Annotated in this window: 55 protein-coding genes (2 of these 55 only partly in view); 27 read left to right on the forward strand and 28 right to left on the reverse strand. The window is 65.9% G+C overall.

The genetic code is table 11. The features are described 5' to 3' along the window. A protein-coding gene (locus VIF40_RS08930; protein ID WP_331937171.1) for a HupE/UreJ family protein crosses the window boundary here: on the reverse strand, positions 1–901 show its 5' portion. Its footprint begins 245 nt before the window's first position; only the first 901 of its 1146 coding nucleotides appear in the window; the start codon lies at positions 899–901; its stop codon lies beyond the left edge, outside the window. Positions 902–1131: 230 nt separating this feature from the next. Here VIF40_RS08930 and VIF40_RS08935 point away from each other — a divergent pair, with 230 nt between their 5' ends. Together VIF40_RS08935 and der are read left to right on the forward strand one after the other, a co-directional pair. Further along, a complete protein-coding gene (locus tag VIF40_RS08935) occupies positions 1132–1833 on the forward strand; it encodes a tetratricopeptide repeat protein (protein ID WP_331937172.1) in 702 nt (233 codons plus the stop codon). Positions 1834–1883: 50 nt separating this feature from the next. Then, a complete protein-coding gene (gene der, locus VIF40_RS08940; protein ID WP_331937173.1) occupies positions 1884–3281 on the forward strand; it encodes a ribosome biogenesis GTPase Der in 1398 nt (465 codons plus the stop codon). A gap of 82 nt (positions 3282–3363) precedes the next feature. Here the strand turns inward: der and VIF40_RS08945 are convergent, their stop codons facing one another. Continuing rightward, positions 3364–3867: a J domain-containing protein gene (locus VIF40_RS08945; RefSeq protein ID WP_331937174.1), complete on the reverse strand. Its 504-nt coding sequence runs from the start codon at positions 3865–3867 to the stop codon at positions 3364–3366. A gap of 260 nt (positions 3868–4127) precedes the next feature. On the opposite strand from VIF40_RS08945, the gene VIF40_RS08950 reads away from it, so the two are divergent. The 8 genes from VIF40_RS08950 to VIF40_RS08985 all read left to right on the forward strand — a co-directional run bounded on the left by VIF40_RS08950 (position 4128) and on the right by VIF40_RS08985 (position 11616). Then, complete coding sequence (locus VIF40_RS08950; RefSeq protein WP_331937175.1) at positions 4128–4547, forward strand: rubrerythrin family protein; 420 nt, start codon at positions 4128–4130, stop codon at positions 4545–4547. 155 nt (positions 4548–4702) lie between these two features. Then, the gene (locus VIF40_RS08955) at positions 4703–6043 is read left to right on the forward strand and encodes a heterodisulfide reductase-related iron-sulfur binding cluster (RefSeq protein ID WP_331937176.1); all 1341 of its coding nucleotides are present in this window, start codon (positions 4703–4705) and stop codon (positions 6041–6043) included. Positions 6044–6065: 22 nt separating this feature from the next. After that, positions 6066–6563: a hypothetical protein gene (locus VIF40_RS08960; RefSeq protein ID WP_331937177.1), complete on the forward strand. Its 498-nt coding sequence runs from the start codon at positions 6066–6068 to the stop codon at positions 6561–6563. A 25-nt stretch (positions 6564–6588) separates the two neighbouring features. Continuing rightward, positions 6589–7176 (forward strand): DUF3501 family protein, encoded by a 588-nt coding sequence (locus VIF40_RS08965; RefSeq protein WP_331937178.1) that lies wholly within the window; start codon positions 6589–6591, stop codon positions 7174–7176. Between the two features lie 210 nt (positions 7177–7386). Continuing rightward, entirely contained in the window at positions 7387–7857 is a 471-nt protein-coding gene (locus tag VIF40_RS08970) for a hypothetical protein (protein ID WP_331937179.1), read from the forward strand. 137 nt (positions 7858–7994) lie between these two features. Next, on the forward strand, positions 7995–9590 hold the full coding sequence (locus tag VIF40_RS08975) for a peptide chain release factor 3 (RefSeq protein ID WP_331937180.1): 1596 nt from the start codon (positions 7995–7997) through the stop codon (positions 9588–9590). 137 nt (positions 9591–9727) lie between these two features. Next, positions 9728–11131, forward strand: a complete 1404-nt coding sequence (locus VIF40_RS08980) for a glycosyltransferase (protein ID WP_331937181.1) — start codon at positions 9728–9730, stop codon at positions 11129–11131. A 101-nt stretch (positions 11132–11232) separates the two neighbouring features. After that, a complete protein-coding gene (locus tag VIF40_RS08985; protein ID WP_331937182.1) occupies positions 11233–11616 on the forward strand; it encodes a hypothetical protein in 384 nt (127 codons plus the stop codon). A 102-nt stretch (positions 11617–11718) separates the two neighbouring features. Here VIF40_RS08985 and VIF40_RS08990 read toward each other — a convergent pair whose 3' ends face one another. Further along, a complete protein-coding gene (locus VIF40_RS08990; protein WP_331937183.1) occupies positions 11719–12069 on the reverse strand; it encodes a hypothetical protein in 351 nt (116 codons plus the stop codon). A 166-nt stretch (positions 12070–12235) separates the two neighbouring features. Next, positions 12236–14005 carry an alkaline phosphatase family protein gene (locus tag VIF40_RS08995; RefSeq protein ID WP_331937184.1) on the reverse strand — a complete coding sequence of 590 codons (1770 nt, stop codon included), beginning with the start codon at positions 14003–14005 and terminating at the stop codon, positions 12236–12238. Positions 14006–14409: 404 nt separating this feature from the next. Here VIF40_RS08995 and glyA point away from each other — a divergent pair, with 404 nt between their 5' ends. The 4 genes from glyA to VIF40_RS09015 all read left to right on the forward strand — a co-directional run bounded on the left by glyA (position 14410) and on the right by VIF40_RS09015 (position 18008). Further along, positions 14410–15684, forward strand: a complete 1275-nt coding sequence (gene glyA, locus VIF40_RS09000) for a serine hydroxymethyltransferase (protein WP_331937185.1) — start codon at positions 14410–14412, stop codon at positions 15682–15684. Between the two features lie 71 nt (positions 15685–15755). Next, positions 15756–16265, forward strand: coding sequence for a transcriptional regulator NrdR (gene nrdR / locus VIF40_RS09005; protein ID WP_331937186.1), 510 nt, complete (start codon positions 15756–15758; stop codon positions 16263–16265). Next, on the forward strand, positions 16262–17401 hold the full coding sequence (ribD, locus tag VIF40_RS09010) for a bifunctional diaminohydroxyphosphoribosylaminopyrimidine deaminase/5-amino-6-(5-phosphoribosylamino)uracil reductase RibD (RefSeq protein ID WP_414684774.1): 1140 nt from the start codon (positions 16262–16264) through the stop codon (positions 17399–17401). The genes nrdR and ribD overlap by 4 nt, the downstream gene beginning before the upstream one ends. Position 17402: 1 nt before the next feature. Continuing rightward, complete coding sequence (locus VIF40_RS09015) at positions 17403–18008, forward strand: riboflavin synthase (RefSeq protein ID WP_331937188.1); 606 nt, start codon at positions 17403–17405, stop codon at positions 18006–18008. A 136-nt stretch (positions 18009–18144) separates the two neighbouring features. Here the strand turns inward: VIF40_RS09015 and VIF40_RS09020 are convergent, their stop codons facing one another. Beyond that, positions 18145–18615 (reverse strand): hypothetical protein, encoded by a 471-nt coding sequence (locus VIF40_RS09020; RefSeq protein ID WP_331937189.1) that lies wholly within the window; start codon positions 18613–18615, stop codon positions 18145–18147. A 287-nt stretch (positions 18616–18902) separates the two neighbouring features. Between VIF40_RS09020 and ribH the strand changes: the two genes are divergently transcribed. The 4 genes from ribH (at position 18903) to VIF40_RS09040 (ending at position 23323) form a co-directional block, all read left to right on the forward strand. After that, a complete protein-coding gene (gene ribH, locus VIF40_RS09025; RefSeq protein WP_331937190.1) occupies positions 18903–19403 on the forward strand; it encodes a 6,7-dimethyl-8-ribityllumazine synthase in 501 nt (166 codons plus the stop codon). After that, positions 19400–19858, forward strand: a complete 459-nt coding sequence (nusB, locus tag VIF40_RS09030; RefSeq protein ID WP_331937191.1) for a transcription antitermination factor NusB — start codon at positions 19400–19402, stop codon at positions 19856–19858. Before ribH ends, nusB begins: the two co-directional genes overlap by 4 nt. A gap of 93 nt (positions 19859–19951) precedes the next feature. Then, entirely contained in the window at positions 19952–20935 is a 984-nt protein-coding gene (thiL, locus tag VIF40_RS09035; protein WP_331937192.1) for a thiamine-phosphate kinase, read from the forward strand. 204 nt (positions 20936–21139) lie between these two features. After that, on the forward strand, positions 21140–23323 hold the full coding sequence (locus tag VIF40_RS09040) for a sodium-translocating pyrophosphatase (protein WP_331937193.1): 2184 nt from the start codon (positions 21140–21142) through the stop codon (positions 23321–23323). A gap of 205 nt (positions 23324–23528) precedes the next feature. Here VIF40_RS09040 and VIF40_RS09045 read toward each other — a convergent pair whose 3' ends face one another. The 3 genes from VIF40_RS09045 to VIF40_RS09055 form a co-directional block, all read right to left on the reverse strand. Then, positions 23529–24128: a hypothetical protein gene (locus VIF40_RS09045; RefSeq protein ID WP_331937194.1), complete on the reverse strand. Its 600-nt coding sequence runs from the start codon at positions 24126–24128 to the stop codon at positions 23529–23531. A 40-nt stretch (positions 24129–24168) separates the two neighbouring features. After that, positions 24169–25674: a YcjX family protein gene (locus VIF40_RS09050; RefSeq protein ID WP_331937195.1), complete on the reverse strand. Its 1506-nt coding sequence runs from the start codon at positions 25672–25674 to the stop codon at positions 24169–24171. 282 nt (positions 25675–25956) lie between these two features. Next, complete coding sequence (locus tag VIF40_RS09055; RefSeq protein WP_331937196.1) at positions 25957–26496, reverse strand: histidine phosphatase family protein; 540 nt, start codon at positions 26494–26496, stop codon at positions 25957–25959. A gap of 375 nt (positions 26497–26871) precedes the next feature. On the opposite strand from VIF40_RS09055, the gene VIF40_RS09060 reads away from it, so the two are divergent. The 3 genes from VIF40_RS09060 to VIF40_RS09070 all read left to right on the forward strand — a co-directional run bounded on the left by VIF40_RS09060 (position 26872) and on the right by VIF40_RS09070 (position 27900). Further along, on the forward strand, positions 26872–27177 hold the full coding sequence (locus tag VIF40_RS09060) for a hypothetical protein (RefSeq protein ID WP_331937197.1): 306 nt from the start codon (positions 26872–26874) through the stop codon (positions 27175–27177). A 116-nt stretch (positions 27178–27293) separates the two neighbouring features. Next, the gene (locus tag VIF40_RS09065) at positions 27294–27659 is read left to right on the forward strand and encodes a tRNA-binding protein (protein WP_331937198.1); all 366 of its coding nucleotides are present in this window, start codon (positions 27294–27296) and stop codon (positions 27657–27659) included. Positions 27660–27690: 31 nt separating this feature from the next. After that, the gene (locus tag VIF40_RS09070; protein ID WP_331937199.1) at positions 27691–27900 is read left to right on the forward strand and encodes a hypothetical protein; all 210 of its coding nucleotides are present in this window, start codon (positions 27691–27693) and stop codon (positions 27898–27900) included. Between the two features lie 3 nt (positions 27901–27903). Here VIF40_RS09070 and VIF40_RS09075 read toward each other — a convergent pair whose 3' ends face one another. The 4 genes from VIF40_RS09075 to VIF40_RS09090 all read right to left on the reverse strand — a co-directional run bounded on the left by VIF40_RS09075 (position 27904) and on the right by VIF40_RS09090 (position 33329). Further along, the gene (locus VIF40_RS09075) at positions 27904–28989 is read right to left on the reverse strand and encodes a cell wall hydrolase (protein ID WP_331937200.1); all 1086 of its coding nucleotides are present in this window, start codon (positions 28987–28989) and stop codon (positions 27904–27906) included. Between the two features lie 153 nt (positions 28990–29142). Then, positions 29143–29562 carry a secondary thiamine-phosphate synthase enzyme YjbQ gene (locus tag VIF40_RS09080; protein WP_331937201.1) on the reverse strand — a complete coding sequence of 140 codons (420 nt, stop codon included), beginning with the start codon at positions 29560–29562 and terminating at the stop codon, positions 29143–29145. Between the two features lie 611 nt (positions 29563–30173). Next, positions 30174–32855, reverse strand: a complete 2682-nt coding sequence (gene ppdK / locus VIF40_RS09085) for a pyruvate, phosphate dikinase (protein WP_331937202.1) — start codon at positions 32853–32855, stop codon at positions 30174–30176. Between the two features lie 225 nt (positions 32856–33080). Then, positions 33081–33329: a hypothetical protein gene (locus tag VIF40_RS09090; RefSeq protein WP_331937203.1), complete on the reverse strand. Its 249-nt coding sequence runs from the start codon at positions 33327–33329 to the stop codon at positions 33081–33083. Positions 33330–33441: 112 nt separating this feature from the next. Here VIF40_RS09090 and VIF40_RS09095 point away from each other — a divergent pair, with 112 nt between their 5' ends. Next, the gene (locus tag VIF40_RS09095) at positions 33442–33645 is read left to right on the forward strand and encodes a DUF1192 domain-containing protein (RefSeq protein ID WP_331937204.1); all 204 of its coding nucleotides are present in this window, start codon (positions 33442–33444) and stop codon (positions 33643–33645) included. Between the two features lie 39 nt (positions 33646–33684). On the opposite strand, the gene VIF40_RS09100 is transcribed toward VIF40_RS09095, so the two are convergent. Then, positions 33685–35097, reverse strand: coding sequence for a hypothetical protein (locus VIF40_RS09100; protein ID WP_331937205.1), 1413 nt, complete (start codon positions 35095–35097; stop codon positions 33685–33687). 240 nt (positions 35098–35337) lie between these two features. Here VIF40_RS09100 and VIF40_RS09105 point away from each other — a divergent pair, with 240 nt between their 5' ends. Beyond that, the gene (locus VIF40_RS09105) at positions 35338–36765 is read left to right on the forward strand and encodes an MBOAT family protein (RefSeq protein ID WP_331937206.1); all 1428 of its coding nucleotides are present in this window, start codon (positions 35338–35340) and stop codon (positions 36763–36765) included. A 3-nt stretch (positions 36766–36768) separates the two neighbouring features. Beyond that, entirely contained in the window at positions 36769–37986 is a 1218-nt protein-coding gene (locus VIF40_RS09110) for an alginate O-acetyltransferase AlgX-related protein (RefSeq protein ID WP_331937207.1), read from the forward strand. A gap of 31 nt (positions 37987–38017) precedes the next feature. Here the strand turns inward: VIF40_RS09110 and VIF40_RS09115 are convergent, their stop codons facing one another. Further along, positions 38018–38809: an EcsC family protein gene (locus tag VIF40_RS09115; RefSeq protein WP_331937208.1), complete on the reverse strand. Its 792-nt coding sequence runs from the start codon at positions 38807–38809 to the stop codon at positions 38018–38020. 244 nt (positions 38810–39053) lie between these two features. On the opposite strand from VIF40_RS09115, the gene VIF40_RS09120 reads away from it, so the two are divergent. Beyond that, entirely contained in the window at positions 39054–39629 is a 576-nt protein-coding gene (locus VIF40_RS09120; protein WP_331937209.1) for a DUF992 domain-containing protein, read from the forward strand. A 36-nt stretch (positions 39630–39665) separates the two neighbouring features. Here the strand turns inward: VIF40_RS09120 and VIF40_RS09125 are convergent, their stop codons facing one another. From VIF40_RS09125 to VIF40_RS09135, 3 genes are read right to left on the reverse strand one after another with little or no spacing between them, the layout of a single operon-like run. Further along, a complete protein-coding gene (locus tag VIF40_RS09125) occupies positions 39666–40397 on the reverse strand; it encodes an SDR family NAD(P)-dependent oxidoreductase (RefSeq protein WP_331937210.1) in 732 nt (243 codons plus the stop codon). Next, a complete protein-coding gene (locus VIF40_RS09130) occupies positions 40394–40945 on the reverse strand; it encodes a Uma2 family endonuclease (RefSeq protein ID WP_331937211.1) in 552 nt (183 codons plus the stop codon). The genes VIF40_RS09125 and VIF40_RS09130 overlap by 4 nt, the downstream gene beginning before the upstream one ends. Positions 40946–40951: 6 nt before the next feature. Continuing rightward, on the reverse strand, positions 40952–41575 hold the full coding sequence (locus VIF40_RS09135) for a DUF938 domain-containing protein (protein WP_331937290.1): 624 nt from the start codon (positions 41573–41575) through the stop codon (positions 40952–40954). Positions 41576–41725: 150 nt separating this feature from the next. On the opposite strand from VIF40_RS09135, the gene VIF40_RS09140 reads away from it, so the two are divergent. Then, positions 41726–44866, forward strand: a complete 3141-nt coding sequence (locus VIF40_RS09140; protein ID WP_331937212.1) for an autotransporter domain-containing protein — start codon at positions 41726–41728, stop codon at positions 44864–44866. A 37-nt stretch (positions 44867–44903) separates the two neighbouring features. Here VIF40_RS09140 and VIF40_RS09145 read toward each other — a convergent pair whose 3' ends face one another. The 11 genes from VIF40_RS09145 to VIF40_RS09195 all read right to left on the reverse strand — a co-directional run bounded on the left by VIF40_RS09145 (position 44904) and on the right by VIF40_RS09195 (position 55243). After that, on the reverse strand, positions 44904–45323 hold the full coding sequence (locus VIF40_RS09145) for a PIN domain-containing protein (protein ID WP_331937213.1): 420 nt from the start codon (positions 45321–45323) through the stop codon (positions 44904–44906). Next, positions 45320–45571, reverse strand: a complete 252-nt coding sequence (locus tag VIF40_RS09150; protein WP_331937214.1) for a FitA-like ribbon-helix-helix domain-containing protein — start codon at positions 45569–45571, stop codon at positions 45320–45322. The genes VIF40_RS09145 and VIF40_RS09150 overlap by 4 nt, the downstream gene beginning before the upstream one ends. A gap of 66 nt (positions 45572–45637) precedes the next feature. After that, positions 45638–47116: an amidophosphoribosyltransferase gene (gene purF / locus VIF40_RS09155; protein WP_331937291.1), complete on the reverse strand. Its 1479-nt coding sequence runs from the start codon at positions 47114–47116 to the stop codon at positions 45638–45640. 81 nt (positions 47117–47197) lie between these two features. After that, positions 47198–47878: a CvpA family protein gene (locus VIF40_RS09160; RefSeq protein ID WP_331937215.1), complete on the reverse strand. Its 681-nt coding sequence runs from the start codon at positions 47876–47878 to the stop codon at positions 47198–47200. 367 nt (positions 47879–48245) lie between these two features. Further along, positions 48246–48521 (reverse strand): hypothetical protein, encoded by a 276-nt coding sequence (locus VIF40_RS09165; RefSeq protein WP_331937216.1) that lies wholly within the window; start codon positions 48519–48521, stop codon positions 48246–48248. Between the two features lie 387 nt (positions 48522–48908). Then, on the reverse strand, positions 48909–50327 hold the full coding sequence (gene radA, locus VIF40_RS09170) for a DNA repair protein RadA (RefSeq protein ID WP_331937217.1): 1419 nt from the start codon (positions 50325–50327) through the stop codon (positions 48909–48911). After that, a complete protein-coding gene (locus VIF40_RS09175; protein WP_331937218.1) occupies positions 50320–51537 on the reverse strand; it encodes an MFS transporter in 1218 nt (405 codons plus the stop codon). The genes radA and VIF40_RS09175 overlap by 8 nt, the downstream gene beginning before the upstream one ends. 104 nt (positions 51538–51641) lie before the next feature. Beyond that, entirely contained in the window at positions 51642–52037 is a 396-nt protein-coding gene (locus tag VIF40_RS09180) for an integration host factor subunit alpha (RefSeq protein WP_331937219.1), read from the reverse strand. A 223-nt stretch (positions 52038–52260) separates the two neighbouring features. Continuing rightward, on the reverse strand, positions 52261–53250 hold the full coding sequence (locus VIF40_RS09185) for a beta-ketoacyl-ACP synthase III (RefSeq protein ID WP_331937220.1): 990 nt from the start codon (positions 53248–53250) through the stop codon (positions 52261–52263). Further along, the gene (gene plsX / locus VIF40_RS09190) at positions 53247–54296 is read right to left on the reverse strand and encodes a phosphate acyltransferase PlsX (RefSeq protein ID WP_331937221.1); all 1050 of its coding nucleotides are present in this window, start codon (positions 54294–54296) and stop codon (positions 53247–53249) included. The genes VIF40_RS09185 and plsX overlap by 4 nt, the downstream gene beginning before the upstream one ends. A 251-nt stretch (positions 54297–54547) precedes the next feature. Continuing rightward, positions 54548–55243, reverse strand: coding sequence for a DUF177 domain-containing protein (locus tag VIF40_RS09195; RefSeq protein ID WP_331937222.1), 696 nt, complete (start codon positions 55241–55243; stop codon positions 54548–54550). 249 nt (positions 55244–55492) lie between these two features. Here VIF40_RS09195 and VIF40_RS09200 point away from each other — a divergent pair, with 249 nt between their 5' ends. After that, positions 55493–55726: the 5' portion of an outer membrane protein assembly factor BamE gene (locus VIF40_RS09200; RefSeq protein WP_331937223.1), read on the forward strand. Its footprint extends 228 nt past the window's final position; 234 of the gene's 462 nt are visible here — the first part of the coding sequence; its start codon is at positions 55493–55495; its stop codon lies off the right edge, out of view.

The following is a 55726-nucleotide window of genomic DNA, read 5'->3' on the forward strand; positions in this document are numbered from 1 at the left end:
AGCCGAAGCCGTGAATGAAGCCGAAGAGAAATGTGTCGCGCCAGCGCGTTTCGGTGACGCGGGTGAAGAAGTTCTCCACCGCGACATAGACGATCGACAGCGCGATGGCGATCTCGACCCAGGCGCTCGGCAGCGTGACGACATTCAGCGCGGCGAGCGACAGCGTCACCGAATGCGAGGCGGTGAAGGCGGTCACGATCTTCACCACCGGCCAGACGCGGCTCGCCCACAGCACCACGGCGAGCAGGAAGCACAGATGATCATAGCCGGTCATGATGTGCTCTATGCCGGCATGGAAGAATTTCGGCGCGAGCTCCCAGGGCGTGAGCAGCGGCTTCGACAGATCGACCGCGCCGTCGGCGGGGAAGATCAGCACTTGCCCGGGGCCGGGCGTCGCGCCGACGCGCTGCTCGGGGGTGAGCACGGGCGGATCGGGACGCTCGCCGATCGAGACGAGCTGCTTGGCGCGCTTGCCTTGCGTCGCCATCAGCCGGTCGGGATCGTAGAGGATCGGGCCGGCGACGCCCGAGCAGTCGAATTGCAGCGAGACCTTGGCGTCATACGGATTGGACGGGTCCTCGCCGGAGTAGATCACCTTGCTCGGGCAGAGCTTGCCGTCGGCGTTGCGCAGATCGACGCGCTTGACGATGAATTTGCCGATTTCCGCCTCGAGCACGCCCGGCGGCGACAGATCGACGCCGGCGCGCTCCTCCTGCGTCTCCTGGAACATGCGCTCTATATCCGTGCCGAGGAAGCCGATGTCGACGCGGTAGCGGTCGCCGGCTTCGGGGAGGACCTTGGCGCTGGAGATGTCCGCCGTATGGGCGAGAGCCGGGAGACAGGAAGCGGCGAAGGCGAAGACCGCGAAAAAGGCCGTCGCCGGCCGGACCCGAAAATTCATGGCGGAGCGCCTCCCGTGGCGTTGTATGATTTAAATAAAATTACATCACACGATAGCCGCGAACAAGCCGGCGGCGGCCGGGCGGCGCCCTTCGCCGGCGAGGTGGAATGCCGCAGGCCGCTCCCTGTCCCATCGGGTTGGGCGGGAGAACTGGCCTTGCGTCCTTGCCCATGCTAACAGCGGCCTCGGCGGCCGGATCGTCCCGGCGCCAATCTCGAGCAGGAGCGGCCATGTCCGATATTTTCCACGAGGTCGACGAAGACGTCCGCCGGGACAAGGCGGCGAACCTCTGGAAGCGCTATCAGACGCCGGTCATCGTCGGCGCTTTTCTGGTCGTCGTCGCGACAGGGGCCTACAGCTTCTACGAGAGCAACCGCATCAAGGCCGCCGAGGGCGCCAATGTCCGCTTCGGCGCGGCCGCCGCGCTCGCGACCCAGGGCAAGAGCGCCGAGGCGCTCGCCGGCTTCGAGTCCGTTATCAAGGATGCGCCGAAGGGCTACGCCACTCTGGCGCGGCTGCGCGCGGCCGAGGAAATGGCGCAGAGCGACAAGACCAAGGCGGTCGCCGCCTTCGACGCCATCGCCGCGGACAAGGGCGTCGACAAGCTGACGCAGCAAGTCGCGAAGCTGCGCGCCGGACTCGTCCTGCTCGAGCTCGGCGAGCGGCAGAAGATGGCCGATCATTTCGGCGAGCTCGTCACCGCCGATGGGCCGCTCCGCTACACGGCGCAGGAGCTATTGGGGCTCGACGCGCTTCAGGACAGCGATCTCGACGAGGCCGACCGCGCCTTCAAGGTCATCCTCAACGATCAGGAGGCGCCGCATGCGATGCGCCAGCGCGCCAGCGCCTATAAGGCGCTGCTCGACGCCGCGCGCGGCCCTGTTCCGCCGGCCGCCGCTCCCGCCGCTCCCGTTCCCGGCGGCGCCAAGTAAGCGCGATCGCTAGAGGCGGCGTCGCCGCGACGTTGGACCAAAGGGCCACAATGTCCTTCACGCTCGCTATCATCGGCCGACCGAATGTCGGTAAATCGACCTTATTCAACCGGCTCGTCGGCAAGAAGCTGGCGCTGGTCGACGACCGGCCGGGCGTCACCCGCGACCGCCGCGAGGGCGAGGCGCGCCTCGCCGATCTGCGCTTCACCATCATCGATACGGCGGGGCTCGAGGAAGGCGCCTCGGCGACGCTCGAAGGGCGGATGCGCGCCCAGACCGAGGCGGCGATCGAGACCGCCGACGCCATTCTCTTCATGATCGACGCGCGCGTCGGCGTGACGCCGGACGATAAATATTTCGCCGATCTGGTGCGCCGCGCCGGCAAGCCGGTGATCCTCGCGGCCAACAAGTCGGAAGGGCGCAAGGGCGAGGCGGGTCTGGTCGAGGCCTATGAGCTCGGCCTCGGCGACCCCGTGCCGCTCTCCGCCGAGCATGGCGAGGGTCTCGGCGAATTTTACGACGCGCTGCGGGAAGCGCTGCCGGGGGCGACAGCGGTCTGGGAGGAGGACGAGGAGGCCACGACCGACATCGCCATCTCGGTGGATGAGGACGGCAGCGAGGCCGATCCGACCAAGCCTATGCGCATCGCCGTCGTCGGGCGTCCCAACGCCGGCAAATCGACGCTGATCAACCGTCTGCTCGGCGAGGATCGCCTGCTCACCGGGCCGGAGGCGGGCATCACCCGCGATTCCATCTCCGTGCCCTTCCGCTGGCGCGACCGCGAGATGAAGCTGTTCGACACCGCCGGCCTGCGCAAGCGCGCGCGGGTCGTCGACAAGCTGGAGAAGCTCGCCGGCGCCGATGCGCTGCGCGCCGTGCGCTTCTCGGAAGTCGTCGTGCTGCTGCTCGATTCGGCCATTCCTTTCGAAAAGCAGGATTTGACCATCGCCGATCTCGCCGCGCGCGAGGGCAGGGCGGTGGTCATCGCGCTCGGCAAATGGGATACAGTCGCCGATCCGGGAACCCGGCTCGCCAAGCTGCGCGAGGAGGCCGATCACCTGCTGTCGCAGATCAAGGGCTCGCCGGTCGTTCCCGTCTCCGGCGTGACCGGCTATGGGCTCGACAATCTGATGCGCGCGATTCTCGGGGCGCATGACGTTTGGAACCGGCGCATTTCGACGGCGCGGCTCAATCGCTGGCTCGAGAGCGTCATCGACGAGACGCCGCCGCCGGCGGTCTCCGGCCGACGCATCAAGATTCGCTATATGACGCAGGCCAAGGCGCGGCCGCCGCATTTCATTCTGTTCGGCAATCAGCTCGACGAGCTGCCGGCGAGCTATCTGCGCTTTCTCGTCAACAGCCTGCGCCGCGGCTTCGATCTGCCCGGCACGCCGATCCGCATCTCGACGCGCGGGGGAGAGAATCCCTACGACAAGGGGAAGCGATAGGCCGCTTCGTGTCCTTCGTGTCTTCGTGGTTCAATTCACCACGAAGACACGAAGACACGAAGACGATCGACAACCCCGCTTTTCAGCTCGCCCCTTCGAACTGCGCCAGCAGCGCGTCGCGCGCCTCGGCGATGCGGCGATAATCCTCCGCCGTGCCGCCGGCGTCGGGATGCGCGGTCTTGGCCAGACGGCGGAAGGCGGATTTGATCTCGGCCGGGTCCAGCGCGCCCTCTGTGGGCAATTCCAGCGTCTCGCGGTGCTCCTGATTGTCGTCCTCGTCGAAATCGAACATCTTCTGGAAGGCGGCGCGCTGCTTGCGGCCTTCTAAGCGCAGCTCGACCTGATCCTCCTTCCAGCGTTGGAGCGACATCACGAAGCAGGCGCCGAAGGCGATGCGGCCCTGCGTCTCCAATTCGTCCAGGCTGAACGGCCCCACCACGTCATAGGGCGGCGCGAGACAGGCCATTCGGACGCCGTCGACGATCTCGACGCGGCCGATCGTGACCTTGTCGGAAACGCCGAGCGATCCGTTCCAGACGACCCAGTCCAATGTCTCCGCCGATTCCCCCGCCGATTCCTCCGCCATGCAGCGCGCTCTCATGCATCAGGCGCCGCGCCCGTCGCTTTTGTGCGAAAAGGGCCGGCCGCGTTTGTACAATCTCGCGTTACATGCAGTTTCGGAGCCAATATCGCGGCGCAGCATGTTTTTGGCGCTTCGTCCCCAGCCAATGACGAGATTGGCGCTTGGCAATCATTAATTTCGAATTATTCTAAAGAAGGGCGTTCCGACTGGCCATCGGGACAGCGGCGGCGCCCCCAATCAGGGTTCATCCAAGGAGCTGCGTTATGGCTACGCTCAAGGGCACCAAGACCGAACAGAATCTGAAGGATGCGTTCGCGGGCGAGTCCCAGGCGAACCGTCGCTATCTGTATTTCGCTCAAAAGGCCGATATCGAAGGCCACAATGATGTGGCGTCAGTGTTCCGTTCGACCGCCGAGGGCGAGACGGGCCATGCGCATGGCCATCTCGAATTCCTCGAGGCGGTGGGCGATCCGGCCACCGGCCTGCCGATCGGCAAGACCTCGGACAATCTGAAGGCCGCCGTCGCCGGCGAGACGCATGAATATACGGATATGTATCCGGGCTTCGCGCGCTCGGCCCGCGAGGAGGGCTTCGAGGAGATCGGCGACTGGTTCGAGACGCTGGCCAAGGCCGAGCGCTCGCACGCCGGCCGCTTCCAGAAGGCTCTCGACGAGCTGAACTGAGCCTCGCTACGCAACCGTCCGGCGGCCCGCCGAAGTCGAAGAGCGGCGCCGCCGGAACGGCCCTCGGGAGTTTTTCCGCGGTCCGGCTCCGGGGCGTTTTCGCACGCCTCGGTGGGCGGCGCGTCGCGGGGACACGAGAAGGAATTGGACGCGAGATGAGAGAAGGCGGGCTCGGGGCGCCGTTTCGGCGTCCGTTGGATTGGGAAAATCCAGACTTCTACGACGAGGCGAAGCTCGACGCCGAAATGCGCCGCGTGCTGGACATTTGCCATGGTTGCCGGCGCTGCTTCAATCTCTGCGATTCCTTTCCGCGCCTGTTCGATCTCGTCGACGAATCCGCCAAAGGCGAGATCGAGACCGTCGCCAGCGTCGATTTCAAAAAGGTCGTGGACGCCTGCACGCTCTGCGACATGTGCTTCCTGACCAAATGCCCCTATGTGCCGCCGCATGAGTTCGATCTCGACTTCCCGCATCTGATGCTGCGCTATCGCGCCGTCGAGGCGAAGAAGAACGGCGTCGGTTTCGCGGATCGCCAGCTCGCCGACACCGACCGCAATGGCGCCGTGGCGGTGAAGCTCGCGCCGCTCGCCAATTGGGCGACGGATTGCTCGCATCATGCGGCGCGCAATGCGCTGGAGACGGTCGCCGGCCTGCATCATGAGGCCGCGCTGCCGAAATATTCGAAGAAGACTTTGGAGGCGCTCGCGAAGGACACGCCGGTCGAGGTGAACCGGGAAGCGCCGGGCTTCGGTCGCAAGGCGGTGATCTACGCCACCTGCTTCGGCGAATATAATGATCCCGGCGTCGGCCTCGCGGCGCGCGCCGTGCTCGCCAAAAACGGCGTCGAGACGGAGATTTTGCACCCTGCTTGCTGCGGCATGCCGCTGCTCGAGCAGGGGCTCATCGGGGAGGTCGCGGCCTCGGCGAAGCAGGTCGCCGCCGCCTTCGAGCCCTGGATCGACAAGGGCTATGACATTATCGCGCTGGTTCCCTCCTGCGCGCTGATGCTGAAATTCGAATGGCCGCTGATCGCGACCGATGACGCGAAGGTCAAGCGCCTCGCCGCGGCGACCTATGATCTCAGCGAATATGTCGTCGGCATCTCGCGCAAGGAGGGGCTGGCGGAAGGGCTCTCGCCGATCGAGGGCGGCGTCGCCTTGCATGTCTCCTGCCACTCGCGCGCGCAGAATATCGGGCAGAAGGGCGCGGAGCTTTTGCGTCTCCTCCCGCGGGCGGATGTCGCGGTCATCGAGCGCTGCTCGGGCCACGGCGGCGCCTGGGGCTATAAGACGCAAAATTTCGAGACGGCGCTGAAGGTCGGCAAGCCGGTGGCGCGGCAGGCGCAATCCTCTGGCAAAAGCTATATTGTTTCCGAATGTCCGCTTTCCGGCCCGCATATCGTGCAGGGCATGGAAAGACTCGACGCGGAGGCGAAAAAGCCCGAGCTTCTCGCGCATCCGATCGAGCTGATCGCGCGGGCCTATGGGTTCTTTTGATCTGCAGACTCAGGGAAGCAAGATGGAAAATGCGATTGTTGAAGCGGTTAGACAAATATTGATCCAGCTACATGATCTCGCTGACCGTGGCCTACCACAGCAACAGATTGACAAAGTAAGGCGTGAAGCAATTTTCTTTCTTTACGAGGGCGGGGCAGCGGCAAAGTGGTCTTTCGATCGGCCACATTCGGCAGCCGCGAGGGATATGCACCGCAGAGCGCGTGAAACAGGTATTCTCTTTAATGAAAGGCGCTTCCGTATCACATACGAGCACGCAATACCGCTAAAATTGCTACGAGAGGGCTTACGGCAGGCAACCGAATCGACAGAGCAAATGCGAGGTTTTTTGAGCCGTCATGTTCAAGGCGTTGTGGTCTTGAAAGAAGAAGATACGGTAATTACCAAACAGGGGCTACGCGATCGACTTCCTGACGGCGCACAGTTCTTCGATCTGATGGCTCGCTACCGAGCGGCCGGAATTGCATTTGAGCCTGAAGACGAACACAAACTGCAGCGTTAAGTTTTAGGTACATAGGGATACCACGATGGCGAAGCACCACATCACCGTCGCCGATCTTCTTCCTCCGGACGAATATGCCGAGGTCCGCGTCGAGAGCCGCCGCCGCATCGCTGCGCGCAAGCGTGATCGCCGAGTCGAGGTCGGGCCTTTCGTCACCTTCTATTTCGAGAATTTCGAGACGATCTGGCTGCAGATCCAGGAGATGATCCACATAGAGAAGGGGACGCTCGCGCAGGCGCCGAGCGAGATCGCCGCCTATGCGCCGCTGATCCCCAAGGGCCGCGAATTGGTCGCCACTTTCATGATCGAGATCGACGATCCGCTGCGCCGCAAGCGCGTGCTGGACACGCTGGGCGCGATCGAGGAGAGCGCCTTCATCGAAGTGGGAGGCGAGCGCATCGCCGGCGTCGCCGAAGCCGATCAGGACCGCACCAGAGCCGACGGCAAGGCCTCCGCCGTGCAATTCGTGCATTTTCCCTTCACCGACGCGCAGGTCGCGGGCTTTCGAGAGCCCGGCGCGCGCGTGCTGATCGGCTTCACGCATCAGAATTACGGGCATATCGCGGTCATGCCGGAGGCGGTGCGGGCGGAGCTTTCCGGGGATTTCGCGTGAGGGGAGAAGGGCTGTCATCCTGCGCCTTTTCGTCCGCGCCGAGTCGGATCGACACGGTTGTCCGGCCTCGTTCTCGCAGGGCTCGGCTTTGTCGTGCTTTTCCGCGGTCTCGGATGACGGAAGATCGCGAATTGTGGTTTTCGCCACATCTTTAGGGCGGAGGCGCTCGTAAATATTCGTTCATCGCAACAGTGATGAACGGGGACGAAAATGACCGCTATCATGACTTACAATGTTTGGATGGCGCGCACCTCCCTCGCCGGACGGAAAAGAAGCATCGAGCTGCGTGCGCTGGACGCCGCTATGCTTGCCTATCAAGTCGCTCCGGACAATAGTGGCGCACTTTTGACTCTGAAGTCCAGGCTATATGAATTCATCGCAAAGAAGAGCGGCGGCGCGGTCCGAGCGGTCGGTGGGACGCTGATCGGCCTGATCACGAAGAGAAACGGCCGGATGATCGATGGCGTCGGCCCGGTGCAGGAGCTCTACGCGCAGGTGGAGGCCGCGTTCGGGGCGGCTGCGGGCCCTTCCGGCGCCTCTGCGCCGCCGCCGCCCGCCCCGATGGCGACGATGACGGCGACGCCATCGGCCGGAATCGGCTCGGCGCCCTTCATCCGAAGCGCGGCGCCGTCGCCTTTCGCCAGCGCTCGCCCGACGGCGGGCATCAGCGCTCTGGCATGAGCGCTCTGGCGCGGCGTCCGACCCGGCGCCTCGGTCTGATGCGCGAGCGCCCGCCCACGCGAGGCTGGCCTTGCGGCGCAAATGACCGTAAAGGGCGTGGCGACAGTCGCCCCGCCCTTTCCCAGTGAGCCCACGCCTTGAGCACACCATCCGCCGACCCCGTCTCGCGGCGGCGCACCTTCGCCATCATCTCCCACCCGGACGCGGGCAAGACCACGCTCACCGAGAAGCTTCTGCTGTTCGGCGGCGCGATCCAGCTCGCCGGCGCGGTGAAGGCCAAGCGCAACGCCCAGCAGACGCGCTCGGACTGGATGAGCATAGAGCGCGAGCGCGGCATTTCCGTCGTCACCTCGGTGATGACCTTCGAATATGGCGATTGCGTCTTCAACTTGCTCGACACGCCGGGCCATGAGGACTTTTCGGAGGACACCTATCGCACGCTCTCCGCCGTGGACGCGGCGGTGATGGTGATCGACGCCGCCAAGGGCATCGAAGCGCGCACGCGCAAGCTCTTCGAAGTGTGCCGGCTGCGCGACATTCCGATCGTCACCTTCATCAACAAGCTCGATCGCGACGGCCGCGATCCCTTCTCGCTGCTCGACGAGGTCGAGAAGACGCTGGCGCTCGACACGGCGCCCGTCACCTGGCCGATCGGCTCTGGCCGCAGCTTTGCCGGCACCTACTGCTTCGCGACCAAATCCGTGCGCAAGATCGACGCCGACACCGAGCCGATGACCGTCTCCGGCCTCGACGATCCGGCGCTGCTCGCATTGCTGCCGGCCCATGAGGCGGACGCCTGGCTGGAAGAGGCCATGCTCGCCGAGGAAGGCTGCAAGAAATTCGAGCTCGCGGCGTTTCGCGAGGGGCATTTGACGCCGGTCTTCTTCGGCAGCGCGCTGCGCAATTTCGGCGTGCGCGATCTCATCGACGCGATGGCCGACTATGCGCCCTCGCCGCGCGGGCAGGACGCCGACAAGCGCCATGTCGAGGCCAAGGAGCCGAAGATGGCCGGCTTCGTCTTCAAGATTCAGGCGAATATGGACCCGAACCATCGCGACCGCATCGCCTTCATGCGCGTCTGCTCGGGCAAGCTCTCGCGCGGCATGAAGGCGAAGATCGTGCGCACCGGCAAGACGATCTCGCTCAACGCCCCGCAATTCTTCTTCGCGCGCGACCGCTCCATCGCCGATGAAGCCTATGCCGGCGATGTGGTGGGCATTCCCAATCACGGCATATTGCGCATCGGCGACACGCTCACCGAGGGCGAGGAGATTTCCTTCCGCGGCGTGCCGAGCTTCGCGCCGGAAATTTTGCGCCGCATCGTCATCACCGACGCGATGAAGGCCAAGAAGCTGCGCGAGGCGCTGCGCCAGCTGGCGGAGGAGGGCGTCGTGCAGCTCTTCCTGCCCAATGACGGCTCGGGCGCGCTGGTCGGCGTGGTCGGCGCGCTGCAGCTAGACGTGCTGACGACGCGGCTCGAGGCCGAATATGGGCTGGAGACGAAATACGAGACCTCGCGCTTCGCGATCTGCCGCTGGATAACGTCGCAGGACCCGATCGCGCTGAAGAGCTTCGTCGACTCGCATGGCTCGTCGATGGCGGAGGACATAGACGGCGCGCCGGTGTTCATGTCGTCGAGCGAGTTCCAGCTGCGCTATGACGCGGAGCGGTATCCGGCGATCGTGTTCTCCGATGTGAAGGATTATCAGAAAAGCGGAGCGGCCAAGGGCTGACGAAAGAGCAGGGCGCCGGCGTTCGGCGATGTCGTGCGCGAGACGCATGACGGAAAAGCGGGCCTTCAAACGTCTCTGCTTTCAGCCGAGATCGTGTGGAGTTCTTCATGGCCCGGATCGTCTTTATGGTATGGCCGATGACGGACTCCGTCATTTCCGGGCTGAAAATCGCGCGCGGCCTGCGCTCGAGAGGACACGACGTCTCCTATCTCGGACCCGCGGACAGCAGACCCTTCGTCGAGCCGCATGGATTTTTCTTTACCCCTCTCTACGCAGAAGCGTTGCCGGAGACGCCGACCGCCGACTCTATGAAGAGCTGGAGCGCGCAGGAGCGCCGAGACTATCGGCGATCGAGAAGCGAAGCGATTCGCGCGCTGCTGGAAGCGGTGGCGTCGGACCAGAATCGGGAGTTTCAGCATCTCGTCGCCGGCCTGGCGCCCGATCTGTTGATCATTCATAGCTCCGACTTCGAGGTGGTCATCCCGTCGCTATTGGCGATCGAGGCGGGAGTCGCCTGCGTCTACCTCAACTCCATACTGGCGAGCGCGGAAGAGTGCGGCTTGCCGCCTCTGGCGACGTCCATCATTCCGAACGACCGCTGGCTGTCGTCCGTTCGAATCTGGCTGGCCTGGAAAAAATTGACCCTCTCGCGCCGCATTTCTGCAGCGCTCGCCTTTTGCTTCGCGCGCGGGCAAAAGAATCCGCTCTCGGAGGCGAGCAGGCGTATCGCCGAGCGTTGCCGTTATCCTCGCGAGCTCGTCGGATCGAGCGACACATTGCGCCTGAAGGCGCGTCTGCCGGAGTTGATCGCCTGGCCGCGTCGACTGGATTTTCCGGTCGCCGAGCGACCAGGCCGCTATTATCTGGGGTGCAATATCGATCTCGAGCGGGAGCAGGCGGATTTTCCGTGGGATCAGCTCGATTCGCGGCCGTTGATCTATTGCGCCCTCGGCACTCTGACGTGGTTCCGGCGAGACCAGTATCTGGCGTTTTTTCAGGCGGTGCTGGACGTCGCCGCGACGAGGCCGAACGATCGATGGGTCGTATGTCTCTACGACGCCGTCGCGCCGGAGGATTTCGCGAGCGTTCCCGCCAATGTCATCCTCGTGAAGCGAGCGCCTCAGCTGGCGCTTCTGCCGCTGACCAAAATCGCGATCATTCATGGCGGCGCCAACAGCATGAAGGAGTGCGCTTATTTCGGCGTGCCGATGATCGTCTTTCCGATCGGCTTCGATCAGCCGGGAAATGCGGCGAGGATCGTCTACCACGGTCTCGGCCTGCGCGGAGAAATTCGCAAAATCTCGGCGATCGGGCTGGCGGCTCTGCTGGAGCAGGTGGAAAAAGACCCATTCATTCGCCTTCAGGCGCGATTGATGGGAGAAGCGTTGCGCGCCGAGGGCAATGACAGAGGGATCGACTTCGTCGAATCATTGCTTCCCGGCTCTCGCCGCGAGCCGGGCGGGGACGAGCCTCGTCTCGTTCCGCATCGGGACATCGGCCGCGATCGCGCCGAAGCCGCGCTCTCCGACGCGTCGCGCTGAAGTCCGCCGCGCCCCGGAAACGCGCCCCGAGCCCGCGCGAGACATTTGCGACGGCCTCGAATATGCTGCCGCTCCCTGTTCGGTCCCAGGAGTGCAGACCCATGTCCGAGGCGGCGTCCGGCCTCAATCTCGATCCCGTTGGCGATGATTTCATTCTGAGCCGCACTGGCGACGATGGCGTGACGGCTAGAATCGTCCTCACCGCCGCCGATATTCTCGATCTGACGCGCTCGGCCCTCAAGCTGCGCGAGAGGGATCTCGCCGAGCGGCAGTCGGCGAGCGGCGAGGTCGAGGCTGTGCTGGCGACGCCGGTGGAGACGGTCTCGCTGCATCGCGAGATGCTCGGCGACAATCTGCTCCTCACCTTTGTCTCGCCGGACGGCAATCGGCTGGCCTTCGCTCTGCCCTCGGCGCTCGCCGCCGATCTCGTGGAGCGGCTCTCGAGCGTTCTCGCGACGCAGGTCGCCGCGCCGGCGCGGCAGTGAGCAAAAGCGTTTCCAGGCGGAGTGGACGCGGTTCGGCGTCGGAGACGCGTCGAAAATAAAGCCGAGGCTCTGTTTCGATGAAGCAGGGAAACAGTCCCGGCCTCATGGCGAGACGCGATATTCCTCGGTGAGGTCGCCGCGGATCAGCGTGACGATCTTCTCCGTTCCCGAGCGAATCCAGCGCGCGTGGCAGATCTTCGGGCCGCACAGCACTTCGGGGAAACGGTAGAGCGGCTTGCCGGAGGCGAGCTTGAGGCCGAATTCGGCGTCCGGCCGCCAGCCCTGGGCGGCGAGCTGGTCGCGATACTCGCGATAGATCGGCAGCTGTGAGAATTCGTCGTCCTGCGCGGCGGCCGCTCTCGAGACCAGGATCGAGCCCAGCGCCGCGACCAGGATGAGAAGCGAGCCCGAGCAAGCGAGCCTCGCGAGCCGACCGACGTCCGAGGAAATCATCTTGGCGCGCCCCCTCTGCGGCGCGGGCGGAACATGTCCGCGCCCGCCGGTTTCATCGCATGATTCCCGCCGCTCTGAAAAGTTCGCCGTGCGGCGAAACCTCCGCCCGAAAGCCATCGGCCCCGCTCGCGCGGGGCCGATCGTCTCGTGTCCGCTTCGTCGCGGATCATCTCTCGGCGGATTCGAGCGCTCGCGCCAGGCTGTGAACCTCCGCGTCGCGCGAGGCGAGCGGGGCGAGGTGGTAGCGCTCCTCGATCAGCTTCAGGATCGAGGTCGTGTCGTAATTCGCATGATCCACCCCGGAGCGATCGAAGCGCTTGGAGATCAGCAGCGTCGGAATGCGCGTGCCGGGACCCCAGCGATCATGCGCGCCGCCGCCGGCGTGATGATCGTGGTCGTGGTCGTGGTCGTGATCGTGGCCGTGGTGATGGTCCCACTCGGCCACACGCTCGTTCTGATAGGGCGGCGGCGGGACATGATCCCAGGAGCCGCCGAACTCGTCATAGGTGACGATGATCAGCGTGTCGCGTCCATCCGGGCCGTTCACGATCGATGCGATCAGATCGACGAGATGCGTGCTGCCGCCCGGCTCGCTGGCGTAGCCGGGATGCTCGTTCTCCGCGCCGATGAGCTTCACGAAGCTGACCGGCTTGAGCCGGCCGGTGTTGGCGGCCCGGACGAACTCCGCCTCGTCGCGCAGATGCGCGGCGCGAGCCGCCGTTCCCGGAGCATAGGCCTTGAAATAGTTGAACGGCTGATGGTGGAACTGGAACAGCTTGTCCGGGCAGTTCGGATAGGTCGCCGTGGCCATCGCATTCGCGTCGGCGCAATTCGGCCCGGCTCCATTGGTCCAGCCGGCCGCGCCGACGTCGCCATTGGCGTTGGACCAGCCGCCCGAATACCAGGCCCAGTCGACGCCGCGCGCGGAGAGACGATCGCCGATCGTCGGATTTTCCAGCGGGGGCAGGCGCTTCGCATTCGCCGTTCCGGGGGCGTAGGGCTGATACGAGGGCTGGATCGTGTTGATCGCGAAATCGCCGCAGACGACATTCGCCGGCGTCGCCGGCCGTCCCGACGGCGGGTTGCAGGAGGCGGTCAGCTGCGCGTCCTTGGCGGAAGAGCCGAGCGGGGACGTGTAGAGCGGCGTGCCGGTCGCCATGCCGTTCGCGTCGACGACCGAGTGAAGATCATTCCCGGAAGCGTCGTTGAGCGCATTGGCGAAAGCCGGCGTCGTCGCGGCGACGAGCCATTGGTGATTGAGGAAGGAGCCGCCGAAGGCCGACTGGAAGAAATGATCGGCGATGACGTAATGCGGCGCGCCATGCTTGTGGAGCGCGACATAGATCGGCAGCTTGGTGGTGTCGTAATAGCCCATCGAGAGGCCGGCGGCGTCGCTGCCCGTCACATAGCGGTTCTGCTTGCCGCCGTTGATCTGGAACTGCTCGCTGTAGAAGCGATGCACGAGATCGCGCGTGCAGCCGCCGGTGAGGGCGCCGGCGGAATTCTTCAGCAAGCCGTTCGAAGCGGAGACCCCCGGCGCCGGACAGGTCTTGTCCGTCGCGGCGATGACGTTGTCGATCTCGAAGGGCTTGTCGGGGAAGGCGCTCACGAAGGGCGTCGCGCCGGTCGTATCCGTGCAGCTCGTCGCCAGCGGCGAGGGCGAGGTGAGATTCACATCGTTCTGCAGCAGGCAGGAATAGGCGGTCGTTCCGTCGGCGCGGACTTGCTTGCTATGCGCCGGATCGGCGAAAGGTAGACCCTGCACCGGCTCGCCATTCACCGCGCCCCATAGACCGAACAAATTGTCGAAGCTGTGGTTTTCCTGGTAGATGACGACGATATGATCGAACTCGCGCAGAGACTCGGAACGCGCGGGGGTCAAGGCCGTCGCGCAGGCGACGGCCGTGAGGCCGCATATTGAATGCTTCAGAAACATTTTTGTAGCCCCCAGATATCAGGCGGCGCGGACGCTAGCGACGGAACATATCGAGGCGATGACAGCGGCGGCGGCCGGAAAAAGCCCGGCGGCGGCGCGTTTGGCGGCCCGAATGTCGTCGACGCCGCGACAAACTCCTATTCCTGCGGCCGCGCCGCCCCTTTTCGTCCCTGCGAGAGCGTGATAAGCGAACGCGATAAACCGATGCGCGAGCGCGCATTCTGCGGACGAATGTCGGTCGGCCGAGAGAATTTTGCGCTAGAAATGGAAGTTCGAGGCCATGAGGGACCGTCGCCGCCGGCGCTCCCGCGAAACCCCGCTTCCCGCGAACGGCTTCCCCGAAGGCGCGGGCGAGTCGGGAGCCGCCGTCCCTTGCCGCGCCTTGTCTCGATAGAGGATGCTAAATGAGCCAATCCGCTTTCTTCACTGCCTCGCTCGCCGATTCGGACCCTGATCTCGCCAAGGCCATCGGCCTCGAGCTCGGCCGTCAACGCGACGAGATCGAGCTCATCGCCTCCGAGAACATCGTGTCAAAGGCGGTTCTGGAAGCGCAAGGCTCTGTTCTGACGAACAAATATGCGGAGGGCTATCCGGGCAAGCGCTACTATGGCGGCTGCCAGTTCGTCGACATCGCCGAAAATCTCGCGATCGAGCGCGCCAAGCAGCTGTTCGGCTGCGGATTCGCCAATGTGCAGCCGAACTCCGGCAGCCAGGCCAATCAGTCGGTCTTCCTCGCTCTGGCGACGCCGGGCGACACCTTCATGGGCCTCGACCTCGCGGCCGGCGGCCATCTGACCCATGGCTCGCCGGTCAATCTCTCCGGCAAATGGTTCAAGCCGGTGCCCTATACGGTGCGCAAGGACGATCAGCGCATCGACATGGAGCAGGTCGCGGCGCTCGCCGCCGAGCACAAGCCGAAGATCATCATCGCGGGCGGCTCCGGCTATTCGCGCATTTGGGACTTCGAGGCTTTCCGCAAGATCGCGGATAGCGTCGGCGCCTATTTCATGGTCGATATGGCGCATTTTGCCGGTCTGGTGGCGGCGGGACTGCATCCCTCGCCCTTCCCGCATGCGCATATCGTCACCACCACGACGCATAAGACGCTGCGCGGCCCGCGCGGCGGCATGGTGCTGACCAATGACGAGGACATCGCCAAGAAGATCAATTCGGCGGTCTTCCCCGGCCTGCAGGGCGGCCCGCTGATGCACGTCATCGCCGGCAAGGCGGCGGCCTTCGGCGAGGCGCTGAAGCCCGAGTTCAAGGCCTATCAGCAGCAGGTGAAGGACAACGCCCAGACTCTGGCGCAGACGCTCGTCGACGCCGGTCTCGCCATCGTCTCCGGCGGCACCGACAATCATCTGATGCTGGTCGATCTGCGCCCGAAGAAGCTGACCGGCAAGGCGGCGGAAGCCGCGCTCGGCCGCTCGCACATCACCTGCAACAAGAACGGCATCCCCTTCGATCCGGAGAAGCCCTTCGTCACCTCCGGCGTTCGGCTCGGCTCCCCGGCCGCCACCTCGCGCGGCTTCGGCACGGCGGAGTTCAAGCTCGTCGGCGGCTACATCGTCGAGGTGCTGGACGGGCTCGCGGCCAAGGGCGAGGCGGAAAACGCCGCGACCGAGGCGGCGGTGAAGGAGAAGGTCCACGCGTTGACGGCGAAATTCCCGATCTATTGATCGGCGCCCTCTCCCTCTCCCCGCTCGCGGGGAGAGGGAAGCCGCGCTATCGTCGGCGGTAAGGTGAGGCCATGCGCTGTCCCTATTGCGGTTCGCCAGACACGCAGGTGAAGGACTCGCGTCCGGCCGAGGATTCGTCTTCGATCCGTCGCCGCCGGGTGTGTCCCGGCTGCGGCGGGCGTTTCACCACTTTCGAGCGCGTGCAGCTGCGCGAGCTGATCGTGGTCAAGAAATCGGGCCGCCGCGTCCCCTTCGATCGTGACAAGCTGATGCGCTCGCTGGAGGTCGCTCTGCGCAAGCGCCCCATCGATCCGGAGCGTGTCGAGCGCATGGTGAATGGCGTCGTGCGCCAGCTCGAGAGCTCCGGCGACACGGAGATCGAGAGCGCGCAGATCGGCGAATTGGTGATCCAGGGCCTCAAATCGCTCGATGACGTGGCTTATGTGCGTTTCGCCTCCGTCTATCGCGATTTTCGCGAGGTCGGCGACTTCCATGCGCTGATCGACGAATTGTCGCATAGCGACGCGGAGCAGAGCGCGGATAAGGCGCAGGACGCCGAAACCGCGCCGGGCGGGAGATGACCGCGACGAAGCCGGAAACCGAATCTCAAGCGCTATCGGACGATGCCTTCATGGCGGCGGCGCTGGCGCTCGGCCGGCGCAATCTCGGCCGCACGGGGCCGAACCCTTCGGTCGGCGCGCTGATCGTCAAGGACGGCGTCGTCATCGCGCGCGGCCACACAGCGCTGGGCGGCCGCCCGCACGCCGAGGCCATCGCCGTGGCGGCGGCCGGCGAGGCGGCGCGCGGCGCGACGCTCTACGCCACGCTGGAGCCTTGCTCGCATCACGGCGCGACGCCGCCCTGCGTGGACACGATCCTCGCCGCCGGCATCGCGCGGGTCGTCTCGGCGCTCGAGGACCCGGACGAGCGCGTCGCCGGCCGCGGCCATGCGCGGCTGCGCGAGGCCGGCGTCGAGGTGACGACCGGCGTGCGCGCCGCGCAGGCCCGCGCCGATCATCTCGGCCACATATTGCGGGTGACGCAGGGGCGGCCGATGGTCACTCTGAAGCTCGCCCAGACGGCGGACGGCTACGCCGCCGGGGCGGACCATGATCCGCGCCTCTTCATCACCGGCGCGCTGGCCGATTCGGTCACTCATATCGAGAGATCGCTGCACAGCGCGATCATGGTCGGCCATGGCACGGCCGCGGTCGACGATCCGCTGCTCACCGTGCGCCTGCCGGGACTCGAGAGCTTCAAGCCGCTGCGCGTGGTTCTGGACCCGCGTCTGCGCCTGTCGCGCAGCTCGCGCCTCGCCGCCACCGCGCGCGAGACGCCGACGCTGGTCATCGCCGGCGAGGGCGTCACGGAGGCCGAGGCGCAGGATTTCGCCGCCGCGACCGGGATCGAGGTGGCGCGCGTCGGGCTCGACGCCGCTGGCCGAATTGTGCTCGGCGAGGCGCTGGGCGAGCTGGGGCGGCGCGGAATCACGCGCGTCTTCAGCGAGGGCGGCCCGCGTGTCGCCGAGAGCCTGCTCGTCGCCGCGCTCGCCGACGACGTCGTCATTCATACGGGCTTGCGGCCGCTCGGCCGGCCGGGGCGGCCCGCTTTCTCCGCCACGGCGCGGGCCATTCTCGAGGATGAGAGCCGCTATCGCCTCGCCGACGCCGCCATGCTCGGCGTCGACCGCCTGACCCGCTACGAGAGGATCGGCTGAAATGTTCACGGGCCTCGTCACCGACGTCGGCGAAATTCTTTCGGTCGAGCCGCGCGGCGAATTGCGCCGCATCGCCATCGCCTGCCATTATCCGCTGGATGGGATCGCGCTCGGCGCCTCGATCGCCTGCTGCGGCCCTTGCCTGACGGCGGTGGGGCTGCGGCGCGAGGGCGAGCGCACAGTGTTCGAGGTGGACGCCGCCGCCGAGACTCTGGCGCGCACGACGGCCGGCGAATGGGTCGTCGGCCGCCGCATCAATCTCGAGCGCTCGCTGAAGATCGGCGACGAGCTCGGCGGCCATATCGTCACCGGCCATGTCGACGGCGTCGCGACGATTTTTTCCCGCGAAGATTTCGACGGCATGTCGCGCTTCTGGATCGCGGCGCCGCATGACTATGCGCGCTTCATCGCGGAGAAGGGCTCTGTGGCGCTGGATGGAACCTCGCTCACCGTGAATGCGGTGGAGGGCGATCGTTTCTCCGTGCTGATCATCCCGCACACGCTCAATGTGACGACATGGGGCGGCTACAGGGCAGGGGACCGCCTCAATCTCGAGGTCGATCTGATGGCGAGATACGCCGCCCGGCTGGCGGAAGCGGGGAAGTAGGGTCTCGTCGCTCGGCTCGCGACGACGGCGTTTTCGTCGTCTTGCAGAAACATTGAGGGCTTTCTTCTTTCGTATCGGATCGCATAGCCCTCGCGACGTCATGGCGTGGGTGGTCGGGACGAAGTAAGCAAGTTGTTTAAATATTGCTGAAGTTGTTAAATTCGAAATACGTGGATTTACCTCCGGCGAGGCGTTCAAATTTATCAACGAATTTCATCAAATCTTCGTATTGTAGAAAATAGCTGCACCGGCCACCGGCACCAAATCCTTTTTTCCAATATTCTGGATGTGGAGTGTATGCTCTGACCTTCATTGCAAGCAACCCAGTGGCATTCAACGGGGACACAGAAATGTGGAAATGCTCGCTGTCGATATTATTGCCTGCGTCATCGAAATATCCTCCGGATATAAATTGTTCTCCAATCAATGGAAAATTGCCAAGCGCGGACAAGAAATTCTCGATCTCTGTGACGCTGAAAAATGCCGCTCCGCGCGCACAAAAACCTTCCGCAAATGCTCGTATTCCCAATTCGATAGAGTGGTCGGTGCGCTCTCCGGCGTACAAAAAAATGTGCGCTTCCGTCTCAGATGAACTCGAGATCGACATTTAATCCTCGTCTCGGTTGGCAAAGCATTTGATTACGGGCTGATGGCCGTCGGCGCAATTATGCGCCCGCCGACATTCGCGAGTAGTAGGCTTTCCGCGAAAATATGTGTATCCATCGCGGCTTCGTTTCACAGAGCGTCGCGCGCCCCCTCCCCAACCCTCCCCCGCGGGAGAGGGAGCAGGTTGCGCGCTTCATCGAGAGTGCGCGCAACGCTCGCCGCATCCCTCTCCCGCGGAGCGGGGGAGGGTGAGGGAGGGGGCAGCCCCCTCCGCCCATGGAGTCATGAATGGCAGGGTCCTACCGCGCCGATGACGATGATCTCGCGCCCGTCGAAGGCGCGCGCATTCTCGTCGTCGAATCGCATTTCAACGAAGATATCGTCGAGCTTCTGCACGAGGGCGCCGTCCACGCGCTCGAGGAGCTCGGCTGCGACGTCACCACCATCACCGTTCCCGGCGCGCTGGAGCTGGCGGCGGGCGCGGCCATAGCGCTCGACGCCGCCGAGGCCGCCGGCGCGCCCTATGAGGGCGTGGTCGCGCTCGGCTGCGTCATTCGCGGCGACACCTATCATTTCGAGATCGTCGCCAATGAGAGCGCCCGCGCGCTCACCGATCTCTCGGTCGCGCGCCGTCTGCCGCTCGGCAATGGCGTCCTGACCGTGGACAATGAGGAGCAGGCGACCGTGCGCGCCGATCCCAAGCAGGGCGGGGCCGACAAGGGCGGCGACGCGGCGCTGGCCGCGCTGGCGCTGGTGCGCTTGAAGCGCAAGCTCGGAGGCCGCTCGTGAGCGTCGAGGAGAGATCGGCGGCGCGGCTCGCCGTCGTGCAGGCGCTCTATCAGATGGAGGTCGCCGGCAAGGGCCTCAACGAGATCTACGCCGAATTCGAGGTCCATTGGATCGGCCGCGAGATCGAGGGCGTGCAATATAAGCCAGCCGAGCTGCAGTTCTTCCGCGATATCGTGAAGGGCGTGCTCGACAATCAGGCGACCATCGACCGCGCGCTCGATTCCGCGCTGCAGGGCGGCTGGCCGTTGCAGCGCATCGAATCGGTGATGCGCGCCATATTGCGCGCCGGCGGCTATGAGCTGGGGTTTCGGCGCGATATCCCTGTCAAAGTGGTCATCAAGGAATATGTTGACGTCGCCGGCGCGTTTTTCGGCTCGACCGAATCCGGCATGATCAACGCCGTGCTGGATCGCCTGGCGCGGCAGGCGCGGCCGGAGCATTTCGCCGAGAAGTGAGGCGCGCTGGCCCTTCGGGGCCTCCTCAGGATGAGGGACTGGTTCGTAAAGGGCGATGCGAGGCTGAAGAGGCTCGCTTCCGAGGAAGAACGCATGGCGGAGCGCCGCTTCAGCGAGGACGAGCTGATCGCCGAAATCTTCGCGCCCCTCGCCGCGGAGGGCGGCTTCGGCCTGCGCGACGACGCCGCTCTGCTGCCGCTGCGCGGAGCGCAGGAGATCGTCGTCACCACCGACGCGCTCGTGTCCGGCGTGCATTTCCTGCCCGACGATGCGCCGGGCCTCGTCGCCAGGAAAGCCTTGCGCGTAAATCTCTCCGATCTCGCGGCCAAGGCGGCGGAGCCGATCGGCTTTCTGCTCACGCTGGCGCTGCCGCCCGACTGGACCAATGATTGGGCGCGCGGCTTCGCCGCCGGCCTCGCCGAGGATGCGCGCGCATTCGCCTGCCCGCTCTATGGCGGCGACACCACGGCGACTCCCGGGCCGCTGACCATTTCCATCACCGCCTTCGGCCGCGCGACGCGCTTCGTCTCGCGTTCGGGCGCGCGGCCGGGGGATCGCATCTTCGTTTCCGGGACCATAGGCGACGCCGCGCTCGGCCTCGGCGTCGCCCGCGGCGAGGCCTTCGCGGAAAGGCTCGGCGAGGCGGCGCGGGCGCAGCTGCTCGACCGCTACCTGCTGCCACGGCCGCGCCTGCCGTTGATCGCGGCGCTGCGCGGCCACGCCAGCGCGGCAATGGATATCTCCGACGGGCTCGGCGGCGATCTCGCCAAGCTTTTGCGCGCGAGCGGCGTGAGCGCGCGGGTGGAGCTCGCGCGGGTCCCGCTCTCCGATGCAACGCGCGCGGCGGTCGCGGTGGAGCCTGCGCTCTTCGAGCGCGCAATCACGGGCGGCGACGATTATGAAATCCTCTGCTGCGCGGCTCCCGCCGCCTGCGCGGCGATCACGCAGGCGGCGCGCGAGGCGGGCGTCGCCTTGACCGAAATCGGCGCGGCCACAGCCGGCGCCGAGCCGCCACAATTCTTCGGATCGACTGGAAATATTATCAATTTCAGTCGCCTATCCTTCAGCCACTTCTAACCGCCGAGGCGCCGCGCGACCTTTGCCGCCATTGCCGAAAACCCGCGTTTCTGGCATGACTGAAGCGATATTCCCCGGCGCCGCAGACGAACGATTCGACTGCGGTCTGACCGTCGTTGTGTCGCCGGGACGAATTAGCCGCAAGCGCGGACGACGAGAACAGATCAGCGCGCGCGGCCGAGGAACGGAGAGGGCGCAATCGTCATGGTATTGTTTCTCAGCATCGTCTTTGGACTATTGTCCATCGCCTATGGCGTCAAGACTTGGCAAGAGCTCGAGAAGGCAGACGCCGGCTCCGCGCGCATGCAGGAAATCTCCGGCGCCGTCGCCGAGGGCGCGCAGGCCTATCTGAAACGCCAATATACGACGATCGCCTATGTCGGCGGCGTCATCTTCGTGCTGCTCGTCATTCTGCTCGGCTGGTGGGTCGCCTTCGGCTTCCTCATCGGCGCGGTGCTCTCGGGCGCGGCCGGCTTCATCGGCATGAATGTCTCGGTGCGCGCCAATGTCCGCACCGCGCAGGCGGCGACGGTGTCGCTCGCCGGCGGCCTCGACATCGCCTTCAAGGCGGGCGCGATCACCGGCCTACTGGTCGCCGGCCTCGCTCTGCTCGGCGTCGCGGTCTACTATTTCGTCCTCACCGTCTTCGCGGGCTATGCGCCCTCCGACCGCGTGGTGGTCGATGCGCTGGTTGCGCTCGGCTTCGGCGGCTCGCTGATCTCCATCTTCGCGCGTCTCGGCGGCGGCATCTTCACCAAGGGCGCGGACGTCGGCGCCGATCTGGTCGGCAAGGTCGAGGCCGGCATTCCGGAGGATGATCCGCGCAACCCCGCCACCATCGCGGACAATGTCGGCGACAATGTCGGCGATTGCGCCGGCATGGCGGCCGATCTCTTCGAGACCTATGTCGTGACCATCGTCGCCACCATGGTGCTGGCGTCGATCTTCTTCGCCGGCCAGGACGGGCTTTCTTCGGCGATCGTCTATCCGCTGGCGATCGGCGGCCTCAGCATCGTCACCTCCATTGCCGGCACCTATTTCGTGAAGCTCGGCGCCGATGATTCCGAGATCGGCAAGGTCTCGGGCCCGCTGTTCGAGAAGATCGGCGTGCCGGACACGATCATGGGCGCGCTCTACAAGGGCCTCATCGCCGCTGGCGTGCTGTCGATCGGCGGGCTCTTCCTCGCCACCACCTTCACGGTCGGCTGGGGCGAGATCGGCAAGGCCAATGGCGAGGCGATCCACGGCTATGGCCTGTTCTTCGCCGGCCTCATCGGCCTCGTCGTGACCGGCCTCATCGTTTATATCACCGAATATTACACCGGCACGGGCAAGCGTCCCGTGGTGTCGATCGCCCAGGCCTCGGTCACGGGCCATGGCACCAATGTGATCCAGGGTCTCGCCATCTCGCTCGAGGCGACGGCGGCGCCGGCGATCGTCATCGCGCTCGGCATCATCTTCGCCTATCAGGCGGCCGGGCTCTATGGCGTCGCCATAGCGGTGACGACCATGCTCGGCCTCGCCGGCATCGTCGTCGCGCTCGACGCCTTCGGCCCGGTGACCGACAATGCCGGCGGCATCGCCGAAATGGCCGGCCTGCCCAAGGAAGTGCGTCACAATACCGATGCGCTGGACGCTGTCGGCAACACCACCAAGGCGGTGACCAAGGGCTACGCCATCGGCTCCGCCGGTCTCGGCGCGCTGGTGCTGTTCGCCGCCTATTCCAATGATCTGCGGCATTTCACCGAGAGCGGCGTTCCTTATTTCAAGGATATCGGCAAGGTCGATTTCGATCTCGCCAATCCTTATGTCGTCGCCGGCCTCATCCTCGGCGGCCTCATCCCCTATCTCTTCAGCGGCATCGCCATGACGGCGGTCGGCCGCGCGGCGGGCTCGGTGGTGGAAGAAGTGCGGCGGCAGTTCAAGGAGAAGCCCGGCATCATGGACGGCGCCGAGCGCCCGGATTATGGCCGCGCGGTCGATCTGCTGACGCAGGCGGCGATCAAGGAGATGATCATTCCCTCGCTTCTGCCGGTGCTGGCGCCGATCGTCGTCTATTTCGGCGTGACCATCATCTCCGGCTCCAAGGCCAATGGCTTTGCGGCGCTGGGCGCGGCGCTGCTCGGGGTGATCGTCAACGGCCTGTTCGTCGCGCTCTCGATGACCTCCGGCGGCGGCGCCTGGGACAACGCCAAGAAGAGTTTTGAAGACGGCTTCGTCGATAAGGACGGCGTCACCCACTACAAGGGCGGCGACGCGCACAAAGCCTCGGTGACCGGCGACACGGTCGGCGACCCCTATAAGGACACCGCCGGCCCGGCCGTGAATCCGGCGATCAAGATCACCAATATCGTGGCGCTGCTGCTGCTGGCGATTTTGGCGCGGTGAGGCGATAGCGACATATCGCGAAGCGTTTAGAAGAGGCGGGGGCGACCCCGCCTTTTTCGTTTCGGCTTCGGTTCTCCGTTTATCTCGACGTTTCTCGATAGGGGCCGATTTTCGCTTCCGAGGAAGAGCGCGATGGCCGTCGTTCGAGAGAAATTCGCTACGCAGGTGGAGCGCGACATGTTGGCGGCGATCCGGCGCGTCATGATCATCCGCCGCTCTTCGTGATCTTTATCGCCGTCAATAGATCTTCGACGGAATCGGCTATAGAGCGATCGGCGTCCTGCGGCGACGTCTCCAACCATAAATTGATCAGCCCGCAGCCGTCATCCGCCGAGACCGCGACAATGTCGTGGCTCGCGCGCCCGTCTTTCTGATAAGTCTCAAAATCGCGGCGCCACCCGACGAAGCTTCCAAATCGCGCCGCCCGCTCCTCGCCCTTCGTTTTCGCGCTCTGGTAAGGGGCAAAAAGCCACATTGGGGACCGTCCCTCGAGGACGCTTTTCGACACTGCCTCGGCGAGTTGGTGAGGTGGCTCATTCAATACGGCCAGCCAAACGAGCCCCCGAACGAATCGCCCCGGCTCGCGGTGAAGGCTTTCGATCACGGCCGTGGCGTGATCGCCGAGCAGCCCCAGCGCCCAATTGGAATTGCCGATCGAAACTGTGTAGGTGATTTCGTTTCCTTCGCCGTTTCGAACGATGACAAAAGGATGGCCACTAGAGAGGAGCTTGCACCCGAACTCTTCGGCTCGGACGTCTCGGACAAAAATCGAGACGATGAAAATCGTCGTGAAAGCGCGAAGCATCGTCATGCTCCAATTTTTCTGTAAATGAGTCGCGGCTACGTCACCCCAGCCGATCCCCGAACAAAAACTCCATCGCCCGATCCAGCCGGATATGCGGCAAGGGCAAAGGCTCCTTGTCGCGGCCGAGGGCGGCGATCGGCGGGCGGAATTTCAGGAAGCGGAAATCGGCGTCCTCCTCGGGCAACGCCAGAGCGTCGCCGCGAAAAACGAGGCGCGGATCGGCGGGCAATTCGCCCGGAAAAATCGCCCCCTCCGCCACGCCGTCGAACACGTCGTCGCCGATGCGCTCGCCAGCGATCGGCGTGCCGACGATTGCCGCGAGCGATTCCCCGTCATGCTTGACGATCGCCTCGCGGGTCGCGCGCGCGGCGGCGAGCGCGATGACGTCGATCGTCGCGCCGACGCCCTCGGCCCGCTCGATCGCCCGCGAGGTCAAATGCCGCAGCACCGCCTCCAGCCGGTCGTGACTCGTGTGGTGGAGATGGTCGGCCTTGGTCGCCGCGAAGAGAATGCGGTCGATCTTCGGACGGAAGATCGTCGCCAGCAGACTGGAGCGGCCGGTGCGAAAGGCGGTCAGCACATCGGCGAGCGCGCTCTCGAGGTCGCGCACGGCGGCCGGGCCGGAGTTCAGCGCGGCGAGCGCGTCGACCAGCACGATCTGCCGATCGAGCCGCGCGAAATGATCGCGGAAGAAGGGCCGCACCACATGAGTCTTATAGGCCTCGTAGCGGCGCTCCATCATCGCTGCGAGGCTCCCGGACGGAGGCGCCGAGCCTTCTTCCACCGGCAGCGGCGCGAAGGTCAGCGCCGGCGAGCCCTCGAGCTCGCCCGGCATCAGAAAGCGGCCGGGCGGCAGCGTCGAGAGCGCGAAACGCTCGGTCTTGGCGGCGCGCAGATAATTGGTGAACAGCGCCGCGAGCTTGCGCGCATCGTCCTCGGAGGCGCGGCCGAGCGGATCGGTCCCCGCCGTGGCGCCGCGCCAGTCGGCGGCGATGGTCGCGCGCGCGGCCGCCGCGGCCGCCTCCAGCGTCTCGCGCGACCATTGCGCGTAGGATTTCTCCAGCAGTGGTAGGTCCAGCAGCCATTCGCCCGGGTAGTCGACGATGTCTATGTCGAGCCGCGCCGGACCGGAGCGCAAGCCGCCCAGCAGCCCGGCGGCCTTGCGGTCATATTCCAGCGTCACCCGCAGCTCGGAGATGCGTCGCGTCGATTGTGGCCAATGGCGGTCGGCGCCGGTCAGCGCGGAAAGGTGCTCCTCATAGGCGAAGCGCGGCACGGCGTCGTCGGGCTGCGGATCGAGATGGGCGCTGCGCAGGCGATTCTCGGCAGCGACGCGGAACACGGGCAGCTGATTCTTGCGGCTGGACCCGGCGCTGCGCACGGCGACGGCGCGGGTCAGATGATGCACGAGCGAGGTGATGAACACCGTCTTGCCGGAGCGCGACAGGCCGGTCACGCCCAGGCGCAGGCGTCCGCCCGCCAAAAAGTCCTTCAGGCTGGCGGCGGCGACGGTGGTCTCGAAGAGAAGGTCGGAAATCTGCGACAAGGGCGTGCTGGCTCGGGCGGCGGGGCCGTCTGATGTAACAAGCGGCCGGCGATTTGGGTAGGGCGCGCACTGTTCGCCAGCGCACAAACGCCGTGGGGCGGGCCGACTAATCTCCACACATCGCAAATGACGCGACGCACCTAATTCGGAGAAACCCCATGAAGAAGCTTTTCCTCACCCTTAGCCTCATCGCCGGCTTCGTCTTCAGCGCGGCCGGCGCGCAGGCCTTCAATCCGCAGCCCGACCCGCCCGGCATGCATGGCGGCGACGAGTAAGGACGGCTCAGTCCGGCTCGTCGGCGACGCCGCCGCGCAGATCGCCCGGCGTCACGAAACGCTCGAGATGGCCGGCGCCTTCGGCCACCTCCGCCCAGTCCGCGGCGTCGAAATCCAGCACCGCCAGCGCCGCGGTCGGATATTTGGAGCGCATGCGGGTGAGCGCCGCGGGCTCGCCGTCGGCGGCGAGAGCCGAGGCCAGCTCGGCGAAGCCGGGATTGTGGCCGATGGCGAGCAAGGTCGATATCTCGGCCGGCGTCTGACGCACGGCGTCCAGCAGCCGATCGGGCGTCGCGAGATAGAATTCATCGTCCAGCCGACGCTCGACGTCGCGCGGAAACGCCTCCAGCGCGAGGTCCAGCGTGCGCTTGGCCCGGCGCGCGTCGGAGGCGACGGCGAGATCCGGCGCCAGCCCGGCCTCGGCCAGATAGCGGCCGACCGAGCGGGCGTCGTCCTCCCCCCGCTTGGTCAGCGGGCGCTGACGGTCGCCTCCGGCGGAATGGGCGTCGGCTTTGGCGTGGCGCAGCAGGATGAGACGTCGCATCATTCGTTCGGTCCGATCGCGAGAGGCGGCGCGGAGCAGGGCGCCCCGAGCGGCTTTGAGGAAAAACGCGCCGCGCCGGCGCTCCGGACGCCCGTCCGGATAAAATCACTCTGCCCCGATCATAGCGAAAGTTTCGCGACGCGGCGCGCCCATATGCGTGGCGCCATGCGCCAGTCAGGCGAGCGAATTGCCGCGCCGATCCGCTCGTATGCGAGGTTTTCGAAGCGCTTCGGTTGCGCTATAGCAATTTCCCCAATGGCGGCCAGCCGCCGTTCCGCGCGCCCGAGGACGGAATTCTCGCGCGCGTGGCGGATTGAGATGGACATCAGGTGGACATAATCGGCGCTCGCGCCGTGAGAACTCGGGGGAAGGGAACGCATGATCCGCGAATTCCAATATCGTGGCGAAACTTTCAGGGTCAACGCGCATGGCGTCGCCGGCCACGAGGAGGTGTTCATCATGCACCTCGTCGAGGGCGAGGAAGAGGGTGAGATCTCCATCGACCGCATGACCGAGGAGAACGACACCAGCGCGCCGATCGACGCCATTTGCGTGATGCTGTGCGACAAGCTGATCATCGAGAACAGCATCGCCGTCGCCGATCCGGAGGGCGCCTTCGCCTGGGTCGAGATGAAGACGCTGCGCGACGTGCTGCCGACGCGCGACGACTGGGCCGCTCACTGACGCCGGCGCCGGCCCGCCGAGAGCGTGGGCCGGCGGCGAGTTTTCTTTGTCGAGAGGCCGCCTCGTGCGGCTTCTCGACGAAACGCGGCGCACAAGACGCGCCATGGACGAGACCCATGACTTTCGGCCCCGCCGCGCCCGCGGCCGCGCAGATCGATTTTTCACAATTTGCCGCCGTCGACATTCGCATCGGCACGATTATCGCCGCCCATGCTTTTCCCGAGGCGCGCAAGCCCGCCTATAGGCTCGAGATCGATTTCGGCGCGGGCCTCGGCGTGAAGCGCTCCAGCGCGCAGATCACGGTTCATTACGATGTTTCGACGCTGGTCGGGCGTCAGGTGGCGGCCGTGGTGAATGTCCCGCCGCGGCAGATCGGCAAATTCATGTCCGAGGCGCTGGTGCTGGGTTTTCCGGACGAAAATGGAGATGTTGTGCTGGTCGCGCCGGAGAGGGCCGTGCCGAATGGGGCAAGGTTGTATTGAGGGGGCTGCCGGCCGCCGCTATTCGAAGAAATTGATCAAAGCGACTAAATCGCGCAGCGACTTCAATAGGTCCAATCGATCGGCCCAGGCGGAGGTTCTTTCCCGAACCACGCATCCGATCGACGATAATGCGCGGAGCTTTTACGCACGATGGGGGTTTTGCGAGCTGCCCTATGATCCGCGCCGCGCGATGATCATTCGCATGGCCGATCTGCGGCTGAGCTTCGCGGAGCGTCAGTGAGGCTCACGTCTGTCCCGGCCGCAGCCGATAGAAGATGTGATGCCCGATCTTGTCCATCTTTTTCAATTGTTTAGCCCAGCGTGGCTGCACGTAATTGGCGTGGTAATGCGTCGAGCGGCCCACATCGGAAATATAGGTGTGGCCGTTCATCACCTCATCGGCGATGCGCTGGGCGGTGGCCCATGAGTCGGGCTCGGTGACGCGCAGCTTGCGGCCTTCGCAGGCGAAGGAGAATTGGCAGGCCTTGTAATGGCTGCGGTTCTGATAGACGACGCCGCAGACGCTGGTCGGATAGAGTCCCGAGGACACGCGATTCAGCACCACTTGCGCCACCGCGGCCTGACCCGCCTCCGGCTCGCTGCGCGATTCGAAATAGACCGCCTCGGCGAGGCAGCGCTTCTCGCGCGCCAGCTTGTCCGGATCGATCAGCGAGGCGTAATCTGGCGGCGCCTTGGCCGTCTGTATGGCGCGCGAGGGCGCGAAGGAGGCGACGGCGATCGGCACCGCATCGGGCTGCGCCGGCGTCGAGGAGGCCAGCGCCGCGGCGCGCGCGACCTGCTGCGTCGCGCCGTGGGCGGCGCGCTCGCGCATCGCCTCGGAGGCGCGCTGCGTCGTCGCCGAGCCGCGCTGCTGCGGGGAGACGTGGCCATTGCCGCGCTGCGTCGTCGGCGCGCTGCTGGAATCCTCGGGCAGATCGGCGGCCTCCGGGCCGGCGAGGGCGATCGTCGTCGTCTCGCCATCGGCGCCGAGCGAGATTTCCACTGTTTCGCCGTCGTTCCGTCTCGTGTCGAAAGAGGGACGCATGGCGATGACGGGATCGCCCTTCTTGCTGCGATCGACCTCCGGAAAGGCTTCGGCGTTGGGCTTCAGCGCGGCATGCGGCTCGCGCTCGTCCGGCTGCGCGTGGACATCCGCCTGCGAGCCGACCGAAAGGCTCGCCGTCTGCAGGCGCGCGAGATGCGGCGCCATGTTCCAGCCTTGCGAGGGGTCCTGTCCGGCCGCGGCGGTGAAGGACACCAACAGCCCCGCGCCCAGCCACCAGGGCGCGATGACGCCAATGGCCCAGCTCACTCCCGACCGACGACTCATACGCTGACGCCCCGTCTCGACCAGCGCAAGCGTAACCGAAACGCTACACGCAAACGCAGAAAAGCTTACGGGGAAAGCTTATCGCTCATTAGGCTTGCGGGTCTGTTACAGGCGCCGCGCGTCGCGCGTCCCGGATTGGATCAGCCTCGAGCGCTACTCGCCGAGCAGATGGGCGACGAGCTCGCGCGTCTGCGCGCCGCGGCGGTGCTCGCAGAGATAGATCCCTTGCCAGGTCCCGAGCGCCAATGCGCCGCGCGACAGTGGGATGGAGAGCTGCGTCTGCGTCAGCGCCGCGCGAATATGGGCGGGCATGTCGTCGGCGCCTTCGGTGTCGTGCTCATAGAGGCCATGGCCCTCGGGCGCGAGGCCGGAGAAGGCGCGCTCGAGGTCGCGCAGCACGGCCGGGTCGGCGTTCTCCTGAATGACCAGCGAGGCCGATGTGTGCCGGCAGAACAGCGTCACCAGGCCCGTCGTCATGCCTTCGCCGCGGGCCCAGGCGGCGATGACGCTGGTGACGTCGTAAAAGCCCTTGCCGCGGGTCTCGACATGGAAGTGGTGGATCGCCTGTCGCATGGATGGGACTGTGCGGGCGACGGGCGGCGATGTCCAGCGCGACCGCCGAGGCTCATCCGTCGGACGCGCGGCCTTTATTTGTTAGCGGATCGTTAACCAATGCGCGCCAGCGTTGGCTCATTGAGCTATCGATTCTCGGGAGGGACCTATGTGGCGACTCTTCACCATGCTTGGCGTTTTAGCCATTTCGGGCGTCCTCGGCGGACAGCGAGCGTCGGCCGCGCCGCAATCTCCGAGACCCGCCGCGGTCGGGCCGGCCTCGGACGCAAATTCGCTGGTTTGGCTGCCGCCAGCGGAAATCGCAGATAAAGCGCCGATAAAAGACGAGACGACCGGCTCGATCGCCAAAGAGTGCGGCGGCGCGCGCGGGCCCGCCACGATCGACGCGGCGGCGTTCGAGAAATTGCGGGCGGAGGTGGCGGCGCTGCACAGCGCGATCGAGGCGCTTCCAGCGTCCGTCCATGAAAGCCGGAAGATGGTCGGCGGCGCCAGGACAGTCCATGTCGAAAGACGCGTCGCCGTCGTCGAAAACCACCGCGCCTCGCGATCCTCGGCGCCACGGCCCTGACAGGCCGTGTCGCAAATCCTCTGGCGAGGCGGCCGGCGCCTCGCTACGCCGTGCCGGCCGCGGACGCCTTGCCCAGCGCCGCCTGCGCTGCGGCAAGCCGCGCGATCGGCACGCGATAGGGCGAGCAGGACACGTAATCGAGCCCCACGCTCTCGAAAAATGCGATCGAGACCGGATCGCCGCCATGCTCGCCGCAAATGCCGAGCTTGATCGAGGGGCGTGTGGCGCGGGCGCGCTCGGCCGCGAGGCGCACCAGCTCGCCGACGCCCTCCTGGTCGATGGTCACGAAAGGATCGGCCGCCAATATACCCTTTTGCGTATAGGCGCCGAGGAAGGAGCCGGCGTCGTCGCGCGAGACGCCGAGCGCCGTTTGCGTCAGGTCGTTGGTGCCGAAGGAGAAGAACTCCGCCGTCTCGGCGATCTCGGCGGCGCGCAGACAGGCGCGCGGCAGCTCGATCATCGTGCCGATGTGATATTTGGGCGCAAGGCCGGTCTCGGCTTCCACCGCCTTCGCCGTCGCCCTTATGCGCTCGGCGACGAAATCGAGCTCGGTCTTGGAGAAGACCAGCGGCACCATGATCTCGATCGAAGCCGGAACGCCGGTCTCGATCGCCGAGGCGATCGCCGCCTCGAAGATCGCGCGCGCCTGCATCTCGGCGATCTCCGGAAAAGCCACGGCGAGCCGCACGCCGCGAAAGCCCAGCATGGGGTTGAACTCGGAGAGCTCCTTGGCCCGCTGGCGCAATTTGGCCGGGTCCGCGCCCATGGCCTGCGCCACCTCGGCGATGTCGGCCTCCGTATGGGGCAAAAACTCGTGCAGCGGCGGGTCGAGCAGGCGGATCGTGACCGGCAGGCCGGCCATGATCTCGAACAGCTCCTGAAAATCGCTGCGCTGGATCGGCAGCAGCTTGGCGAGCGCGGCGCGCCGGCCCTCGACATCGTCGGCGAGGATCATCTCGCGCACGGCGACGATGCGATCGTCCTCGAAGAACATATGCTCGGTGCGGGCGAGGCCGACGCCCTCGGCGCCGAAGCGGCGGGCGGCGCGGGCGTCGGCGGGCGTCTCGGCGTTGGCGCGCACGCGCATGCGGCGGGCCTTGTCGGCCCATTCCATCAGCACGGCGAATTCGCCGGTGAGCTCGGGCTGGCGCATCTTCACCGCGCCGGCGATGACGCGTCCAGCGGAGCCGTCGATGGTGACGACATCGCCCTTGGCGAAGCGCCGCCCGGCGACCGTGAAGCTCTGGTCCTCATAGCTCACGCGGATCGCGCCGACGCCGGAGACGCAGGGCTTGCCCATGCCGCGCGCCACCACGGCGGCGTGCGAGGTCATGCCGCCGCGCGTCGTCAATATGCCCTCGGCGACATGCATGCCGCCAATGTCCTCGGGGCTCGTCTCGACGCGCACCAGAATGATTTTGCGGCCGGCGGCGGAGAGCGCCTCCGCCTCCTCGGCGTCGAAGACGATCTCGCCGACGGCGGCTCCCGGCGAGGCCGGCAGGCCGCTCGCGAGAATCGTCGGCTTCGCGTCCGGGTCGATCGTCGGATGCAGCAATTGGTCGAGCGACAGCGGATCGATGCGCAAAATGGCCTCGTCGCGCGTGATCAGCCCCTCATTGGCCATATCCACGGCGATTTTCAGCGCCGCGGGCGCGGTGCGCTTGCCGGTTCGCGTCTGCAGCATCCAGAGCTTCCCGCGCTCGACGGTGAACTCCATATCCTGCATGTCGCGATAATGCCGCTCGAGCAGATCGGAAACGTGGCGGAACTCCTCGAAGACGTCGGGCAGCGCCGCCTCCATCGAGGGACGGGTGGAGCCGCCGGCGCGGCGCGCGGCCTCGGTGATCGACTGCGGCGTGCGAATGCCGGCGACGACATCCTCGCCCTGGGCGTTGATCAGAAACTCGCCATAGAGCTCGCGCAGGCCCGTCGAAGGATTGCGGGTGAAGGCGACGCCGGTCGCGGAATTGTCGTCCATATTGCCGAAGACCATGGCCTGCACATTGACGGCCGTGCCCCAATCCTCGGGAATATTATGCAGCTGCCGGTAGATGAGCGCGCGATGATTCATCCAGGACGAGAACACTGCGCCGATCGCGCCCCATAATTGCTCGCGCGGCTCCTGCGGAAAGGGGCGGGAAGTCGCTTTCTCGACAATCGTCTTGAATGTGCCGACGATCGTACGCCAATCGGCCGCCGAGAGGTCGGTGTCGAGGACGAGGCTCTTCTCGGCTTTGTAATGCTCCAGCGCGTCCTCGAACTCATGATGCTCGAGCCCGAGCACCACGGTCGCGTACATTTCGATGAAACGGCGGTAGGAATCATAGGCGAAGCGCTCATTGCGGGCGATCCCCGCCAGCGCTCCGACCGTGTCGTCGTTGAGGCCGAGGTTCAGCACCGTGTCCATCATGCCGGGCATGGAGGCGCGGGCGCCGGAGCGCACGGAGACGAGCAAAGGCCATTTGGCCTCGCCGAAGCTGTGGCCGGCGAGCTTGCCGAGACGCTCCAGCGCGGCGTCGATCTGCGCGCCGAGCTCGGCCGGATAGGTCTTGCCATTCGCATAGAAGTGCGAGCAGACCTCGGTGGTTATGGTGAAGCCCGGGGGAACCGGCAAGCCGAGCCCGGCCATTTCGGCGAGATTGGCCCCCTTGCCGCCGAGCAGGTTCTTCATCACGGCCGCGCCTTCGGCCGCGCCGCCGCCGAAATTATAGACCCATTTGGTCATAGCATCATTTTCCGGGCGCCACGCTGCGGCGCAACATACAAGAACCGGACCGGCCGAACGGTTTTCAGCGTCGCGAGCTATGGGTTTCGCATATTCGAGCTCACGCTCGCAACCGGAGGCGCGGGCGAGCGGCTGGTCCTTGTCACAAAATAGGTCGGCCGAGACGAATATTCCGTGAACGGTTCGAGGTTTCGTCTCATCCCGCTCTTCGTGCGTGAACCTAGTTCAGCAAATTGGGGCGAGGACGACCTCCAGCGTGTCGTCGAAACCCGTATCCGTGACGACGATCGTGACAGATTCGTATGGTCGCCCTTCCTGGGGCTGCGAAGCGAGTCTGTCGACCATCGCGCGTCGACCGCGAATTTCGACGAGTTTTCTGCGATATTGCGATGCGCCCTCGCAAAAGCCGTCGAGCGTGTCTTTGATGAACTCGCAATCCTTATCCGCGAGGTCGAGACGAAAGATGTCGTTCATCCAGGATCTCTCGCGTCCAGGATCTCTCGCGTTTGCGTATCGCAGGGCCGCATATATGATCTTTGCGCTCGCGCCTTAAGCGTGTGTGAACAGAGCGGATGAAGGGCCCGTCATGATCGACGATGAAGACCGGCCGCGCGCCGGACCGGGGAGCAAGGCCGCCTCCCATGAGATCGGACAGAAGCTCGACGCGCTCTCCGTCGCCGAATTCGACGCGCGCATCGCGCTGCTGCGCGCCGAGATCGAGCGGCTGGAGCAGGCGCGCGCCGCCAAGGCGGCCTCGCTCGCCGCCGCCGACGCATTTTTCAAGACGTGACGGCGGCGGGCGCGAGACCGCGCGCCGGCCGCCGAGCTCTCAGCGCAAATTCGTCGTCACGCGGCCGGTGATGAGGTTCGGCACGGCGTAGGGCGAGCCATAAGCCAGCACATGGCTGAGCGCGATGAGGCGATTGGCCAGCGGAGGCGGGCTCGGCTGGAAGGAGTAGGACGTCGGATTGTGGCAGGTGAAGCAGTTCTGCACATTCGACAGCGGCTGATTGCGCGCCTCCTGGAAGAAGGTCTCCGCGGTCGTGTTGGCGAGATTGACCGAGCCCACCGCATTGGTCTGATTGCTATTCAGATTATAGCTGTTGGGCGCCATCCACACGGTGCCGCCGAGATTGTAATTGGCGAAGACCGATTGCGGCGCCGGCTCGCCGGCGAGGAAGGTTTGGCCGGAGGCGTTCACCGAGAGCACATTGGCCGGTCCGCCCGCCTGGTTCTCGCCGCCGGTGCGATTTTCCAGCGCGACATTGTTGATCGGCGCGAAACGCTGGGTGCGGAGGTCGAACGTCAGAGTCGGCGGCGTGTTGGCGATATTGACGAATTGAAAGGGCGTGTTCGCCCGATAGAAGGTGAAGGAGCCCGGATTCTGGCCGCTCGGCGAGAATGTGTTGTCGGCGACGGCGGGCGCGTTGAGCTTATGCTCGAAGGTCGCCCAGAGAAATTCCGGGTGGTTCACCGTGCTGCCGACGACATGCAGCCCGACCAGCGCGACCTGCGCCTTCACGAATTGTCCGGCGATCGGCAGAATGGCGATCGACGTCTTGGTGCGCAGCACGGTCAGCACCGGCACTTCCGCTTCCGTCACATAGGCGCCCGCCGGCGCGGTCTCGCCCGGCGCGAGCCGCAGCCATGTCGCCTTGAACACGGCGGCGCCGGTCTCGAAAGAGGAATCCTGCGGCTGCGTCGCATAGCCCTTGGTGACGATCAGATTTTTCCTGGCCGTCGCGAAATAGGATTGGTTCATGTGAACCGACGCCAGAACCGGATAGCCGTTGGGTCCGACGAGCACATTGCCGTCGGCCTCGACGATGGCGCCCGCGCCTTCGGTGAAGCCGGCCGCGCCATGCGGCATCAGCGAGCGCGCCGCGAGCTGCAGGGGGCGCGGGCCGATCTCGGCGGCCTTCACATTGGTCGAGAGCAGATCGTCGGGCGTGGGCAGCGTCAGGAAGCGCGGCGTTCCATTGCTGTCCAGCGCCGTCGCCCAGACGAAGGCCTCGAAGGACCATTCGTGGAAATTGCAATCGGGCGTGGGCAGCGAGGCGGTGTCCTGCGTCGGAAATGCGGCGTTCGGCTTTTGAAAATTGCCCAGATTTTCCTGCCAGCCGGGCGGCGGACACATGCCGGCCGCGGCGGCGGGCGCGGTTTCATATTCCGGTTCTTTGGCGAAGGCCGTTGCGTGGAGGCCGAGCGACAACGCGACGAAAGCGAAAGCCGAGTGTTTCATTTTTGAAATCCTCTTTGAACGAATGCGCGGAGGCGAGCGGATGATCGCATCCGTCGCTCTTCCCGACGGTCGCGATGCGACGCTCTCGAAAGCACGATAAAAAACCAACGTTACGGTAGCATGATACTGCGAGACCGGCGCCGCGTCCAGCAGCGTTCCAGCTCGTGGGGCTTTCTTGCTCGCGCTCGGCCGCTCTGCTAAGACGCAGGCCTCCTCGAGGAAAGGGCCGCGGACGAACGGATGCTCTTTTACGAACCGCTGTTTCTGTTCCTGTTCGCTCCCGCGGTCTATGGCCTCTATCTGCTCATCGGCGGCAATCGCGGCGCGCGTCTTGCGGTTCTGCTCGCGGCGAGCCTTTTCTTCTACGCCTGGAGCGAGCCGCTCTTCGTCTTCGTCGTGCTCGGCTCGGCTTTCGCCGATGTCTTCATCGCGCGCCGCATCGACGCGCTCGCGCCGGACGACAAAGCGCGCAAGCTCTGGCTCGCGCTCGGCGTCGCGGGCAATCTCGGCCTGCTCGTCTATTTCAAATATGCGGGCTTTCTCGTCGCCAATCTCGACGTCGTGCTGCGCGCGCTGACCATGCCGGGGCTGGCTTTTCCCGCGATCGCTCTGCCGATCGGCGTCTCCTTCATCGTCTTCGAGAAGATCACCTTTCTCGTCGATGTGCATCGCGGCGTGACGAAGCCGGCGCAGAGCCTCGCGCTCTACACGTTCTATGTGTTCTTCTTTCCCAAGCTGCTCGCCGGGCCGATCGTGAAATATCACGATATCGCCGAGCAATTGGCGCGCTTCCGCCATGCGACGAGCGAGGATTTCGTCGAGGGCTTCTCGCGCTTCATGCTCGGCGTCGGCAAGAAGCTGCTCATCGCCGACACGCTCGCCGGCGGCGCCGATCTCGTCTTCTCGCAGGACGCCGCGCATCTCGGCTTCGCAGACGCATGGGCGGGCGTGCTGTTCTTCACCTTCCAGATCTATTTCGATTTCTCCGGCTATTCCGACATGGCGATCGGCCTCGCGCGCATGTTCGGCTTTCGCCTGCAGGAGAATTTCGACATGCCCTATGTGGCGACGAGCGTCAGCGAATTCTGGCGCCGCTGGCACATGTCGCTGACCTCCTGGATTCGCGACTATCTCTACATTCCGCTCGGCGGCAATCGGCGCGGCGAATTGCGCATGCAGGTCAATCTCTGGCTCTGCTTCCTCGCCTCGGGCCTATGGCATGGCGCGGCTTGGACCTATGTCGCCTGGGGCGCCTATAACGGCCTCTTCCTCGTGCTCGATCGGCTGTTCCTGCTCGACTGGCTGAAGCGTCGGCCGGTCGTCGTCGCCAATCTTCTCACCTTCTTCGTCGTGACCATCGGCTGGACGGTGTTTCGCGCCTCGTCGCTGGAGCAGGCGGGCGCATTTTTCGTCGCCATGGCGCGGCCCTTCGCGTCCGGCGCGGAGCCTATCGCCATCCCCGCCTATCATTTCACCGTCCTCGCCATGGCGGCGGCGATCTGCCTCGCGCAGCGGCTCTATCTCTCGTTTAGCGACAGGCTGTCTTGGAGCCTGCTCGCGCAGCGTCATGCTTTCGCGATGAATTGCGCTCTCGCGCTGCTCTTCGCCTGCGCCATCGGCAAGGGGCTCGCCGATCCCTTCAAGCCTTTCATCTATTTCCGGTTCTGATCGATGCGTCGCGCGCTTCTGCATCGTCTGCCGATCTTCGCCGCCGCCAGCGGCGTCGTGTTCTTCTTTCTCGCGAGCTTATGGAATTACGCGGTCGAGCGCGATCATCCGAAATGGCGGCTGCGCAGCGCCAATCCGCTCGCCGGCGTCGCCAAGCCGGCGCCGACGGAGGTTTCGCTCGACAAGATCCTCTCCGGCGAGACGCAGAAAAGCTTTTCCGATAATCTCGCGCAATCTCTTCCGGTGTTTCCCTTCGCCGTGCGGGCGCGCAATCAGCTGCTCTATTCGCTGTTCGGCGCTTCCGGCGCGAGCGGCCTCGTCATCGGGCGCGGCGAGCAATTGTTCGAGCGTTTCTATATCGACGAATTCTGCCGCCGTGGCGCGCCGCCGGATGAGACGGCGCTGGCGCGCTGGGCGCAGCGCGTCGTCGAGATCGAGGCCGCCGCCCATGCGCGCGGAAAAGGCTTCGCCTATGTGATCTCGCCGTCCAAGGCCTCGCAATATCCGCAATATTTCCCCGCCGGGACCAAATGCCCGGCGCTGGCGCGCGGAACGATCGACAAGCTCGCGCCCTATCGTGCGGCGCTGGAGGCGCGCAGTCTTCGCTTCGTCGATGCGCCGGCCCTGCTCGAAGCGCGCAAAAAGGAATTCGACATCGATTTCTTTCCACGCGGCGGCACGCATTGGAATTTGCTCGGCGCCGCGATGGCGACGCGCGAGGCGACGCGCCTCATCGGCGAGGACGGGGGCCTCGGCCTGTTCGATTTCGATTGGCGCCGCGGCGAGGTCGCCATGGGGACAGACCGCGATCTGCTCGATCTGCTCAATCTCCTCTGGCCCGATCCGCATTATCCGGTCGCGGCCATTCTGCGCGCGCCCGATGCGAAGGCGCAATGCGCGCGCGCGCCCAAGCTGCTCGCGCTCGGCGGCAGCTTCGTGCGCGAGATCATCGTCTCTCTCGCGCAGGCGCCGTGCCCGCCGCAGATCGATTATTGGTTCTCGATGCGGCTCGCCAATGATGATTTCGATCTCGTCCGCTATCACACGGAGCCGGGCGAGACCGGCAATGGCGAGCGGCGGCCGGCCGATCTCGCCGAGCTGCGCGCCAGCGCGCAAGAGGCCGACGCGATCGTGCTCGAGGAGAATGAGGCCAATATCGGCACGCTGAGCCAGGTGGAAAATCTCTGGCGCGCGCTGCATCCGGCGGAAGTGGCGAAATAGGCTCGCGCGCGGCGCATCGCCAGCGTCATGGTCAGGCGGCCGCGCGTCCGGCCATTCGCGCATATTCGCGATAGACGATCTCGCGGCCATAGGCGCGCTCCAATCGCCGCACGGTGAAATGGCCGCGCGCCAGCGATTGGAAATGCCGCGTGAAGGCGACATTGACCGCCGCTCCGCCGAAGGCGCCGATGATGGGCGCCGCCTGCGCCGCCGCCTTCTGCGACACGATGACGCCGAAGCGCGTCGAGAGCAGCGCGACGAGCCGCACGAGCACCGGCGCCGTCTCGTCGGCGACGGCGGTGGCGGCCATATAGCGCGCGGCGTCGCTCACCGTTTTGGCGAGCACGCCGCGAATGGCGAGATAGCCGCCCTCGAGAATATTGCCTTCCTCCGCATGGCCGCCGAGCGCGAAGACTTGCAGGCAGGCGAGCGCCGCCTCCGGATCGGCGAGGTCCTCGCCTTCGCGGCGGGCGATGTCGGCGATCGAGCGCAGCATGATCACCGTGGAGACGGGCAGCTCGATCGGCAGGCTGGCGAGGCCTATGGCGCCGCCGATCGCCCCGCTCGCCGCCGCGAGGCGCAGATGCAGGCGCGCCTTGTCGTGCGCCGGCCCGGCGCGGTCGAGGCTCGAGATCGCGACGCGCAGCGCCGATGCGAGGCCGCGCCGGGCCGCGCTGGCGGCGATCTCTTGCAACGCCGTCGGAATCATGCGGCCGGCGAAGCCGATCTGCCGTCCGGCGAGCGTGGTGAGCCGCTCGGCGAAGCTCTCGCGCTCCAATATCTCGACCGCCGCTTGCAGAGCGGCGCGGTCGGCCTCCGTCAACGGCCGTTCTATCGCGACGGGAAGTCTTTGCGACACGCTTTTTCTCTCACTTCGATCGCCCTCGCCCCGATCGATAAGATCGGATGAACGGGCCCGCGCCGCAAGGGCGAGCGCTGGCCTGTGCGGGTGCGCACTTTCATCCGTCGCGCTCGGCGCTTAAGTGACGGCGAAGCACAAGAAGGGCTTTCGAAAGCCGCCTGGTCGTCCGCAGAGGGCGGCGCGCGCGGGAAACTGGGAGGTATCTATGACCAATTATCTGAAGTCTCTGTTTCGCATGGCGGCGGCGCCGGTCGGCGTCGCGGCGGTTCTGGCGGCGTTCGCGCCGGTCTCCGCATCGGCGCATGGCCGGGCCGGCGTGCTCGAGTGCAAGCTCTCCGGCGACAAGGTCGCGATCATCGTCGAGGAGCGGACGGTCGATTGCCTCTTCGAGGATGAGAGCGGCGCGCCGCCGGTGCATTATGTCGGCAGCGTCACCAATGTCGGCGCGGTGATCGGCGTCGGCGGTCCGGGCGAGCTCGCCTGGGGCGTGGTGGCGGCGAGCGGCGCCACCGGTCCCGGCGCGCTGTCCGGCGATTATATCGGCGCGCATGGCTCTTTCGCGCTGGGCGTCGGCGGCGGCGGCTCGGTCCTCGTCGGCGGCTCCAATGACACTGTGACGTTGCAGCCGATTTCGGTCGAGGCGAATACGGGCGTCATCCTCTCCGCCGGCGTCGGCCATCTTAGCCTGCGCTACGCGCCGGAGCCGGCCGGTCGCCACGGCCGCCATCACGGCCGCTTCTGCCATCATCATCATCACCACCACCACCACCACCACCATTGAGGGTGAGGCGGAGCGGCGTGGGCGCCCTTTGGGCGCTCACGCGAAATCGATGATGCTGTCGGTGGGGAAGTCGTAGAGCTTGCCGGTCTCGGTCCAATCCGGCCGGCACAGGGCGACGAGCCTGGGCGCCAATTCCTCCGGCGTGCGCAAGGTCTCCGGATCTTCGCCCGGCATAGCGGCGGCGCGCATCTGCGTGCGCAGCGGGCCGGGATTGGCGAGCATCACCTTCACTTGGCTCGTGTTCTGCGTCTCGGCCGCATAGGTGCGGGCGAGCGCGTTCAACGCGGCCTTGGTGACGGCGTAGGGGCCCCAATAGGGCTTGATGCGATGCGCCGCGCCGGAGGTGACGAACACGGCCCGCCCGGCGTCGGAGGCGCGCAGCAGGACGTCCATCGCGCGGATGAGCCGCCAATTGGCGGTGACATTCACATCGAGGAGACGGCTCCATTGCGGCGGATCGGCATGGGGGAGCGGCGTGACCGGGCCGAGCAGGCCGGCGTTGCCGACCAGAATGTCGAGCTTCTTCCAGCGTTCGTGGATGCAGGCGCCGAGCCGGTCGAGATTGTCGAATTCGGCGACGTCGAGCGGCACGATCGTCGCCTCGCCGCCGAAGCCGACGATCTCGTCATAGAGGAATTCGAGCGCGCCTTGCCCGCGCGCCAGCGCGACGACATGCGCGCCCTCACGCGCGAGGGCGACGGCGAGCGCGCGGCCTATGCCGCGCGAGGCGCCGGTGACGAGAGCGACGCGGCCTTCGAGAGTCGTCATGCGAAAATATCCCTCAGCGCGAGGTCGACGCCCGGCGGGTCGAGCCGGATCGATCCATCGGTCACGGTCTCCGGTCGAAAGGTCGCGGCGGCGTCGCGGCGGTAATGCAGCACGGCGCGGCGCGCGGGATCGACGACGAGATAATGGGCGAGGCTCGCCACACGGAAATAGTCCTCCCGCTTCACATTCGCGTCCTTCGGGTCGGAGGTCGGCCAGAGCAGCTCGACGATGACGATGGGGGCAGGGGCGAGCCTCTCTTCCGTCGTGATGGGATCGCCACAATTCACCAGAATGTCGGGCGCATGGACGGTATGCTCGTCCACCGCGACGCCGAGGCCGTCGACATAGGCCTCGCAGGGCGCCCCGGCGCGCGCCAGAGCTTCGGCGACGGCGCGCCAGATCTTGCCCTTCGCCGTCACCTGTTCCGGCTGCTCGCGCGGCATGGCGACGATCTCGCCAGCGGCCAGCTCGTAGCGCGCTTCCTCGTGCCGCTCCGACCAGGCGAGGAATTCCGGTATCGTCATCAGCTCGCGGGCGGGCGCTGTCATGAGCGCCTATCTAGCACGACGCAGGCGAAACACGAGGGTCAGATTATTGGCCGGCATCTCGACGATGCGCGGCTCGGAAAACCCGTTTTTCTGCGCGCAGGCGACGACCGTCTCGATGTCGCGCACGCCCCAGGCGGGATTGTTGGCGCGCAGGCTCGCGTCGAACTCCTCATTGCTCGCGGCGGTGTGGACGCCGCCGCGCTTATAGGGGCCGTAGAGACAGACCGGCGCGCCCTCCGGCAGCATCGCCGCGGCGGTCGCGAACAGGCTCTCCGTCGACTCCCATGGCGAGATATGGATCATGTTGACGCAGAGAATGGCGTCGGCCTTCTCGACGGGCCAGGGCGTCTGCGTCGCATCCAGCGCGAGCGGCGCGCGCAGATTGGCGAGGCCTGTCGCCGCGACCCAGGCGGCGACGCTCTCCCGCGCTCTCTCGTCGCGGTCGGTCGGCTGGAAGACGAGGCCCGGCAGATGGGTCGCGAAATGCACGGAGTGCTCGCCGGTGCCGCTGGCGATCTCCAGCACGAGCCCTTCCGCCGGCAGCTCCTCGCGCAGCACATCGAGAATCGGCTTGCGATTGCGCGCGGCGGCGGGGGCGTAGAGGCGTTTGTCGTCGGTTTCTGGCGTCATGCGGGCGGTCACCTCGATCCGCGTCCAAGCAAGAGAGAGGCCGCCGCGATCGTCGCGGGTCGGTCCGGCCGGCGCAGGCTTTGTCATCAGGCCTACACGAAGGAGCAATAGGGCCGAAAGGAATAGCAAAGCTTCAGGAGAGCCATCGAGATGAAACATCGCCTTTTGGCTTCGGCGGCGCTGATCGGCGCCGCCGGATTGTCGCCTTCCGTCGTTTCGGCGCAGACCGCGACGAATATCGACAACGCCAATCTACTGTCGGGATTCAGCCTGCTCGGCAACACGGCCGCCGGCGTCTCGGTGTTGAACCAGAATCTCGCCACGGCGATCGCCATCAACAATAATTCATCCGCCGCGGTGCGCGCGCAGGCCATCTCCGACAATACGATCGCCGCGCTCGTCGGCTCCATGCAGAACGGCACGACGGTGGCGGATGGGCTCGGCTCCAAGCTGCTCGCGGTTTTCGCGACGAAGGATTCCGTCTCGCCGAATTACACCGCCGTCAGCCTGTCGACGAATTTCTCCAGCCTCTTCACCCAGATCAACACGCTGGTCACGGCGAGCGATTCCGCCTTCACCAAGAATTTTTTCGCCAATGGCAGCACGGACGGCAATCCGGCGCATCAGGCGGTCGGCGTCTCGCTGCCCGCGGGCGGCGTGTTCAACGTCTATGACAAGGCCTATAGCCCGCTGGCCGCCAACGCCAACACGGTCGGCGACAGTCGGCCGGCTCAGGTCGCGCCGACGCAGATTCAGACCTTCGTCGCCAATGATTATTTCGGCGTCAGCACAGATTCGGCCACGGCCGTCATCCCGACGCTGAAGAGCAACGCCTCTTTCCCGAGCGGTCATTCGACCTATGGCTTCACCTCCAGCCTGCTGCTCGCGATAATGGCGCCGGAGCGTTTTCAGCAGCTCATCACCCGCGGCGCGGAATTCGGCAACAGCCGCATCGTGCTCGGCGCGCATTATCCGCTCGATGTCATCGGCGCGCGCATCCAGACCTATTACGATCTGGTGCAGATATTGAACGGCAGTTCGAAATACGAAAATCAGACCGTGCCCGGCCTGCTCGGCGGAACCATCACCACGACCAGCGACTTTCCTGCGCTCTTTTCCGCCGCGCAGAGCGATCTTCGCACGCTGCTGAACACATGTTCCGGCGGGATCGCCGCCTGCGCGACGACATCCTCGACGGACCGCTTCAGCAATCTTTCGACGGACAAGGCCAATTACACCTATTGGCTGACCTATGGTCTCGCGCCGGTCGGCCCCACCAATCTCGCGCCGGTCGTGCCCGTCGGCGCCGAGGTCCTCATCGCGAGCCGCTTTCCCTATCTCACCACGGCGCAGCTTCGCGACGTGCTGGCGACGACGGAGCTCGCCTCCGGCCAGCCGCTCGACGACGGCTCGGGCTATGCGCGGCTCAATCTTTTCGCCGCGGCGGACGGCTATGGCTCCTTCGGCTCGCAAGTCTCCGTCACGATGAACGCCGCCCTCGGCGGATTCAACGCGAAGGATGCGTGGAACAATGATATTTCCGGCGCGGGCGGCCTCACGCTGAACGGCACGGGTCGGCTCACGCTCACCGGAACGGACAGCTACACGGGGCCGACCATCGTCAATGGCGGCACGCTCGAGGTGGCGGGCTCGATCGTCTCGGCGAGCACGGTGAATGCGGGCGGCGCGCTCGCCGGCGCCGGAACCATCGGCAATGTGACGGTGAATTCGGGCGGAACGCTCGCGCCCGGCGCGGTCGACACGATCGGAACATTGACCGTCAAAGGCGCGCTCGCCTTCCAGCCGGGCGCGATCTATTCGGTGCGCGCGACGCCTTTCGTCGCCGATCGGACCAATGTCACGGGGACGGCGTCGCTCAATGGCCAGGTGAGCGTTCTCGCCGGCTCGGGGCTCTATCTGCCGAGCGCGTCCTACACGATCCTCAACGCGCAGGGCGGCGTGTCAGGGCGCTTCTCCGACGCCTCGACCAATCTGGCGTTTCTGACGCCATGGCTCGGCTATGACGCCAACAATGTCTATCTGACATTGAACCGCAATGATCTCGCCTTCGGCGCGGTCGCGGCCAACGCCAATCAGCGCAATGTCGCCAATGCGCTGACGGCGGCGAGCAAGGGCGCCTATGGCGCGCCGGGCGCAACGCTCTTCAACACGCTCTATCTGCAGAGCGCGCAGGGCGCGCAATCGCTGTTCGACACGCTGAGCGGCGCCGGCCTCGCGGGCGCGCAATCGACGGCGATCCATATCGGCGCGCTGGCGAGCTCGGCGATCGCCGATCAGGCGGCCTTCTGGCGCTCAGGCGAGACCAATGACGTCACCGGAATCACGTCGCGCGAAAGCGTCTCCGGCGCGCTTAACTACACGCGGCTGGAATCACGCAAGGGCCCGATCGCCGTGAAGAGCCCGCCGGTCTTCACCCGCAGCTGGCGCGCCTGGGGCTCGTTCTTCGGCGGCGCGACCGACATATCGTCCGACGCCGGCCTCGGCTCGCCTGCCGCCAAATCCAATTATTACGGCGGGATCATCGGCCTCGATTATCAGATCGATCGCGATTGGCTGGTCGGCGTCGCGGCCGGCGGCAGCGCTTCGAGCTTCAGCGTCGCGTCGCAGCAGACCACGGGCGAGATCACCGCTTTCCACGGCGGCCTCTATACGAGCCGTCTCTTCGGCCGCTCCTATGTCGAGCTGAGCGAGACCTTCAGCGTCTTCCAGAATTCGACGACGCGCACGGCCGGCGGCTTCGGCTTCCTGCCCTATGACAAGCTCACCGCGGATTTCTCCTCGCGCGAATATCGCACGCGCGGCGAGATCGGCCATGGCTTCGACATAGGCCGCGTGAAGCTGACGCCCTTCGCTGCGGCGGAGGTCGCCTTCTACGAATCCGACGCCTTCACCGAGAAGGGCCTCAATCCGGCGAGCCCGCTGGCGCTGACGAACAAGGGCCAGTCGACGACGGCGCTGCCGACCTTCCTCGGCCTGCGCTTCTCCGACAGCTTCCGCCTCGACAATGGCTGGCGCGTCATGCCCACGGGCAGCGTCGCCTGGGTCCATGAGTTCTTCCCGCAGCGTCGTCTCGCCAATGCGCTGGTCGCGCTGCCGGCGGCGAGCTTCACCGTCTTCGGCCCGCGCGAAGCCTCGAATCTCGCGCAGATCAAAGCCGGCGCGCAGCTCTATCTCGAGGATCGTCTGGCGCTCTTCGTGGATTTCCAGGGCGAATTCTCGGACCTCTCGCGCAGCTACGGCGGCAAGGGCGGGCTGAAATACAGCTGGTGAGGCAAGCTTGCCGCTCCCGATGTCGTCGGGAGCGGTCTCACTCATTCCAAGGATTCGTCACCTCGACATCGAGATCGGCGAAATCGCGCCGATTGCGTGTCACGAGCCGTGCGCGATGGGCGAGAGCAATGCCGGCGATCTGCGTGTCGCGGTGGTCCACGGTCGTTCCGCGGCGGCGGCGTGAGGCTGCGAGCCGTCCGGCCGCTTCCGCCGCCCTTGCGTCGAAAGGCGCTATGCGGTCGCCGAATGTCGTTTCCGCCAGCAGGGCGAGCGCTGCGGAGAGTTCCGCCTTCTTTCTGCTCGGGTCGAGAAGCTCCAAGCCAAAATGCAACTCCATCACCGAAATCGAGGATATCCAGACCGAAGAGAGAGGATGGCGATCGAGCCAAGCCAAGACCTGGGGATGAGGTCTCGCTCTCACGAGCTCGGAGACGACATTCGTGTCGAGCAGGATCACTCGAATTCGGCCGGCCGCGCCGCTCCGCGGAGCTCCAAAGCGTTCGCTTCGTCATCGGAGAAGCCGAATTCGGAGAATTGCGCAGAGAGGCGAGAAGCCCATCCATAGTCTTCGGCCGCTTGGCCGCCGACTGCCGCCTCTATGATGCGGCGCGCCTCTTCCTCCATGCTGCGCCCATGCTCCGTCGCGCGGCGCCGAAGCTTCTGCTTCACGTCGTCGGGGAGATTGCGTACGAGCAGCTGAGCCATGCGGAATGCTCCGATGATATCAATGATATCATAGCGCAGCCCGCGGAGGCGTCAATCCGGCCCTTCTCAGCTCGCCTCCGCCAGCAGCGACAGCTGCGTGCGCACGCGCTCTTCCGTCACATCGGTCAGCGTCGTCGGATAGTCGCCGGTGAAGCAATGGTCGGTGAATTGCGGCCGCAGAGGATCGCGCTTGCCCTCGCCCATGGCGCGGTAGATGCCGTCGATCGACAGAAAGGCGAGGCTGTCCGAGCCGATATATTGCCGCATCTCCTCGAGCGTATGCGTCGCGGCGAGCAGCTTCTCCTTTTGCGGCGTGTCGATGCCGTAATAGTCGGGATTGGTGATCGGCGGCGACGAGATGAGGAAATGCACCTCGCGCGCGCCGGCGTCGCGCATCATCTGCACGATCTTCACCGAAGTGGTGCCGCGCACGATCGAATCGTCGATGAGGATCACCCGCTTGCCGGCGACCACGGAGCGATTGGCGCTGTGCTTCAGCCGCACGCCGATCTCGCGCACCGATTGCGTGGGCTGGATGAAGGTGCGGCCGATATAATGATTGCGGATGATGCCGAGCTCGAACGGAATGCCCGATTCCCGCGCATAGCCGATCGCCGCGGGCACGCCCGAATCGGGCACGGGCACGACGACGTCGGCCTCGATCCTCCGCTCGCGGGCCAGCTCGGCGCCCATGGCCTTGCGCACCTCGTAGACGGGCCGGCCGTGGACGATGGAGTCGGGGCGCGCGAAATAGATGTATTCGAAGATGCAGGGGCGCATCTGCTGCGGCGGGAAGGGCTTGACGCTCTCGAGCCCGTCCTCCGAAATGATGACGACCTCGCCATTCTCGACATCGCGCACGAAGCGCGCGCCGATGATGTCCAGCGCGCAGGTCTCCGAGGCGAGTATATATTTGCCGTCGAGCTCGCCGATGACCAGCGGGCGAATGCCGAGCGGATCGCGCGCGCCGATGAGCTTCTTGTTCGATAGCACGACGAGCGCATAGGCGCCCTCGATCGAGCGCAGCGCCTCGATGAAGCGTTCGATGAGCCGCGTCTTGCGGCTGCGCGCCACGAGATGGAGAATCACCTCCGTGTCGGAGGTCGATTGGAAGATCGCGCCTTCCTCGATCAGATCGCGGCGCAGCGTATGGGCGTTGGTGAGATTGCCATTGTGGCCGATGGCGAAGCCGCCGGTGTTGAGTTCGGCGAACAGCGGCTGGACATTGCGCAGAATCGTCTCGCCGGTCGTCGCATAGCGGACATGGCCGATGGCCGAATTGCCCGGCAGGCGCTTGATCGTGCTCTCATGGGAGAAATGATCGCCGACGAGGCCGAGCCGGCGCTCCGAGTTGAAGCGCTTGCCGTCGAAGGCGACGATGCCCGCCGCCTCCTGGCCACGATGCTGCAGCGCATGCAGCCCCAGCGCGGTCAGAACCGTCGCCTCGCTATGGTCGAATATGCCGAAGACGCCGCAATATTCGCGGAGCCGGTCGCTGTCGAGATCATCGTCCGACACGGTCGACACGGCCTCGTTGCTCGACATGGAAGGACGCCCGCCGCCGCCGTCCAGGTCAGAACCGCTCATTTGCTTCTCTCCTCGGGCGTCACGCCCATTCGCTCACGTTCACCGCGCTTTTCGCCCGGAGACGAGGGCGTCGAGCTTTTGCTGGTCGTTCGCGCCATATGTGGCGACGGACGGATGATTTGTAAGATCGCCGCGCTTTTCGGGCGCGGGTTCGGCGTCCGGCTTGTCGCTGTCGAGCTCGGCCGGCGGCTCTTCCGCGCCGACGCCGGCCTTCTTGGTCTTGATCTTGGCGACGAGCGCCTCGATGTCGTCGGGCAGATATTCGCGCAGCTTGTCGCCGGAGGCCTGCAGCACCGGCTTGGTGCGCGCATTCTTGATCCATTCCGGCTGGCTCGCGTCCGGCACCAGCCAAGCGTAGAACAAAAAGGCAACCACGGCGAGCAGCAGTCCGCGCGCCGCGCCGAACAGGAAGCCCAGCGTCCGGTCCAGCGCGCCGATCTTGGAGTCGAGGATGACGTCCGAGAGCTTCACGGTGAACAGCGACACGACGACGAGCGTGGCGAAGAAGACGATCGCCGCCGCTGCGAGCAGGGCGATATTGTCCTTCGGCACATAGGGTTTGACATAGGGCACGAGGAGCGGATGCAAATAATAGGCCGCCGCTGCGGCCGCCACCCAGGACAAAATGGCCAGCACCTCGCGCGTGAAGCCGCGCAGCAGCGCGAGCAGGCCCGAGACCAGCACCACAATGGTGACGGCGAGATCGAGATAGGACGGCATGTGCAAGGCCTCTCGTGTTTCGTCTTCTCTAACGTGAATCCCTTGGGTCGCGCGCGGCGCTCGGGCGAGGCTCGCGAAGGGCTCCGCCGCAGGTCGAGGCCGGCGCGTTCGTCGTCGCCGTCGGAATCTCGACGCCGAGTATAAGGGAGCGGCCCAATTTCGTCACGTCCCGGCGCGGGCGGCGCCGTTTGTCCACAAGCGCGCGTCGGAGGCCGCCCGGCATGGGCGGGATACAAACCCCGCGATTGCGGCATTTGCGAGAAGCGCGGCGCGAGAGGCGCGCGGTGGATGAAGCGCGCGGACCGAGCCTGCGGATCCGGCGCGCGAAGCGCCTCGGGCGAAGCGAGGCGCTTCGCCGCGAGAGGGCTCAGGCGGCGCGGCGGATCTCGCCCAGCGTCGAGGCGGCGATCATCAGCGCCATGCCATGGATGCGGGCCTCGTCGCGGCCCTGCCAGCGGCGCAGGATCACCCGGAACAGCTCGTCCATCACCGTCTCGTCTATGGCTTCGAGCGAGCGCTCCTCGATATTGGCGCGCCGGGCGAGCCGCACGAGGTCGTCGCGCGCATCCCGCGCCATGAGCGGCTCCCCTTCGAGCAGGCTTCGCCACATGCGGCAATGCTGTCGTCCGAGAGCGTCCCACATCTGACGACGTCCTCGAAACCAGGTCTCATAGACACTGAATATTCGATCCGCCACTAATGGTTCACTCCAGCGGGCGATTTCTCTGCTCGTCTCCGCAAATTCCCGAGATTGCATCGTTTGGCCTCGTGGAAACTTGAAAAACGCGTGATTCGCTGAATGAAATCATTATTGCGCATGGTTAATTTTCTGCAACCATCCGCAGACGACGCTTCACCGATAATTCTGCGTCTACGTCTTCATTTCTGTGATCAATGCTCGGAACGGCAAGTGTAAATACGTATTCATCGGGGTCGCGGCTACGTATTCTGTATTAATGGAAAGAGCGCTTGCAGCGCGAATGGAGTCGCTCGAGCAGCGAGAATTCGCGCGAAATAAAAAATCGACGGCTCAGGGGCGCCGCGGCGGGCGGCCGGGCTCGCGCGCGGCGACCGAATCTTTGGCGATGTCGGCGACGAGCGAGGCGACATGGCCGCAATGCGACAGGGCGACGCCCGCGCTCTTGTCCTCGTCGGTCGTCTGCTGGGCCTGGGGCAGGACGGCGCGGCGGAAGCCGAGCTTGCCGGCCTCCTTCAAGCGCGCGCTGGCGTGGATCACCGGGCGAACCGCGCCCGAAAGCGCGATTTCGCCGAAAAACAACAATTCGGCGGGCAGAGTCGCGCCGGTCAGCGAGGAGACGAGGGCGGCGGCGGCGGCGAGATCGGCGGCGGGCTCGTCGGCGCGCAGCCCGCCGGCGACATTGAGATAGACGTCATGCATGCCGAGCTTCAGCCCGGCATGGGCCTCCAGCACGGCGAGAATCATCGACAGGCGATTCGAATCGAAGCCGACGACGGCGCGGCGCGGCGTGCCGAGCGAGGTCGGCGCGACCAGCGCCTGAATCTCGACCAGCATCGGGCGCTGGCCCTCCATGCCGGCGAGAACGGCGGCGCCCGGCGCGGCGGCGTCGCGGCCGGCCAAAAAAAGCGCGGACGGATTGGCGACCTCGGCGAGGCCGGCGCCGGTCATCTCGAAGACGCCGATCTCGCCGGTCGCGCCGAATCGGTTCTTGGAGGCGCGCAACATGCGGAAATGATGCGCGCTGTCGCCCTCGAAGGAGAGCACGGCGTCGACCATGTGCTCGACGACGCGCGGCCCGGCGACCTGGCCGTCCTTGGTCACATGGCCGACGAGAATCACCGTCGTGCCGCTGAGCTTGGCGTGGCGCAGCAGCGCCTGGGCGCTGGCGCGCACCTGCGTCACCGTGCCCGGCGCCGAATCGGCCGCCTCCGTATGCATCGTCTGGATCGAATCGATGACGATGAGCGCCGCGCGCTTTCCGGTGGCGCAGGTGGCGAGAATATCCTCGACCTGAGTCGCGCCGGCGAGCTCGACCGGCGCGCTGGAGAGCCCCAGGCGCTCGGCGCGCAGCCGCACCTGGGCGGGCGCCTCCTCGCCGGAGATGTAGATCACCCTCTCGCCGCGCCGCGCCAGCGCCGCGCAGGCCTGGATCAGCAGCGTCGATTTGCCGATGCCGGGCTCGCCGCCGAGCAGCGCCACCGAGCCCGGCACGAAGCCGCCGCCGGTCACGCGGTCGAACTCCTCTATTCCGGTGGCGATGCGCGGGGCGGGACTCGCGTCGCCGGCGAGCGCCTCGAGCGCGAAGGGGCGGCCGCGCCCGGTGCGCGCCGCGGGGCCGAAGCCGCCGCCGGCCGCGCCATTCTCCTCGACGATGCTGTTCCACGCGCCGCAGGATTCGCAGCGGCCCTGCCAGCGGGTCGTCGCCGCGCCGCAGCTCTGGCAGACGAAGGTCTGTCGCGCCTTAGCCATGGCGGGCCGCGCCTCCGCGCGCCATGACGGGGAGCAGCGCCAGCGGCGCCAGCGCGGCGACCGCGGCGCAGCCATAGGCGAAGCCCTGGCCGCTCGTCTCCGCCAGCGCGCCGAAGGCGACATTGCCGGCGATCACCGCCACGGCGTTGGCGAGGCCGAAGACGCCGAAGCCGGTGGCGCGCAAATGCGCCGGCGCCGCGCGGGCCACCAGCGCCGAAAACGCCACTTGCGCCAGCGCGATATGCAGGCCCCACAGCGCTATGCCCGCAAAGACGACGGCGATGTCCGGCGAGACCGCGAGCACGGCCTCCGACAGCGCCAGCGTCACGCTCGCCGCGACGAGCAGCCGGCGCTCGCTCCAGCGATCGACGATCTTGCCCGCCGGATAGGCGGCGAGCATGGCGACGAAGGACATTGCGACCAGCGTCAGCGGCGCGAAGGCGATGCGCAGGCCCGCGCCCGTCGCCCGCAGCACCAGAAACGCCTCGCCGACGCGCGCCGCCGCGAGCAGCGCGCCGAAAGCGAGCAGCAGCCAGAAGGCGCGCGGCAGCTCGGAAAATCCCGCGAGCAGCGCCTTGCGTCCGGAGGCGGGCGGCCGCGTCTCCTCCGGCTCATGGACGAAGATCGTGAGCACCAGCACGCAGACGAGCGCCGGAATGCAGGCGATCCAGAAGACGAAGCGCGTGTCGTCATGGGTCGCCAGCATCAGGCCGATCGCCGCCAGCGGACCGATCACCGCGCCGACGGTGTCGAGCGTCTGGCGCAGACCATAGGCGGCGCCGCGCTGCTCCGGCGTGGTGACGTCGGCGATCAGCGCGTCGCGCGGGGCGCCGCGCAATCCCTTGCCGAGCCGGTCGAGCATGCGCGCCGCAATGACTTCCGCCGCGCCACTGGCGAGCGGGAAGATCGGCTTTGTCGCCGCGGCGAGGCCATAGCCGAAGAGCGCCAGCTCCTTGCGCCGGCCGATCATATCCGAGATGCGGCCGGAGACGACTTTCACCGCCAGCGCCGTCGCCTCCGCCGCGCCCTCGATCCAGCCGATCTCGGCGATGGCGACGCCCAGCGTTCCAGCGAGATAGACCGGCAAGAGCGCATGAATCATCTCGGAGGAGAAATCCATGAACAGCGAGGTGACGCCCAGCGCCCAGACGGCGGAGGGCATGGATGCGGTCACGCCGCGCATCTGCGCGGAGCCGGCGCGCTCGCTCATAGGGGTGTCCGTCGGATCGCGCGTCGGCTCGCTCATGGGCGCGCTTGTACGTCGACGATCCGCGCCTCCGCAAGCGAAACGGCGGGCGAAAGCGAGCCGCGCCTCTATTCTTCGGTCACGCGCTGTCCGTTGATGCGCGCCCGCAGCACATTCGACGCTTTGAACATCACGACGCGGCGCGCCGTGATCGGCGCCGAGGCGCCCGTCTTGGGATTGCGGCCGACGCGCTCGCCTTTGGCGCGAATGTGAAACGAGCCGAAGGACGAGAGCTTGACATCGTCGCCGGAGACGATGGCGTCGAAAACCTCGGACAGCATGGCCTCGACGAACTCGCCCGATTCGGCGCGCGACAGGCCGATGCGGCGATGCACGGCGTCCGCGAGATCGGCGCGTGTGACGGTGTGATGCGCTTGCGGGGAGGGCGCGTTGCTGGAAATGGCGTTTTCCCTGGAAAACTCTTCGACTGCCGACGCCGCTTTTTCAGAAACATTTTGAGACATGATCGACCTTATGGATTCAAAACGAAAACTAACATCGCTCGGTTGGATTTCTTTTTCTGTTTTGTGACAACGCTCGCGGGAGAAGTTTCGTCGCGTTCGATCGCGACCGGCCTCCGCGGGCGCATATCGCGAGGAGCGAAAAACTCAATTTGATTATTTTTCAGAAACTACACAGGAAATCAAGCACAGGTTGCAGTTTTCGCGACCGGATGCGCCGGGCCGCTCACCAGCGGATGAGCGCCGATCCCCAGGTGAACCCGCCGCCGACCGCCTCGAGCATCACGAGATCGTCACGACGAATGCGGCCGTCGTCGCGAGCGACCGACAAAGCGAGGGGGATGGAGGCGGCCGAGGTGTTGCCGTGCAAATGCACCGTGGCGACCACTTTTTCGGGCGCGATGCCAAGTTTCGCCGCCGACATGTCGATGATGCGGCGGTTGGCCTGATGCGGCACGAACCAGCTGAGATCGGCCGCCGTGACGCCCGTCGCCGCGAATGCATCCGTAACGACATCCGTTACCATTCCGACGGCGAAGCGGAAGACTTCCTTGCCTTCCATGCGCAAATGGCCGACCGTCCCGGTCGACGAGGGGCCGCCGTCGACATGCAATTTTGCGCGATGGCGCCCGTCCGAGCGCAGATGCGTCGTCAAAATGCCGCGCTCGGCCAGCGAGCCCTCGCTCTCGTGCGCCTCGAGCACGATGGCGCCGGCGCCGTCGCCGAACAAGACGCAGGTCGTGCGGTCCTTCCAGTCGAGAATGCGCGAGAAGGTCTCCGCGCCGATGACCAGCGCGCGCTTATGCGAGCCCGAGCGCAGGAACTTCTCCGCCGTCGCCAGCGCGAAGACGAAACCCGAGCACACGGCCTGAAGATCGAAGGCGGCGCCGTGCGTGACGCCGAGCGCGGCCTGGATCATCGTCGCCGTCGAGGGAAACGTATAGTCGGGAGTCGACGTGCCGACGATGATGAGATCGATGTCGTCGGGCCCGAGGCCGGCGTCCGCCAGAGCGGCGCGCGCGGCCTTCTCGCCGAGCATGGAGGTGGTCTCGCCCGGCGCGGCGATGCGCCGCTCCTTTATGCCGGTGCGCTGCGTGATCCATTCGTCGCTGGTTTCGACGGTGGCGGCGAGCTCCTCATTGGTGAGGATGCGGCTCGGCAGATAGCTGCCGAGGCCGACGACGACCGAGCGCAGAGGGCGCGAGGAGAGGGTCACTGAGCGGCTTCCTGATCGTCGCGGCGGCTGGCCGCCAGCATGTCGCGGATCTTCGAGAGCAGGCCTTGATGCGCCATCTCATAGCCGATCTCGACGGCGCGGGCGAAGGCCAGCGCATCGGCGCCGCCGTGGCTCTTGATGACGATCCCCTCGAGGCCGAGAAACACGCCGCCATTGATGTTGCGCACGTCGATCTTGTCGCGCAGCTCGCGAAAGGCGCCGCGCGCCAGCAGATAGCCGATCTTGGCCAGCCAGGATCGGCCGATCGCCTCGCGCAGATAATTCGTGATCTGCGTCGCCGTGCCCTCGGCGGTCTTCAGCGCGATATTGCCGGAGTAGCCCTCGACGACGACGACGTCGACGACGCCTTTGCCGATCTCGTCGCCCTCGACGAAGCCGTGATAATCGAGATCGGGAAGATCGGCCTCCTTCAGCAGGCGCGAGGCGGTCTTGACCTCCTCGACGCCCTTGATCTCCTCGACGCCGACATTGAGCAGGCCGACGCTCGGCCGCTCGAGGTCGAACAGCGAGCGCGCCATCGCCGCGCCCATGACGGCGAGATCGACGAGATGGCGCGCATCCGCGCCGATCGAGGCGCCGACGTCGAGCACGATGGAATAGCCGCGCGCCGTCGGCGACGGCCACAGGCAGGCGAGGGCGGGGCGCTCGATCTTGGCCATTGTGCGCAGGCAGACCTTGGCCATGGCCATCAGCGCGCCGGTGTTGCCGGCGGAGATGGCGACATCGGCCTCGTTCTTCTTCACCGCCTCGATCGCCTGCCACATGGAGGAGACGCGGCGACCCGAGCGCAGCGCCTGGCTCGGCTTGTCGTCCATGCGGACGGCGACGTCGCAATGGCGAACCGTCGCGACGCGCGCGAGGCGCGGATGCGCGGCGAGCTCGGCGCGAATCGCGGCCTCGTCGCCGAACAGCAGATAGCTGCTGTCGGGGTGGCGATCGTGAGCGATGGCGGCGCCGGCGATGGTGACCTTCGGACCATGATCGCCGCCCATGGCGTCCAACGCTATGCGAATGGGCTGCGCCATTCTGCCTCGTCTCCCGACCTGTTACGAATTACGATAGTCCGCGCGGCCAGCAATGTTCCGTCCCACGAGGCCGCCGGTCGCGCGAAAGACGCGGCGGAGCGGGACCGCTAGGGTCCGCTCGTTCCACGGTTTCTCCGCGATCTTTCGACACGGACCAGGATCGCCGCCGACCCAAGGCGCCAGCGGCTGACGAATTGCCATTTGCGCGGCGCCAGCGCAAGAGCAATTCCTGCCGCAGCTCGCGCTTCGTCCTAGTTTCCGCCATCCTTGTCGAGCGCGTCGCGCAGATGGGCGAAAGGCGAGGCTCTGGTCGGCGCCGGCTCCTGCTCCTCCGCCTCCGTCGTCTCCACGGGTGGGGCGAAGCACGCGCCGGGCTTGCGCGGATAGGGGTCGAGCGCGAGCGCGAAAAATTCGGCGACGATCGCGCCGAGATCGATTCGCCCGTCGACGAGCGGGTCGGGCGCGTCCTCGTCGAGATCGGCGATATGGCTCGTCCGCGGCTCTTTCGGCTCCTCGGGCTCCGGCTCGCGCCGGCGCCGCGACACGCGCTCTCGGCCCGAATCTCGGCCCGAATCTCGGCCCCATTCTCGGCCGCGTTCTCGCTCTCGGCGACCTTCGTTCTGCGGCGCGGATGACGCGGGCTCGGGCGCGAAAGCGATGTCGATCGTCTCGACCATGCGCGCGTCGAACGCCTCGAGCGTCACCACGCAGATCTGGCGCAGATCGGCCTCGAGCGCGCCGGTGACGTGCAGCCCGCCGCGCCCGGCGTGCGTCACCCGCAGCTTCGCCTCGAGCCGGTTCAGCGCCGGCAGTCCGTCCGCCTCGGCGAGCGCGGCGCGCTCCTTCGCCTCGGCGGCGATGGCGAGCTCCAGCCCGTCCTCGGGAACCTCGTCTGCGGCGAGCGGACGCGAGAAAGGCGTTTCGGGCAATTGCAGATCGTCGCTCATTCGCCGCTCCTTCTCTCCGACGCGGCCGCGTCGGTCAGCGCTGTATAAATATAGATGGGCGCCGCGCCCATTGGTCGAAGCTTCGCCATTTTCCGGCCATTGATACGGTCGAAGAGGCTCAGACGCCAGCCTGAGGGTTGCGCCGGAGGCGTCGCCGCTTGCTTTCGCTCGGAGCGAGAGTTAGGCAACGTCTCGAACATTGTCGCGATAGAGGTCGGCCTCGCAGCGAGGCTCAGCGCGGAGAAAAAGATGCGGTTTCGGGGTTCGCTCGTCGTCGTTTCGCGGCAGGCCCAAAGCCTCGCCGCGCTCGCGCTGCTCGCGGCGCCGCTCGCCGGGTGCCTCGGCTATGACGGCGTCATTAACCGTGGCGCGGTCATCGAGGAGCGCAAGGCCGCGCAGGTGAAGGTCGGCATGCCGGCGCCGCAGGTGCTCGCCCTGCTCGGCACGCCGTCGACGACCTCCACCATCGGCGGCGACGCCTGG

Source organism: Methylosinus sp. (assembly GCF_036560965.1).
GTDB lineage: Bacteria > Pseudomonadota > Alphaproteobacteria > Rhizobiales > Beijerinckiaceae > Methylosinus.

Excerpts from the sequence above, each read along its gene's own strand:
- VIF40_RS08985 (WP_331937182.1), top strand. The coding sequence starts at position 11,233 with ATGTCCGAGGCGGCGTCCGGCCTCAATCTCGATCCCGTTGGCGATGAT.
- nrdR (WP_331937186.1), top strand. The coding sequence starts at position 15,756 with ATGCGCTGTCCCTATTGCGGTTCGCCAGACACGCAGGTGAAGGACTCG.
- VIF40_RS09110 (WP_331937207.1), top strand. The coding sequence starts at position 36,769 with ATGCGTCGCGCGCTTCTGCATCGTCTGCCGATCTTCGCCGCCGCCAGC.
- VIF40_RS08980 (WP_331937181.1), top strand. The coding sequence starts at position 9,728 with ATGACGGACTCCGTCATTTCCGGGCTGAAAATCGCGCGCGGCCTGCGC.
- VIF40_RS08950 (WP_331937175.1), top strand. The coding sequence starts at position 4,128 with ATGGCTACGCTCAAGGGCACCAAGACCGAACAGAATCTGAAGGATGCG.
- purF (WP_331937291.1), bottom strand. The coding sequence starts at position 47,116 with ATGTCGAGCAACGAGGCCGTGTCGACCGTGTCGGACGATGATCTCGAC.
- VIF40_RS09180 (WP_331937219.1), bottom strand. The coding sequence starts at position 52,037 with ATGTCTCAAAATGTTTCTGAAAAAGCGGCGTCGGCAGTCGAAGAGTTT.
- ribD (WP_414684774.1), top strand. The coding sequence starts at position 16,262 with ATGACCGCGACGAAGCCGGAAACCGAATCTCAAGCGCTATCGGACGAT.
- VIF40_RS08965 (WP_331937178.1), top strand. The coding sequence starts at position 6,589 with ATGGCGAAGCACCACATCACCGTCGCCGATCTTCTTCCTCCGGACGAA.
- VIF40_RS08935 (WP_331937172.1), top strand. The coding sequence starts at position 1,132 with ATGTCCGATATTTTCCACGAGGTCGACGAAGACGTCCGCCGGGACAAG.
- VIF40_RS08945 (WP_331937174.1), bottom strand. The coding sequence starts at position 3,867 with ATGGCGGAGGAATCGGCGGGGGAATCGGCGGAGACATTGGACTGGGTC.
- VIF40_RS09135 (WP_331937290.1), bottom strand. The coding sequence starts at position 41,575 with ATGACGCCAGAAACCGACGACAAACGCCTCTACGCCCCCGCCGCCGCG.
- VIF40_RS09095 (WP_331937204.1), top strand. The coding sequence starts at position 33,442 with ATGATCGACGATGAAGACCGGCCGCGCGCCGGACCGGGGAGCAAGGCC.
- VIF40_RS09020 (WP_331937189.1), bottom strand. The coding sequence starts at position 18,615 with ATGTCGATCTCGAGTTCATCTGAGACGGAAGCGCACATTTTTTTGTAC.
- VIF40_RS09045 (WP_331937194.1), bottom strand. The coding sequence starts at position 24,128 with ATGCTTCGCGCTTTCACGACGATTTTCATCGTCTCGATTTTTGTCCGA.
- plsX (WP_331937221.1), bottom strand. The coding sequence starts at position 54,296 with ATGGCGCAGCCCATTCGCATAGCGTTGGACGCCATGGGCGGCGATCAT.
- VIF40_RS09175 (WP_331937218.1), bottom strand. The coding sequence starts at position 51,537 with ATGAGCGAGCGCGCCGGCTCCGCGCAGATGCGCGGCGTGACCGCATCC.
- ppdK (WP_331937202.1), bottom strand. The coding sequence starts at position 32,855 with ATGACCAAATGGGTCTATAATTTCGGCGGCGGCGCGGCCGAAGGCGCG.
- VIF40_RS08970 (WP_331937179.1), top strand. The coding sequence starts at position 7,387 with ATGACCGCTATCATGACTTACAATGTTTGGATGGCGCGCACCTCCCTC.
- VIF40_RS09065 (WP_331937198.1), top strand. The coding sequence starts at position 27,294 with ATGACTTTCGGCCCCGCCGCGCCCGCGGCCGCGCAGATCGATTTTTCA.
- der (WP_331937173.1), top strand. The coding sequence starts at position 1,884 with ATGTCCTTCACGCTCGCTATCATCGGCCGACCGAATGTCGGTAAATCG.
- VIF40_RS09140 (WP_331937212.1), top strand. The coding sequence starts at position 41,726 with ATGAAACATCGCCTTTTGGCTTCGGCGGCGCTGATCGGCGCCGCCGGA.
- VIF40_RS08960 (WP_331937177.1), top strand. The coding sequence starts at position 6,066 with ATGGAAAATGCGATTGTTGAAGCGGTTAGACAAATATTGATCCAGCTA.
- VIF40_RS09160 (WP_331937215.1), bottom strand. The coding sequence starts at position 47,878 with ATGCCGTCCTATCTCGATCTCGCCGTCACCATTGTGGTGCTGGTCTCG.
- VIF40_RS08995 (WP_331937184.1), bottom strand. The coding sequence starts at position 14,005 with ATGTTTCTGAAGCATTCAATATGCGGCCTCACGGCCGTCGCCTGCGCG.
- VIF40_RS09130 (WP_331937211.1), bottom strand. The coding sequence starts at position 40,945 with ATGACAGCGCCCGCCCGCGAGCTGATGACGATACCGGAATTCCTCGCC.
- radA (WP_331937217.1), bottom strand. The coding sequence starts at position 50,327 with ATGGCTAAGGCGCGACAGACCTTCGTCTGCCAGAGCTGCGGCGCGGCG.
- VIF40_RS09080 (WP_331937201.1), bottom strand. The coding sequence starts at position 29,562 with ATGCGACAGGCGATCCACCACTTCCATGTCGAGACCCGCGGCAAGGGC.
- VIF40_RS09105 (WP_331937206.1), top strand. The coding sequence starts at position 35,338 with ATGCTCTTTTACGAACCGCTGTTTCTGTTCCTGTTCGCTCCCGCGGTC.
- VIF40_RS09150 (WP_331937214.1), bottom strand. The coding sequence starts at position 45,571 with ATGGCTCAGCTGCTCGTACGCAATCTCCCCGACGACGTGAAGCAGAAG.
- VIF40_RS09120 (WP_331937209.1), top strand. The coding sequence starts at position 39,054 with ATGACCAATTATCTGAAGTCTCTGTTTCGCATGGCGGCGGCGCCGGTC.
- VIF40_RS09015 (WP_331937188.1), top strand. The coding sequence starts at position 17,403 with ATGTTCACGGGCCTCGTCACCGACGTCGGCGAAATTCTTTCGGTCGAG.
- VIF40_RS09125 (WP_331937210.1), bottom strand. The coding sequence starts at position 40,397 with ATGACGACTCTCGAAGGCCGCGTCGCTCTCGTCACCGGCGCCTCGCGC.
- VIF40_RS09075 (WP_331937200.1), bottom strand. The coding sequence starts at position 28,989 with ATGAGTCGTCGGTCGGGAGTGAGCTGGGCCATTGGCGTCATCGCGCCC.
- VIF40_RS09090 (WP_331937203.1), bottom strand. The coding sequence starts at position 33,329 with ATGAACGACATCTTTCGTCTCGACCTCGCGGATAAGGATTGCGAGTTC.
- thiL (WP_331937192.1), top strand. The coding sequence starts at position 19,952 with ATGGCGGAGCGCCGCTTCAGCGAGGACGAGCTGATCGCCGAAATCTTC.
- ribH (WP_331937190.1), top strand. The coding sequence starts at position 18,903 with ATGGCAGGGTCCTACCGCGCCGATGACGATGATCTCGCGCCCGTCGAA.
- VIF40_RS09055 (WP_331937196.1), bottom strand. The coding sequence starts at position 26,496 with ATGATGCGACGTCTCATCCTGCTGCGCCACGCCAAAGCCGACGCCCAT.
- VIF40_RS09165 (WP_331937216.1), bottom strand. The coding sequence starts at position 48,521 with ATGTGGGACGCTCTCGGACGACAGCATTGCCGCATGTGGCGAAGCCTG.
- VIF40_RS08990 (WP_331937183.1), bottom strand. The coding sequence starts at position 12,069 with ATGATTTCCTCGGACGTCGGTCGGCTCGCGAGGCTCGCTTGCTCGGGC.
- glyA (WP_331937185.1), top strand. The coding sequence starts at position 14,410 with ATGAGCCAATCCGCTTTCTTCACTGCCTCGCTCGCCGATTCGGACCCT.
- VIF40_RS08955 (WP_331937176.1), top strand. The coding sequence starts at position 4,703 with ATGAGAGAAGGCGGGCTCGGGGCGCCGTTTCGGCGTCCGTTGGATTGG.
- VIF40_RS09040 (WP_331937193.1), top strand. The coding sequence starts at position 21,140 with ATGGTATTGTTTCTCAGCATCGTCTTTGGACTATTGTCCATCGCCTAT.
- VIF40_RS09100 (WP_331937205.1), bottom strand. The coding sequence starts at position 35,097 with ATGAAACACTCGGCTTTCGCTTTCGTCGCGTTGTCGCTCGGCCTCCAC.
- VIF40_RS09060 (WP_331937197.1), top strand. The coding sequence starts at position 26,872 with ATGATCCGCGAATTCCAATATCGTGGCGAAACTTTCAGGGTCAACGCG.
- VIF40_RS09195 (WP_331937222.1), bottom strand. The coding sequence starts at position 55,243 with ATGAGCGACGATCTGCAATTGCCCGAAACGCCTTTCTCGCGTCCGCTC.